This is a genomic window from Stenotrophomonas sp. 1L-E-5-B-C3 (assembly GCF_057292075.1).
Window position 1 is genome coordinate 114,022 of sequence record NZ_JBXAWS010000004.1, and the last position, 55,615, is coordinate 169,636.

The window sequence follows — 55,615 nt, forward strand, 5'->3', positions numbered from 1 at the left end:
CTTCGGCCTGGCCCAGCTGCACCAGCTGCGCGGCCGTGTCGGTCGTTCGCACCACCGTGCCTACGCCTACCTGGTTGCCCCCGACCGTCGTTCGATCACCCCGGATGCCGAAAAGCGCCTGGAAGCAATCGCGTCGATGGACGAGCTGGGCGCCGGCTTCACCCTGGCCACGCACGATCTGGAAATCCGCGGCGCCGGTGAACTGCTGGGCGAAGACCAGAGCGGGCAGATGGCCGAGGTCGGCTTCAGCCTCTACACCGAGCTGCTGGAACGCGCGGTTCGCAGCATCAAGCAGGGCAAGCTGCCCGACCTGGATGCCGGCGAGGAAGTGCGCGGTGCCGAGGTCGAGCTGCACGTGCCGGCACTGATTCCGGAAGACTACCTCCCGGACGTGCACACCCGCCTGACCCTGTACAAGCGCATTTCCAGCGCGCGCGACAGCGATGCGCTGCGCGAACTGCAGGTGGAGATGATCGACCGCTTCGGCCTGCTGCCGGATGCGGCCAAGCACCTGTTCGCCATTGCCGAGCTGAAGCTGAAGGCCAACACGCTCGGCATCCGCAAGCTGGACCTTGGCGAGAACGGTGGCCGCATCGTGTTCGAGTCCAAGCCGAACATCGACCCGATGGCGGTGATCCAGCTGATCCAGAAACAACCGAACCTGTACGCCATGGAAGGGCCTGACAAGCTGCGCATCAAGCACCCGCTGCCGCTGCCGGAAGACCGCTTCAATGCGGCCCGCGCCCTTCTGACCACCCTCGCCCCGGGTTGATCGCCCCCCCGAACACCCCGCACCGGTCCCCACCCGGTGCGGGCGGATGACCATGTTCCCTGACGCCGTACCCGCTCCCGACCTGCTGCACGCGCAGGCCTGCCTGATCGATGCCCTCTCGATGTCGCTGCAGATGCGCGACGCCTACACCCGCCACCACTGCGACCGCGTCGGCCTCCTCGCGCAGCGCCTGGCCACGCACTGCGATCTCGACGACGATGCCTGCTCGCAGATCGGCCTGGCCGCGCGCTTCCATGACATCGGCAAGATCGGCATTCCCGACGATGTGCTGCTGGCTCCGCGCCGGCATACCGATGAGGAGCGCGCGATCATGCGCGAGCATCCGGTGCGTGGCGAGCACATTTTCATGGCCACCGGCCGCAGCGATGCCGTACCGGTGGCACGGCTGATCCGCACCCATCACGAGGCCTTCGATGGCAGTGGCTATCCCGACGGCCTGCGCGGCGAAGACATTCCACTCGGTGCACGCATCGTCACCATCGCCGATGCCTACGACGCGATGACCAGCGTGCGCCCCTACCGCACCGCGATGGAGCACGAAAAGGTGCTGCGGATCATCGACGAGCAATCCGGCGGCCTGATCGATCCCTACGTGCTGCAGCGCTTCCATCGCATGCTGGCGCAGGAACCGGCGCTGGCCTGAGATCCGCCGGGCATGGCCCGGCGCTACCGATCGGACAAAAAAAAGGCCCGGCTTTCGCCGGGCCTTTCGCTTCACGCATCACCTGCGATCGGTTACCAGATCACCACGCGCTTGTCGTCGGCACGCACCATCGCGTCGCCGGCCTTGCACTGGAACGCGGCGGCATACGACGGCATGTTCGACGGCGCGCCGTTGGCACGGAAGTTGGCCGGGGCATGCGGGTCGGTGTTCAGGCGCACACGCAGCTCACCATCGGTGAAGTTGCGGCGCCACACGGTGGCCCAGTTCATGAAGAAGCGCTGGTCCTGGCTGTGGCCGTCGACTTCCACGTTCGCCTTCGGGTCTTCCTTCAGCGCCATCTGCAGCGCGTCGTAGGCCACGGTCAGGCCACCGAGGTCACCGATGTTTTCGCCCAGGGTCAGCTTGCCCTTGACGAACACGCCCGGCACCGACTCGTAGCCATCGAACTGCGCGACCAGCTGGTCGGTACGCTCGGTGAAGGCCTTGCGGTCGGCGTCGGTCCACCAGTTGTCGAAGTTGCCGTTGGCGGCGAACTGGCTGCCCGAGTCATCGTAGCCGTGCATCATTTCGTGGCCGATGACCGCACCGATGCCGCCGTAGTTCAGCGCCGGATCGGCCTTGGCGTCGAAGAACGGCGCCTGCAGGATCGCCGCCGGGAACACGATCTCGTTCTTGGTGGCGTTGTAGTACGCGTTGACGGTCTGCGGGGTCATGCCCCACTCGGACTTGTCCACCGGCTTGCCGATCTTGTCCAGCATGTAGCGGTAGTTGAACGCGCGCGCGGCCTGCATGTTGCCCAGGTAGCTGTCAGCGTTGGTCTGCAGGCCCGTCCACTCGCGCCACTTGTCCGGGTAGCCGATCTTCGGGGTGAAGCTGGCCCACTTCTCCAGCGCCTTCTTCCTGGTCTCTTCGCCCATCCACGGCAGCTGCTCCAGGCGCGCCTTCAGCGCCACCGAGAGGTTCTCCACCAGGTGCTGCATGGCCACCTTGGACTCAGCCGGGAACACGGCGTCGACGTACAGCTGGCCCAGGGCTTCACCCATGCCGCCGTTGACCGACTCCAGTACACGCTTCCAGCGCGGCTGCATTTCCTGCTGGCCGCGCAGGGTCTTGCCGAAGAACTCGAAGTTGGCCTTCTCGAACTGGCTGCTCAGGTACGGCGAGGCATCGTCGATGGTGTGGAAGCGCAGGTAGGCCTGCCACGTGGCAGCCGGCACGTCGGCCAGCATCTTGTCCATTTCACCGAAGAAGCCCGGCTGTGCCAGCGAGAACTTCTGCGCGGCCGGCACCTTCAGGGTGTCGAACAGCGCGGTCCAGCTGAAGTTCGGGGTCAGCTTGTCGGCGTCGGCGGCGCTGAGCGGGTTGTAGCGCTTGGCCGGGTCGCGCATTTCGATGCGCGACATCGAGGCCTTGGCCAGGCGCGTTTCGAAGGCCATCACGGCCTTGGCCTGCTCGGCAGCCTGCGCCGCGTCCACGCCGGACAGCGTCAGCACCTGCGCGATGTAGGCCACGTAGGCGTCGCGGATCTTGGCCTGCGCATCGTCGAAGTAGTAACCCTTCTCCGGCAGGCCCAGGCCGCCCTGGCCGACGTAGGCGATGACGTTGGCCGAATCCTTGTAATCGGCATTTGCGAACAGCGAGAACAGCACGCCCTTGCCCTCGGCCTGGCTGTCGCGCAGGTACTGGGTGATGGCGGCGGTGTCGTTCAGCGCGGTGATCTTGTCCAGCTGCGGCTGCAGCGGAGCGAGGCCAGCGGCTTCGATCTTGGCTTCGTCGTTGCCGGTCTTCCAGATGTCACCGATCTTGGCTTCCACCGAGCCGGCCTTGGCCTGGCTGGCGGCGGCCTGCTGCACCAGTGCGTGCTGCACTTCCAGCGAGCGCTCGCGCAGGATCTCGAAGCTGCCCCAGGTGGTCTGGTCGCCCGGCACCGGGTTGGCCTTCAGCCACTTGCTGTTGACGAAGCCATTGAGGTCGGTACAGGCCGAAATGGCCGGATCGAGGTCGGCGCCGTTGAGGCTGATCAGCGCGGTCTTGATCTGCGACTGGTCGAAGGCCGGCTTGGCGTCGGCGTTGGCGGCCGGTGCGGTTTCATTCTTGCCACAGGCGGCCAGCGAGGCAGCGATGGCGATGGTCAGGCCCAACGGGGCCAGGTTGCGGAAGTTCATGAGGCTCTCCTGCTGGTAATTTCACAGGGTAGCCGGGCAGGCCCGCGGCGGGGACCGCCAAAGGTCACAGGGGGAACGCCCGTGGTCGCAATCGGGTAGGTGCGGACCGTTGGTCCGCACACACCCAGCAGAGGAATACCCACCAACGGTGGGTATCTACTTATTTCGCCTTGCCCTGGTTGGCCACGGCTTCGGCGGCCTTGCGCGCCGCTTCCGGGTCGCCCAGGTAGCGGAACGACTTCACCGTCAGGTCGTCGTTCAACTCGAACAGCAGCGGGATGCCGGTCGGGATGTTCAGCTCGAGGATTTCCTCGCGCGAGACGTTGTTGAGGTACTTGTACAGCGCGCGCAGCGAATTGCCGTGGGCAGTGACCAGCACGGTCTTGCCATCCTTCAGCTGCGGCGCGATGGCGTCGTGCCAGTACGGCAGCACGCGGTCCAGCGTGGTGGCCAGCGATTCGGTGCCCGGCAGCGCGTTGCGGTCCAGGCCAGCGTAGCGGCGGTCATGGATCGGGTGGCCCGGATCTTCCAGGTCCATGGCCGGCGGCGGGATGTCGTACGAACGACGCCACACCTTGACCTGGTCCTCGCCATGCTTGGCAGCGGTCTCGGCCTTGTCCAGGCCCTGCAGGCCGCCGTAATGGCGTTCGTTGAGGCGCCAGGACTTGTTCACCGGCAGCCAGTCCTGCTCCAGCTCGGCCAGCGCACCCTGCAGGGTGTGGATGGCGCGCTTCAGCACGGAGGTGTGGGCGACGTCGAACTGCAGGCCTTCCTCGCGCATCAGGCGACCGGCGGCAGCCGCTTCCCGGCGCCCCTGCTCGGTCAGGTCGACATCGACCCAGCCGGTGAAGCGGTTGTCCAGGTTCCACTGGCTCTGGCCATGGCGCAACAGTACGAGTTTACGGGTCACTGCAGGGTCTCCAACGCGAGGAAAGGCAGGCCGCCATTGTAGCCCCGGGCGCCGCTCACCGCGCCGTGGCCCCACACATGCGATGCTGCAACCAATGAATACGGTGATCGACCCCGGACGCTGGGAAGGCAGCGTCGCCGCGGCCCGCGAGCAGCAGATCCAGCTGGCCGGTCGCGTGGAACGCCAGGACCGGCTGCCACGCACGGTGCGCTGGCTGGCCGGGCTGGATGTCGGCTTCGAGGATGACGGCGCCACCACCCGTGCCGCTGCGGTACTTCTGGATGCGAAGACGCTGCTGCCTGTAACGCAGGAAATCGCGCGCATCCCTACTGTGATGCCCTACATCCCCGGCCTGCTCAGCTTCCGCGAGTTGCCGGCGCTGCTGGCCGCATTGGCGCTGCTGCCGCGCGCACCGGACCTGGTGTTCGTCGACGGCCACGGCATCAGCCATCCGCGGCGGCTCGGCATCGCCGCGCACCTGGGCGTGGTCACCGATCTGCCAAGCATCGGCGTGGCCAAATCGAAACTGGTCGGCCGCTTCGTCGAGCCGGGTGCCGAGGCCGGTTCGCATACACCGCTGCTGGACGGTGACGAGCAGCTCGGCTGGGTGCTGCGCAGTAAGGTGAAATGCAAGCCGCTGTTCGTGGCCGGTGGCCATCGGGTCAGCGCCGATACTGCGCTGCACTGGGTGCAGCGCACGTTGCGCGGATATCGGCTGCCGGAGCCGACCCGGCTGGCGGATCGGCTGGCCTCGCGGCGGGGTAGAGTCGACTGTTAGTCGACTGCTCTTCGGCAAGGTCGCGAAAATGCCCGCGCTGCGCGCGATAGTCGACTAACAATCGACTCTACCAGGCCGGCTTCACCCGGGCGGTTTGACCCGATCGATGCCCTTGCATCTTTAATCAGCGATGCACGTGGCCGCGGTGGCCCTGCGCGTCCTCGCCGTGGTCATGGCCTTCATGGCCCTCGTGCTCACCGCCCTTGGCCGGCGCCGGCTCGCCACAGGCTTCACCGCAATGATCCGCCTCGATCTGCAGCGTCACGTGCTCGATACCGAAGTCATCGTGCAGGCGGCCACCCAGCTCTCGACGCAGTGAATCAGCGTCGGTGCCATCACGCATCACGATGTGCGCGGTCAGCGCCGGGGTGCTGGAGGCCAGCGCCCACACATGCAGGTCATGCACGTCCATTACCGCAGCGTGGCCGGACAGGCTGTCGCGCACCTTGGCCACGTCCATGCCCTTGGGCACGCCTTCCAGCAGCACGTTGATCGCCTCGCGCATCAGCACATAGGTGCGCGGCAGTACCCACAGGCCGATCAGCACTGCCAGGATCGGGTCGATCGGCTTCCAGCCGGTCCACTTGATCAACAGCGCGCCAGCAATCACGGCCACCGAGCCGAGCATGTCTGCCCACACTTCCAGGTAGGCACCCTTCACGTTGAGGCTCTCGCCGCTGCCGGCCTGCAGCAGGCGCATCGAGATCAGATTGATGACCAGGCCCGCCGCGGCAATCACCAGCATGCCCGACGAGGCAATCTCCTGCGGCTCGCGGAAACGCCCAATGGCCTCCCACAGGATGTAGCCGGCGACCACGAACAGCATCGCGCCATTGATCATCGCGCCCAGCGCTTCCAGGCGCGCATAGCCGTAGGTGCGGCGCGCATCCGGTGGGCGCCGGCTCAGCCGCACCGCGACCAGCGCGATCATCAGCGCCAGCGCATCGGTGGCCATGTGCGCGGCGTCGGACAGCAGCGCCAGGCTGTTGGTCCAGAACGCGCCCACCACCTCGACAACGAGGAAGGTGGAGGTCAGGCCGAGCGCCCACCACAAGGGTTTCTCGTGGCGGATCTCGGATGGCAGGTGATCGTGGTCGTGGCCCATGGCAACAGCTCCTTTGCGATGGGAGGCAGGCTACGCCGGAGGGCGTTGGGAAACTATCACGGTGTTTATAACATTGCAGGCCACCGATACCTTCGCCGGGCATGGCCCGGCGCTACCGGGGGTTCGGATCGCTGGACGATGCCGCCGGGCATGATCCGGCGCTACCCGGTAGCGCCAGATCATGCCTGGCAAGCACAGCGGACCGACGTCCGCCTGCGGTCAGAACCCGAAGCGCAGGCTGGCCCAATAGGCGCGACCCGGCTCGTTGTAGGTGGCCGCGCCGGCATCGCTGCTGTTGGCCTCGCGGAACAGGCGCTTGTCGGCCAGGTTGTTGACGCCGAAACCGAAGCTGACCGTCTCGGTCACCTTGTAGCGCGCGCTCACGCCCCAGATGTTGTACGCACCACGGTCCTGCAGCGCGATCGACGGATCGCAGGTGCCGGTGCAGCGCGGATCATTGTTGATGTTGGTGGTGGCCGGCTTCTGCTTGCCGTAGAAGGTGCCGGTCAGCAGCAGCGACAACTTGTCGGTGGCCTGCCAGTCCAGCATCGTGTTGACGGTGTACTTCGGAATCACCGACAGCGGCTGGCCGGTGCTCTTGTTCTCGTTCTCCACCATGTAGGTGAAGTTGTTGCTCCACTTCAGGCGGTTGCCCTGCTCGCCCAGCAGCGGAATCACTAGGTTGCCTTCAAGCCCCTGCACGATCGCCTTGGGTGCATTCTCCCAGCGGAAGATGCGGCCCTTGGTGTCGGCAGTCAGCCCGATCTGGTTGTAGCCGGCTTGGATCTTGTCCTTGTAGTCGTTGTGGAAGTACGTCAAGGACGCCTGCCAGCCGCTCTGCGGTGCCCACTCGACGCCCAGTTCCTTGTTCAGGCTGGTTTCCGCCTTCAGGTCCGCATTGCCCCGCATGTAGCAGCCGGCACCCAGGCTCGGCAGTGCGTTCGGGCAGCCATTGCCACGGGTGTAGTACAGATAGTCCGGATTCGACTGGTACAGGTTCGGCGCCTTGAATGCACGGGCGATACCGCCCTTCACCACCCAGTCGCTGTTGATGCGGAACTGCGCATTGAGGCTGGGGCTGGTGTTGTTGCCGAACTGGCTGTGGTGGTCGAAGCGCAGGCCCGGAGTGATGATCCAACGCTCGCCCAAGTAGATGTTGTCTTCCACGAATACGGCGGTGGTCTGCGCATCGGCCTTGCCGCGCGCACGGTCGGCCGACAGCCCCGGGAAGCCGCCGCCACTGCTGCTGGACTGGCTCATCGAATACGGGTCGGTCAGGCGGCTGTCGAGGTATTCAAAGCCCAGCGTCCAGATGTTCTCGGCACCGCCCAGGGTGGTCGGGAAGCTCACTTCGCCATCCAGCTGGTAGTTGCGCAGGCGCGAGGTCGACCAGTCGGTGCCGTTGAAGCTGCCTTCCGGACCACCGGCCAGGCCTTCGTTGATGCGCGAGTTGTTCACCGCCTCCACTGCAGCCGTTACCCGCGAGGTCACGTCACCCCAGCGGCCGCGATGGGTGATCGCGCCGGTGGTGCGGTACATGCGGTTGGTCTCGGCCCGCTGCTCGGCCAACGCCCCCAGATCGATCGGTGTCGAGGTACCGGTGGTGCTGACCGCGCGGTCGCCAGCATAGATGTTGCCCTGGCGACTGGTGCCTGCTTCGAATTCAACCACCTGGTTGGCGGTCACGTCCCAGCGCAGCAGCGCGTTGACATCGCGGTTCTTGACGCCCTCGCGACCGGCCGGCGGCACCGCGTTCGGATTCGTCGCGAAGTCACGGTTGAGCGCCAGCGAATCGGCGTCGGTCTTGTTGAGATTGCCGTACAGGCGGAACGACAAGGTGTCGGTCATCGGCCCACTCAACTGCACGCCGACGCGCTCGCTGCCACCTTCGGCGCTGTGCTCGGGCACCAGGCCATACAGATCGACCGCACCGGTCAGATCGCCGGTCGGGCGCTTGGTGATGATGTTGACCACGCCGCCGGAAGCACCGGAGCCATAGCGCGCCGCTGCCGGTCCGCGCAGCACTTCGATGCGCTCGATCATTTCCGCCGGCACCCAGTTGGTGTCACCACGCGTATTGCGCTCGCCACTACGGCCCATGCGCACCGCATCGCGTGCACCGATGCGCTTGCCATCGACCAGGATCAGGGTGTTTTCCGGGCCCATGCCACGCAGGTCGATCTGGCGGTTGTTGCCATACTGGCCCGACGCACTGTTGCCGGTCAGGTTGACGCCGGGCATGGTCCGCAGCAGCTCTGCGATGTCGTTGGCCGGGGGGCGCCTGGCGATGTCCTCGGCGGTGATGGTCGAGGTGCCCAGCGCCTGGCGTGCGATCTGCGAGGCGGTGACATGCACCGTGTCGATATCGGTGGCGTCGGCTTCAGCGTGGGCGGTCAGGGCGCTGCCGGCCAGCAGGGCGGCAACGGCAAGCGCCAGCGGGCGCGGCGAAATGACAACGGCTCGGGACATGATCTGGACCTTCTGGCAGGGCTACGGGGCCTCTGGCAAAGGGCTTGAGGCAACGACGAGGGGAGGCGGAGCAGTCCTGCAGCAGGCACCTGCAGCCCGTTCCGTGCGCGCATTCTCCCATCAATGCGATTGATTCTCAAATGCGTTCACTCATTGCCGCAGCGGCGCCGATGTGCTTTGCGCACCGTGCAACCCTGCACCGCGCGTAAACTGGCTGGCTAACCCGCCATCAACCGTATGCCGCCGCGGCCGATACCCGTGGTTTGCCGTACGCAGTCAGAGATCGACGTGGAACCACCCCAATTGGACGATGCCAGCCAGCCGCTGGCCGAGGCCTGGCAGCAGTGTCTGCTGCAGGCCGGCCCTGCCGCCACCGCGCTGCTCAAGGCCGCTGCCACCGATGCCCCACCCGCGCTGGCCCAGCGCTTTTACGAAGTGCTGCTGCAGGACACCCGTGCGCGCCGTTTCCTGTCCCACGACCAGGTCAAGCAGCGCCTGCAGCCGGCCATGCAGCGCTGGCTGGCGCAGCTGCTGACCACCGATGCCAGCGGCATCGCCAACACAGTGGCCTCGCAACGGATCATCGGCGACGTGCACGCCCGCGTCGGCATTCCGGTCGACCTGGTCACCCGTGGCGCGCGCGTGCTCAAGCACGAACTGTTCGTGCGCCTGCGTGACGATGCACCGGACAGCGACACCGCATTCGCCGCCATCGACTGCCTCAGCGCGATCATGGATATCGCCATGGAAGGCATGACCCTGGCCTACACCCATGCGCGCGAGCGCTCCACCCGTGCCGACGCCGCCTACCGGCTGTTCTCGCTGGTACAGAACGTCGGTACCGAACGCGAGCGCCAGCGCGCACTGCTGCTGGACTGGGAAAACGCCCTGCTCTACGCATTGGCCGGTCACGTGCAGGCCAGCGACAACGCCAGCCTGGCTACCTCGGAGTTCGGCCTGTGGTTCACTCACAAGGGCATCCCCAGCTTCGGCGAAAGCAGCGAAACGCAGCAGGTGGGCCAGTTGATGGCCCGCATTGATGGCCACCTGCAGCGCGCGAGCGGCGATGCTCCGGCGCAGCGACTGGCGGTGCTGCCGGCCATCCGCGAGGACCTGGCCGCGATCCGTACCTTGATGACACTGCTGTTCGAGCGCATCGGCGAACTGGATGCCGGCAGCGACGCGCTGACCAACCTGCTCAACCGTCGCTTCCTGCCTACCGTGCTGCGCCGGGAGATCGAGCTGGCCACACGCAACCGCACACCGTTCTCGCTGCTGCTGCTCGACCTGGATCATTTCAAGGCGATCAACGATGGCCACGGCCACGATGCGGGTGACCGCGCCCTGCAGCACGTGGCCGGGGTGCTCGGCCAGCTCACCCGTGGCAGCGATTATCTGTTCCGCTACGGTGGCGAGGAATTCGTGGTGGTGCTGGTCGCCGCCAGCGAATCACAGGCGGCAGTGATTGCTGAAAGCCTGCGCCGGCAGATCGCAAAATCGCCGGTGCCGCTGGCCAACGGCCAGGTATTGAGCCTGACCGCCAGCATCGGTGTCGCCGGCCATGACGGTCATCCGGACTACGAGCGGCTGATGGCCCGTGCCGACGCGGCGATGTACGAGGCCAAGCGCAGCGGCCGCAACCGCGTGGTGGTGGCCAGCGATGCACTGCAGGAAGCGCCCGGGCGGCGTGCATTGCAGCGGTAGCGGCAACCCCGGGCGCGCGCGTCGCTACGTTGCGGCACGGCGCGGTACCCGCCACGCCGCCCACCACAGCAGCGCCAGCAATGCGATGCCGGCGCCCAGCAGGCATACCGCAGGCCAGCCATGGCGCGCCTGCATCCATGTGCCCGCCGCTGCGCCGGCACCGCTGCCCAGCGCATAGAACAGCATGTACAGCGCCACCATGCGTCCATGCTGTTCGCCCGGCGCGCGCAGCAGCAGGGCCTGGTTCGATACATGCAGCGCCTGCCCACCCAGATCGAGCACGACCACGCCCAGCAACAACATGCCCACCGAATGCGGCAACCCCAGCAGCGGCCACCACGCGACCAGCATCAGCAGCAGCGCGCCGAGGCTGACCGGATGCGCGAATCCACGGTCCATCCAGTGCCCTACCCGCGCTGCCAGCAGCGCACCGATCACGCCAGCCAGGCCCAGCGCACCGATGGCGGCGGTCGACCAGTGCAGCGGTGGCGCCGACAACGGCAGCGGCGCTGCCGCCCAGAACACATTGAGGCCGGCAAACAACAACAGCGCCAACGGACCGCGCTCACGCAGCGTCCGGTCATCGCGCAGCATGCCCAGCATCGACCCCATCAAGGCACGCCAGCCCGGTGGCACCACCGGTACCGGCACCGCCGGCAGACGCCGCCACAGCAGCAGCGCCAATGCGGCCATCAGCGCTGCCGACAGCAGATAGACCGCGCGCCAGCCAACGGCGGCCGCCACCACGCCGGACACTACACGCGCCAGCAGCAGGCCAATGAACACACCGCCCTGCACCAGGCCAACCACGCGCCCGCGCTGCTCAGCCGCTGCCAGCGATGCGGTGTAGGCGATCAATCCCTGGGTCAACGCGGTGCCCAGCAGGCCGGCCAGCAGCATGCCCGACAACAGCCACATGGCCGTTCGCGCGGCCGCCAACCACAGCAATGCGACCACCAGCGCCAGCAGCTGCAGGCGCAGCAGTCGCCGGCGATCGCCCCTGTCGGCCAATGGCAGCAGGCCCAGCAAGGCCAGCACGCTGCCCGCCTGGGTCGCTGCCAGTACCGCCCCGGCCAGCGCGGGGTCCAGCGCAAAGGCCTGTGCCAGGCGTTCCAGCAATGGCTGTGCGTAATAGACGTTGGCAACGCTGGCACCTGCGGCAACCGCGAGCAGGACCAGCAGGGGGCGTGGGAGGGGTGCTGCACTCATGATGTAGTTGCAATTTGAAACTTGATGCAGGCTACTGCCATTGGTTTTAAACTGCAACCACATCAGAGAGGTCCACCATGCACGCCGACAGTCCCTGCCCCGTCGCCCGCAGCGCCGATCTGCTCGGTGACCGCTGGGCGCTGCTGGTCATCCGTGATGCCTTCGATGGCGTCACCCGCTTTGGCGATTTCCAGCGCAGTCTCGGTGCGGCCCGCAACATCCTCAGCGACCGCCTGCGCCGGCTGGTCGAAGCAGGCATCCTGCGGCTGAAGCCCGCTTCCGATGGCTCGGCCTACCAGGAGTACGTACTCACCGCCGCTGGCCTGGAACTGTTCCCGCTGCTGGTCGCGCTGCGCCAGTGGGGTGAACGCCATCGCTTCGAGGCCGGTGAACCGCACTCCCAGCTGATCGAGTCGAGCACACGGCGACCGCTGCCCTACATGCAGCCACGCGGTCGCGATGGCGAACCGCTGGCAGCCTCTGCCACCCGTGTGCGCAAGCTCAAGGATGAGAGCGGCAGCAGCTGACCCGCCCGTTCGCGCACACCGTCGCCCGGCTACGCCGGTTAGGATCAGGCCTTTCCGCTGCCGGATGCTGCCGATGTCGCGCTATCGCCCTTCCCTGTTGACCGCCCTGCTGCTGCCGGTGCTGGCCTGCGCCGCAGAAACCACGCACGCACGCGAGGTCGCGGCCCCCGCCGCCCATGTGGACGCCGATGGCCCCTATGTGTTCCGCCAGGGCGAGCAACTGCAGGCCAAGTGGATCTGCGACGACAAGGTCGAGTCGCGCACGCTTCCTGCCACCGCGACCGGCACCGATATCGCAACGCGCTGCGGCTACGGGCACACCGTGCATGTGGCAGCACCGAACGCGCCTTCGATCTCCGTACTGCCGGCCGTGCCGCGCATCGTTGCGCTGTCCGACATCCATGGCCAGTACGGGCTGCTGGTGCGCCTGCTGCGCGCCAACCAGGTCATCGATGCGCAGGACCGTTGGGCGCTGGGCAAGGACACGCTGGTCATCGCCGGTGATGTGTTCGACCGTGGCCCGCAGGTGACCGAAGCGTTCTGGCTGTTGTACAGCCTGCAGCAGCAGGCGGCCGCCGCCGGTGGTGCGGTGCACTTCGTGCTTGGCAATCACGAGACCATGGTGCTGTACGACGACCTCCGCTACGTCAATCCGAAGTACCTGCGCAGCGCGCAGCTGCTCGGCCGCAGCTACCCGCAGTTGTACGGTGCCGATTCGGTGATCGGGCAGTGGCTTCGCACCCGCCCGGTACTGCTGAAGATCGGCGACACGCTGTTCCTGCATGGCGGCATCTCGCCCGAGGCGGTGGAGCTGGCGCTGGAGCCGGCGCGCACCAATGCGGCCTACCAGGCGTCGCTGGGCCTGCCCAAGGCCGAAGTGAAGGCCGACCCGGCCACCGCGCCGCTGTATGACGGCAAGACCAGCCCGATCTGGTACCGCGGCTACTTCGATGGCCGCCTCGATACGCAGGGCGTACAGGCGGTGCTGGATCGCCTGCAGCTCAAGCGCATCGTGGTCGGCCACACCTCCATGCCGCACGTCAGCAGTTTCCATGGCGACCGCGTGATCGCCATCGACAGCAGCATCAAGAACGGTGAAAACGGCGAACTGCTGTTCATCGAGAACGGCACGCTCAGCCGGGGCCTGCTGGATGGCTCGCGGGTGCCGCTGGCGCAGGGCGAGCCCGGCCTGCAGGACTGAATGGAAGGACAGCGCGGCGGCGCCTGCAAGCGCCAGCGCGCTCCCCCTTCACCCGGTTTGCGGCTACCCTCGGCAGCCGAGAGGCCCACCGCGATCATCCGGCCGGCCTGACTGCTACTGGAGCCCACGCGCATGCGCGTTCTGATTGCTGAAGACGACCCGGACATCGCCTCCGGCCTGTGCGCCTCGCTGCGCCGGCAGGGCCATGTGGTCGACCACGTCGACAACGGCGCGCACGCCGATGCCGCACTGGGCTCGACCCAGTACGCCCTGCTGGTGCTGGACCTGGGCCTGCCGCAGCTGGACGGCCGTGACGTGCTGCAGCGCCTGCGCCAGCGCGGTGATGGCCTGGCAGTGCTGGTGGTGACCGCCCGTGACGGCCTGGCCGAACGCGTGCGGGTGCTCGACCTCGGCGCCGATGACTACCTGGTCAAGCCGTTCGCACTGGACGAATTCGAAGCGCGCGTACGCGCACAGCTGCGCCGGGTCACCAGCAACGGCAACCCGGATCTGCGCATCGGTCGCCTGCGCCTGGACCTGGCCGGGCACCGGGTGTGGATCGACGAGCAGTCGCTGGAGCTGACCGCACGCGAATTCGGCCTGCTTTCCGCACTGGCGGTGCGTGCCGAACGCATCGTCTCGCGCGCACAGCTGGTCGAAGCACTGTGCGACTGGGGCCAGGACCTGACCGACAACGGCCTGGACATCGCCCTGCATCGCCTGCGCCGCAAGCTGCAACCCGGCGGCATCGGCATCCGCACCGTACGCGGGCTGGGCTACATGCTGGAAGACGCCCAGGACGACAGCACGCCGTGATCAGTGGCCCGCCCAGCCTGCGCCGGCGCCTGCTCGCCTTCCTGGCGCTGCCGATGCTGGGCCTGTTGATCTTCAACACAGTCCTTGCCTATTACGTTGCGCTGGACTACTCCAATCGCATCCACGACCGCAATCTGATCGACGACACGCATTCGTTCGCCCAGATGCTGAGCACCATGCCGGTGACCAGCGACCTGTCTCCGCAGGCGCGCTTCCTGATCGAGTACGACCCGGACGGCCATCGCTATTTCAACGTCGACAGCAGCCGCAAGGGCACCCTCAGCGGCAACGCCGACTTCAGCCCGTATGCACCTTCGCAGGACTGCACCGGCGTGCATCCGGCGCTGTACGACGGCACCCTCAACGGCCAGCAGGTGCGCATGGCCACCGTCTGCACGCAGGCGATGAACGACCCGCAGGACCAACTGGCGGTGACCGTGGCCGAGAGCATGGCCGACCGCCGACAGCGTGCGCGCGAGATCCTGATGATCATCATCCCGCTGATGACCATGCTGGCGCTGGGCACGGCTGCGCTGGTCTGGTTCGGCGTGACCTATGGCCTGCGCATCCTGACCCCGCTGACCACCCGCCTGGCGCAGCGCCGTGGCGAGCTGGCGCCGATCTCCGATGCCGACGTGCCGGAAGAGATCCAACCGCTGATCAGCACCATCGATGGCCTGTTCGCCCGCCAGGCGGAGATGATCACGCTGCAGAACCGCTTCATTGCCGATGCCGCGCACCAGTTGCGCTCGCCTTTGGCCGGCATGGCCCTGCATGTGGACCAGGCGCTGGCACATGGCGACCCGGACACCGTGCGCGAGGCGCTGCAGCACATCCGCCGGCTCAACCAGCGCACCGCGCGGGTCAGCACCCAGCTGCTGGCGCTGAGCCGCGCGCAGACCGTGCCGGAAACCGTCGAAGCGCTGGATCTTGGCACCCTGCTGCCGCAATGGGTGGGCACCCGCGTGCCCGAAGCGATCCGCGATGGCATCGACCTCGGCTACCGCGGCAGCAGCCAGCCGCTGCGTGTGCTCGGCAACGGCGCCCTGCTGCAGGAGGCGCTGGACAACCTGATCGACAATGCCCTGCGCTATGCAGGCCGCGGCGCCACCGTCACGGTCGGCGTGCAGGCGCTGGACGACAATGATGTGGAGCTGTACGTGGAGGACAACGGCCCGGGCGTGCCCGAGGACGTGATGCCACGGCTGGGCGAGCGTTTCTTCCGCGCCCCGGGTACCACGTCCAGTGGCACCGGCCTGGGCCTGGCCATCGCCCACGAGGCCGTGGAGCACTTCGGTGGACGCCTGGGCTTCCTCAACCGTGCCGGCGGCGGACTGAAGGTCACCATCACGCTGCCGCTGCTGAAGGCCCCCTGACCCGGTCCGGGGCGCTGAAAGGCTGGTGAAAATCGCGCTTGCGATCCTGACCATCCCCACTGCCGCCCCGGAGCCGCCAGGTGACCGAAACGCACGACTTCTTCCTCCCCGGTGGCCCGCAGGGCGTGCTGCTGGTTCACGGCCTGACCGGCACGCCAGCGGAAATGCGCATGCTGGGCAAGGGCCTGAACAATGCCGGTTTCACCGTGCACGGTGTGCAGCTGCCCGGCCATTGCGGCAGCGTCGACGACCTGCTGGCGACCACCTGGGAACAGTGGTACCAGGGCGTGGAAGATGCGGCAGCGGCCTTGCGCGGCAAGGTTGACCAGCTGTTCGTCGGCGGCCTGTCGATGGGCGCGGTACTGTCGCTGGCATTGGCTGCGCGCCGCCCGGAATGGGTTTCCGGCGTGGGCGTATACGGCGCCACGTTCCGCTACGACGGTTGGAACATTCCGGCCGTGGCCCGCTTCTCGTTCCTGCTGCCGTGGTTCAAGCGCTTCAACATCGGCCGCGATCGCATGTTCATGGAAGAACCGCCGTACGGCCTGCGTGACGAGCGCCTGCGCGCGCAGGTCAGCGCCGCCATGCTGTCCGGCGACAGCGCCGCCGCCGGCCTGCCGGGCAACCCCTGGCATGCCCTGGCCGAAATGCGCGCCCTGAGCAACTGGACCCGCCGCCACCTGCACCAGGTCACCGCCCCCTGTCTGGTGATGCACGCCCGCGAAGACGACGTGGCCAGCATGGGCAACGCCGAGCTGGTGATGTCGCGGATCAGCGGCCCGAAGGAACTGGTGGTGCTGGAAGACAGCTACCACATGATCACCATCGATCGCGAACGGCGCGACGTGATCCGTCGCAGCGCGCGCTTCTTCAGCGAAATTGGTGAACGCAGCGGCATCCTCAAGGCGGTGGCCTGAAATGGGATCACTCGCCACGCTGTTGTGGCTGGTCAACGTGGTGCTCGATACCGGTGGCCAGCTTGCGTTCAAGGCCGCCGCCAGCGACCCGAATGAAGCAGAGGGCCTGCAGCGCTGGAAGCACATGCTGAGCCGGCCCTGGTTGTGGTTGGGAATCGCCTGCTATGTGCTCGAATTCGTCGCCTGGATCGCGTTCCTGTCACTGGTGCCGCTGTCCAAGGGCGTGCTGCTCGGCTCGATCAACATCGTCGCGCTGATGATCGCCGGCCGCATCCTGTTCCGCGAGAAACTGACACCGCTGCGGGTGACCGGCATGCTGCTGGTCACCGCCGGCGTGGCGGTGGTGGGGGCCGGCTCGTGAGGCGCCTGTACGTGATCGGTTTCCCGCTGCTGATGGCCTTCGATACGCTGGCCCAGCTGTGCTTCAAGTACGCCGGTGACGCCGCGCTGCCGGTCGAAGCCAATACCGCCTGGCTGCTACGCGTGCTGTCGCAGCCCTGGGTGTACGGCGCGATCCTCGGCTACGTGGGCGCGTTCTTCACCTGGATGAGCCTGCTGCGCCACGCGCCGATCGGACCTGCCTTCGCGGCCTCGCACCTGGAGGTGATCAGCGTGCTGCTGCTGTCGGCGTGGCTGTTGAATGAACCACTGACGCTGCATCATCTGCTCGGTGCGGTACTGATCGTGGCCGGCATCGTCTGCCTTGGCCGTGCCGAGGCGGATGACCCGCACAGCCCTGCCGAAACCACGACGTGAGCACGCTGCAATGAGCCTGTTCGCGCGCGAACTGCCGCCGACTGCTGGCCTGCCAATGCAGGCCAGCGACTTCCTTCCCGGCGGTGGCGACCTGCGCGAGATCCTGGCCAGCCAACTGGGTACCCCGCCGCTGCAGCTGACCTGTTCCGGTACGCACGCGCTGCTGATCGCCCTGCGCACGCTGCGCAGGCGCGCGCCAAAGCGCGACACCGTGATCATGCCGGCCTATACCTGTCCGCTGGTGCCGATCGCGGTGCACAGCCTGGGCCTGCGCGTGCAGTTGTGCGATACCCGGCGCGGTCATTTCGACTTCGATCCGGGCCAGCTCAAGCGGCTGGCCGATGCCCGCACGCTTGCGATCCTGCCTACCCACCTGGGCGGGCGCATTGCCGATGTGGATCTGGCCAATGAAGTGGCGCGCGCCGCGGGCGCCTGGGTGATCGAAGATGCCGCACAGGCGCTGGGTGCACGGGTCGGCAACAGCAGTGTCGGCCTGCGCGGTGATATCGGCTTCTTCAGCCTGGCCGCCGGCAAGGGCCTGAGCCTGCATGAAGGCGGCCTGCTGGTCAGTCGTGACGATGCGTTGCGCGCGGCACTGGCCGAGCATGCCGCCGAGCAGACGCGTTTCAATCTTCGCTGGGAGCTGCTGCGCAGCGTGCAGCTGCTCGGCCTGGCCGCCTGCTACCGCCCGTCGTTGCTGTCACTGGTGTATGGCAATCCGCTACGCCGTGCGCTGCAGCGTGGCGATCTCGAAGAAGCGGTGGGTGACATCTTCGCGCTGGATATCCCGCAGCACCGGGTCAGCCGGTGGCGGCAGAACATCGGATCCAACGCTGCGCGGCGCCTGCCTGCCTTCCTGCAGGCCGGACGCCTGCGCGCCCTGCAACTGCGGGTGCAGTTGGCGCAACTGCCGGCGGTGGAAGTGGTCGATGGACTGGCCGGTACCGGCGGCACCTGGCCGATGCTGATGCTGCTGCTACCCAGCCAGCAGGCCCGCGATGGCGTACTGAAAGACCTGTGGCCGCGCGGGCTTGGGGTCAGCCGCATGTTCATCCATGCCCTGCCCGACTACACCTACCTGCGCGACATCGTGCCGCAGGACGACATGCCCAACGCGCGCGACTTCGCCGCACGCATGCTGACGCTCGGCAACAGCGCCTGGCAGACCCGTGAAGACACCGCCGAAATCCTGCAGGCACTCGCGCGGGCCTGACCTTCAGGCGCACGCATGGCCTGCGCCACACGCATTCATCCCTGCACCTTCCTGAACGCTTTCCCCGGCCGGAAATGCGAGCTTTCAACAGGAAAGGAACGAGAAAGGCTGCCTGCCTACATTGAGCCTGCCCCGGCATCGCGCCGGACGTTTCTTTCATCGACGGACCTGCCCATGCGCTGGAGCATCCTGTGTGACTTCGATGGCACCATCAGCCTCGAAGATGTCATCGACTCGCTGCTGGAGAAATACGGCCAGCCGGGCTGGCAGGAACTGGAAGACCAGTGGAAAGCGGGAAAGATCGGCTCGCGCGAATGCATGCAGGGCCAGGTCAGGCTGCTGAATCTGGACCCGGCCACACTCGACGCCCACCTGGACCAGGTGCAGATCGATCCGGGCTTTGCCGCCTTTGTCAGCCGTGCCGAACAGCTGGGCGTGCCGCTGCGCATCGTCAGCGACGGCCTGGACTATGCGATCCACCGCATCCTCGCCAACCACGGCCTGTCGCGACTGCCGGTGGTGGCCAACCACCTGCGCTGGTGCGATGACCACTGGGAACTGGAATCGCCCTACCAGGCCGAAGGCTGCCGCAGCGGCACCTGCAAGTGCACCTGCGCTGCGCAGGCGCGCGCCAACGAAGCACCGCGTGTGCTGATGATCGGCGATGGCAGTTCGGATTTCTGCGTCTCCGAAGATGCCGACTTCGTGTTCGCCAAGCGTCGCCTGATCACCCATTGCACCCATGCCGGCATCGAGCATGCCGCCATCGATACCTTCCACGATGCAATCGCACTGCTGCCGCGCCTGCTCGATGGCAGCCTGCTGCAGCCACGTCGTATCGACGCCAGCCCGCAGCCCGCCGTACTGCCCCTGCTGCTGGCCACCGCCTGAGCACTCCCTTCCAAGCACGCCCCCGCTACCTCTTTCGAACGTCCTTCACGGAACCGAACTGCATGAACATTTTTGACAAGAACGCCGACGCCGCCGCCTCCGACGCGCAGCTGCTGGCCGACGAAGCCCGTTACAGCTCCTTCGGCGATACCGTCCACTACGTCGACCCGCCGAAGATCTTCCAGCGCGGCGAAGGCAGCTACATGTTCGACGGTGCGGGCGTGCCCTACCTCGACCTGCAGATGTGGTACTCGGCCTGCAACTTCGGCTACAGCAACAAGCGTCTGAACGATGCGCTGAAGGACCAGATCGACACCCTGCCGCAGGTCGCCAGCCAGTACCTGCACCCGACCCGCGTGCAGCTGGCCAAGACCATTGCCGTGGACATGCACGAGAAGTTCGGCCTCGACGGCCGCGTGCATTTCAACGTCGGCGGCGCGCAGGCCATCGAAGACTCGCTGAAGATCGTGCGCAACGCACGCGGCGGCAAGAGCCTGATGTTCGCCTTCGAAGGTGGTTACCACGGCCGTACCCTGGGTGCGTCGTCGATCACCTCCAGCTACCGCTACCGCCGCCGCTACGGCCACTTCGGCGAGCGCGCGATGTTCATCCCGTTCCCGTACCCGTTCCGTCGCCCGAAGGGCATGACCCCGGAAGAGTATTCCGACCACTGCGTGTGGCAGTTCGAGCGCCTGTTCGAAAGCGAATACAACGGCGTGTGGGATCCCAAGGTCGGCCAGGCCGAGTACGCCGCGTTCTATGTCGAGCCGATCCAGGGCACCGGCGGCTACGTCATCCCGCCGCGCAACTTCTTCACCGGCCTCAAGCGCGTGCTGGACAAGTACGGCATCCTGATGGTGGTCGATGAAATCCAGATGGGCTTCTGGCGCACCGGCAAGCTGTGGTCGATCGAGCACTTCGGCGTGACCCCGGACGTGCTGGTGTTCGGCAAGGCGCTGACCAACGGCCTGAACCCGCTGTCGGGCCTGTGGGCGCGCGAAGAGCTGATCAACCCGACCGTGTTCCCGCCGGGCTCCACCCACTCCACCTTCAACTCCAACCCGCTGGGCACCCGCCTGGGCCTGGAAGTGCTGAAGCTGGGCAAGGAAATGGATTACGAGCGCACCGTGCCGGAAAAGGGCGCGTACTTCCTCGATGGCCTGCGTGGCCTGCAGAAGCGCCACCCGGAAATCGGCGACGTCGACGGCCTGGGCCTGGCCCTGCGCGCGGAAATCTGCCAGACCGACGGCTACACGCCGAACAAGGAACTGCTGGACCGCATGGTCGACATCGGCCTGGCCGGTGACCTGCTGCACGACGGCAAGCGCATGGGCCTCGTGCTCGACGTGGGTGGCTGGTACAAGAACGTGATCACCTTCGCGCCGTCGCTGGACATCAGCTACGAAGAGATCGACCTGGCGATCACCCTGCTTGACCAGGCGCTGACCAAGGCCAAGGGCTGAGGTCGATGCGCTGCCGGTTCCCGTGCCGATGGAGATGACATCACGCGCATCCAGCACCGCGCTGGAACCGGCCGCGCTGCTGGAGGGCTTCCTGGCCCACCCGCCGCTCGGGTTCGAGGCAGGCCGCCTTCCCAGCGGCCTGCCGACCTTCCGTGCGCCGCTGGACCTGACCACCACGATGGATGACGGACTGCGCGGCAAGCTGCTCGGCCTGCCGCTGTCGCGCCTGTGGCGGCCGTGGATCACCTGGAAGACCCGCTTCGTCGGTGCCACCAGCACCGAGTACACCCCGCTGCCCGCGCACGTCGCACCAGAAGCATTGGCCGAGGACGTGACGCGTCACGCGATCGGCGATACCCGGCTGCTGGTGGTCAAGGACCTGGCGATCGATTCACCGCTGCTGGATGATGCCGCCAACGCACATAGCGGCGCCTTCCTGCAGGCATTGCTGGCACGCGGCTTCGTCGAGCTGGAAGGCATGCCGTTGGCCTGGGTGGCGATCGATTTCGATTCGATCGATGGCTATCTCGGCCGCCTGTCGTCTTCGCGCCGCAAGAACATCCGGCGCAAGCTGCGCTCGCGCGACGACCTGCAGATCGACTGCATCGCCACCGGCGATCCGGCGCTGGCCGACCCGCAGCTGCAGGCCGAACTGTATGCCTTGTACCTCGGCGTGTACGCGCAGAGCGCAGTGCATTTCGACCAGCTCGACCTGTCCTACTTCCAGCATCTTCTGGCCGACAGCCTGGGCCAGGGACGGCTGTTCCTGTATCGCCACCAGGGCCAGCTGATCGGCTGGAACCTGTGTTACGTGCATGCGGGCAAGCTGGTGGACAAGTACATCGGCCTGGCCTATCCGCAATCGCGCGAGCACAACCTGTACGCGGTGAGCTGGATGCACAACCTCGAGTACGCGCTGCAGCACGGCCTGAGCCACTATGTGGCCGGCTGGACCGATTCGCGGATCAAGGCCGAACTGGGTGCCAGCTTCACCTCCACCCGGCATGCGATCCACGCCCGTTCCCCGCTGCTGCGTGCAGCCCTGCGCAGGCTGGCCCCTTACCTGCAGGGCGAACCGGACGGAGGCGGCTGAGCGATGCCATTGCGTTCCCCGCTGATCCTGGACCTGGACAGTGGCGTGCTGCCGCTGCCCCAGGCGCAGACCCTGGCCCTGCCGCAGTGGCACGATCCACTGCGCTTCGCCTGCAGCAATGCCACCCTGGAGCGTTTCGCCGCTGAAGTGCTGGCACCGCTGCCCGCGCAGCTCGGCACGGTAATGCTCGGCAGTGGCGACTTCCATCACCTCAGCCTGCCGCTGCTGCAGCGCATGCGCACGCAGGCGCCGTTCCAGCTGGTGGTGCTGGACAACCATCCGGACAACATGCGCTTCCCGTTCGGCATGCACTGCGGGTCGTGGGTGAACGCCGCCAGCAAGCTGCCGCAGATCTCGCACATCCACGTGCTCGGCATCACCTCCAGCGACATCGGCCTCGGCCATGCCTGGGAGAACCACTGGCGCCCGCTGATGAGCGGCCGGCTGACGTACTGGTGCATGGACGTGGACGTGGGCTGGGGGCATCGTCTCGGCATGGGCCACGCCTTCCGCCGTTTCGAGCATCCCGAAGCGCTGGTGGCTGCGTTCGCTGCCGAGCAGGCCAAGTCGCCGCAGCCGACCTACCTGTCGATCGACAAGGATGTGTTTACCGAGGACGTGGCCCGCAGCAACTGGGATCAGGGCCGCTTCCAGCTGGAACACGCGCTGGTGGTGATCGAAGCGCTGCGCGCCGGCGGCCTGGCCGGCAGTGACATCACCGGCGAAGTGTCGCTGGCCAACTACCAGAGCCGCTTCAAACGCTGGCTGTCGTCGCTGGATGGCCAGCCTGACGTCAGCGCCGAGGATCTGCCGGTGTGGCAGACGCGGCACCAGCAGGTGAACCAGGAGCTGCTGGCAGCCATCGCCGCAGTGCCGACGGCCTGCTGACCGCTTCCGGTCGTGCCGGCTGCTGGCCAGCGTGGCTTCGGTAGTGCCGGCCGCTGGCCGGCAATGCCAACCAAGGTTGGCAACTACCAGACCCAGGCAGAGTCGGTAGTGCCAGCCGCTGGCCGGCAACATCATTGTTCCCGGGCTCACGAGGATGCCGGCCAGCGGCCGGCACTACACTGGACGCCTGCCCCAGGAGCCCTCGCCATGTCCCAGACCGTCATCCCGCAGCTGCGCATGCGCCACGCCGACACCACCCTGCCGTTCTACGTGCAGGGACTGGGCTTCGTGGTTGACTGGGAACACCGCTTCGAACCCGGCTTCCCGCTGTTCGCCCAGCTCACCCGCGATGGCCAGACGATCTTCCTCACCGAACACAGCGGCGACTGCGAGGTCGGCGGCGCGGTGTACTTCATCGTCGAGGACGTCGACGCCCTGCACCGCGCCTTCAGTGCCGCAGGCGTGCCGATCGAACAGCCGCCACATGACACCGAGTGGGGCAGCCGCGAGATGCTGCTGCGCGACCCCGACGGCAACCGCCTGCGCTTCGCAACCGACGCGAGCTGAACCGGGCGGCCTTGAGCTGGATATACGAAACATATACGCTTCGTATATCCACTCCTTCAGGACCGCCCATGGGCATCGTCAACATCGATGACACCCTGCACGACCAGCTGCGCCGTGCCTGTACCGTCTCCAGCCGCTCCATCAATGCCCAGGCCAATTTCTGGATCCGGGTCGGCATGCTGTGCGAGCTGAACCCGACGCTGAGCTTCCAGGACATCGTCGCCAGCGAGCTGCGGGCGGCGGGCGTGCAGCCGCCGCTGCTGCCGCCGGGCCAGGCCTGAGCCAATGGCGATCATCAAGCGTCCCGACGAGATCGCGCTGATGGCCGAATCCGGCCGCCTGCTGGCGCAGGTGTTCGCCGCACTCGACCGGCTGCCGCTGCAGGGCCGTAGCACCATGGAGATCAACGATTTCGTCGAACGCATGATCGTCGATGAACTGCAGGCGCGGCCGGCCAGCAAGGGCCAGTACGGCTTCCCGTACGTGCTCAATACCTCGATCGACAACGTGATCTGCCACGGCGTACCCAGCACCACCGACGTGCTGCGCAACGGCCAGATCGTCAACCTCGACATCACCCTGGAGAAGAACGGCTACATCGCCGACTCCAGCACCACCTACCTGGTCGGTGAGGTCGACTACGCCGCGCGCAGGCTGGTGCAGACCGCCTACCAGGCGATGTGGAAAGGCATCGCTGCGGTCCGCCCCGACGCACGCCTGGGCGACATCGGCCACGCCATCGCCCGCCACGCGCGCAGCCACGGCTACAGCGTGGTGAAGGAATACTGCGGCCACGGCATCGGCCAGGAGATGCACGAGGAACCGCAGATCCTGCACTACGGCCATCCCAACACCGGCATGGTGCTGGAGGAAGGCATGGTGTTCACCATCGAGCCGATGCTCAACCAGGGCAAGCCGGCCATCCGCCAGCAGCCGGACGAATGGCCGGTGTACACCCGCGACGGCAAGCTGTCGGCGCAGTTCGAGCATACGGTGGCGGTCACCCGCACCGGCGTGCGGGTACTGACCCTGCGCCCCGGCGAGACGCCGTTATGCGCGGTGGATGGCGCCTAGAGTGGCCGTTGCTGCATCCCGGTACCCTCGTGCAGGGCGCGCTTCCGAGCCGTCAGCGGTTCGCGTACCCGCTGTGCCACATAGCCGACGCTGGCTGCGAGAATGAAGGTGTAACCAAGGAGTTCGGTGGTCTCCTCGATGGTGTTCTTGAACACGCGGATGTACTGGTCACCCAGCAGTCCGGTCCACAACGACGTCATGCCGATCAGACGCGAATAGAACAGCAGCAGAACCAGGCCGATCGTCATCACGGTACCCGGCCGGGATACGAGAAAACGCACCAGCGCCTGCATGGCCCGGCGCCAGTCGCGGCTAGCCCAGGCCAGTGAGCCGATGATCAGCACGGCCACCGGGTACTTCCAGAAGCCGTGTGCGATCAGGTCCAGCGCCTCATCCATTTCACGCAGGAGCATGCAGGCGAACAGCGCGGCCGCCAGAACGGCAAAAGCCCGATCATCGGCACGCCGCAATGCAAGCCGGACGAACGCAGCCACGCTGGCGACCAGGAAGCCTTCCTGGGTCAGTTCGACCAGCGACCACTCGCCGACTGCATTGCCCAGCCAATGGATGTCGAGCCAGGCCAACGCAGGCGGAAGCGCCATCATCAGGCCGAACAGGAAGGTGCGCCCCAGGTGGGACAGGAGCAGCTGTAGATTGTCTTTCATGCAGCACCGATGCCGCGCCGTGGCGGTCGTACAACGAGAACACAGGCGACCGGGGGGCTGCCGAACGACGGCATGCGCGGCGGGGTCGCGACCAGGCGCGCATTATCCGCGCTGTATCCGGCCACGTGAACCGTACCGGTGGAACACATACGCAACACCGGCGTACGTCACGCACTCATGGCGATAAAGGACGCAGCAGCAACAACGTCGCAAGGCAGAACATGAAGGCCGCCACGCCTGCGTCCAGCACACGCCAGGCAGCCGGCCTGCGGAACACCGGCTGCAACAGGCGCGCGCCATAGCCCAGCGTGCAGAACCAGGCCACGCTGGCGGCGCAGGCACCGGCGGCGAAGGCCCAGCGCAGATCCCCCGGGTAGCGCGTGGACAGGCTGCCCAGCAGCACCACGGTATCCAGATAGACGTGCGGGTTGAGCAGGGTGAAGGCCAGGCAGGTCAGCAGTACCTGCCGTCCGCTGCCGCCCTGCGCCTCGGCGGCGGCCAGCGCACTGCCACCGCGCCATGCGCGCAGCCCCGCCTGCAGGCCATACCAGAGCAGGAAGGCCGCGCCACCGAAGCGCAGCACCTGCAGCAGCAGCGGCCACTGCAGCACCAGCGCGCCCATGCCGCCAACGCCGGCCAGGATCAGTGCGATGTCCGCGCCGGCGCAGGCCAGTACCACCGTTCCCACACGATGCTGCTGCAAGCCCTGGCGCAGCACAAAGGCGTTCTGCGCACCGATGGCGATGATCAGGCCGGCACCTGCGAACAGACCGGCGGCGGTAGCGGCAATCCACATGAGGGACGGGCCAGGCGGTGAAGGGACGCGCAGGGTGCGGCCAACGGCCCCGTTAAGACAATCTGCTTTTTCTTTATCCTGTGCAGAAAAACTGAAGAGGCTGCCGCGTGGACCTGATACATCCGCAACTTGCCGCCTTCGCTGCGGTGCTGGAGGAAGGCAGCTTCGAGGCTGCGGCACGCCGCCTGTCGATCAGCCCGTCGGCCCTGTCGCAGCGGATCAAGGCATTGGAGGATCGGCTCGGCCAGGTGCTGGTCGTACGTCAGGCACCGTGCCGGCCCACCGCCGCAGGCGAAGCGCTGCTGCGCCGGGTCCGGCCGATGCAGGCGCTGGAGGCCGAGGCATTGGCCGAACTGCTGCCCGAACGCGGCAGCGATGCCGCGCGCACGCCAATCCCGTTGGCGGTCAACGATGACTCGCTCGATACCTGGTTGGTGCCAGCCATCGCCGAACTGCACCAGCGCCATGGCTACCTGTTCGACCTGCGCATGGACGACCAGGACCACACCCTGCAACTGCTGCGCGATGGCAGCGTGCTGGGTGCAGTCACCGCCGAAAGCCAACCGGTGAAAGGCTGCAACGTGCACCCACTCGGCGCGATGCGTTACCACGCTATCGCCTCGCCCGGCTTCGCCCGCCAGTACTTCAGCGATGGCATGCAGGCTGCGGCACTGGCGCGCGCACCGATGCTGGTGTTCAACCGCAAGGATGAACTGCAGTGGCGCTTCGTGCGGCGCCTGACCCGCGCGCGGCTGCAGCCGCCGCTACACTACCTGCCCTCCTCCACCGGTTTCGTCGAAGCCGCTGCGTGCGGACTCGGCTGGGGCATGGCCCCGGAATCCCTGGTCGCGCCCGCCGTGCGCGCCGGCCGCGTGGTGGTACTGGAACCCCGCCGCTGGCTCGATGTGCCGCTGTACTGGCAGCATGCCGCCGTGCGTTCAAGCACGCTGCAGCACATCACGCAGGCGCTGCGCACTGCAGCCAGCAGCACCCTTCGTTGAGGACAAACCGATGACCGCAGACCCGGGCTTCACGCCGCGCGCACTACCGTTTGCGCACTTCTTCACCATTGGGACGGCATGGGCGTGATCGGCCGACGTACAAGGATGCACGGCGCGAAGGCCGCGCTGGCGCTGGCAGCCTGCCTGCCACTGGCTGCGGCGGCGCAGACTCTCACCGATGCACCCGCATTGGACTGGGAACAGGCACGGCAGCGCCTGGAGCAGGTCTCCGCTGCACTGGCCGCCGCCGATGCAGCGGTGCGCAACAAGCAGGACCTGCAGGACGCCACGCGCCTGCTGCGCCTGCCGGAGATCACCGGCGAAGTGCGCCGGCTGCAGTTCCAGAAGACCCTCACCCTGCCGCTGGGCTCACTGGCCCCGGTGGCCGAGGCCTATGGCATCGACTCGCCGCTGTCGTTCACCGAACGGGACTGGCGTACCCGGCCCGTGGTCACCGCGGTGCTGCCGTTGTACACCGGCGGCGTGATTCCGGCCGCGCAGCGTGCCGCCAGCGCTGCCCACGAGCAGGCCAGCGCCGAGCGCGAGGCTCAGCGTCAATCGCTGACCGTGCAGCTGGCCCAGGCCTATTTCGGCCAGCGCCTGGCCGAGCAGGCAGTGGATGTGCGGCGCGACGTACGCGATGGCCTGAACCGCCACCTGTCCGACGCCGAGAAGCTGGAACGCGAGGGCTTCGCCACCCGCGCCCAGCGCCTGCAGGCCACCGTGGCCCGCGACAAGGCCGAGCGCGAATACCAGAAAACGGTGAACGACCTGGCCACGCTGAAAGCGGCGCTGGCCACGCTGCTGCGCAGTGGTGGCGAGGTACAGCCGGTGTCGCCGTTGTTCGTGCAGCGCGTGCCGCTGGAACCGGTGGCCAACTTCGAGCGTACTGCGCAGGCACGCCAGCCGCAGATCGCACGCCTGCGGGCGATGGTGGCACAGGCCGAACAGGGCGTACGCGTGCAGCAGGCCAAGCTGAAGCCACAGATCTTCGCCTTCGGCCAGTACGACTTCCGCCGCCGTGACGAGATGTTGACCGATCCGGACTGGGCATTCGGCATCGGCCTGAAGTACACCTTCCTGTCGCCGAACTCGCGGCCGGCGCAGATCAGCGCCGCGCGTGCGCAGCAGGACCAGGCCGAAGCGGGCCTGCGCGAGGCCGAGAACCAGGTCGCGCTGGGCGTGCGCAAGGCCTGGAACGAGCTGGAAACCGCGCGTCAGCAATACGTGCTGCTCGACAGCAGCATCGCCCAGGCACAGGAAAACCTGCGCCTGCAGGAGCTGGCGTTCCGCGAAGGCCAGGCGACTTCGCTGGATGTGATCGACGCGCGGCTCGGCCTGGGCGGTGCCCGCGTCGAGCGCGCACAGGCCGCCTACCAATACGATATTGCGCTGGCACAGTTGCTGGAGGTCAGTGGACAGATGGACCGTTTCGAAGAGTTCCGGCGGCGTGCGGACGAGGTGATCGACCATGAGTGATGTGCTGCACGACGATGCAACGACGCCCCCGGCCAAGCGCCGCCTGGGCCCGATCCTGATAGTGGTGCTGCTGGTCGTGGTGGTGCTCGGCCTGTGGCTGGCCTGGCGCAGCCCGGCCGACCAGATCCAGGGGATGGCCGACGCCGATACCATCAACGTGGCCGCCAAGATCACCGCGCGCGTGGCCGAACTGAAGGTGCGCGAGGGCGACCGCGTGCAGCCCGGGCAGGTGCTGTTCCTGCTCGACAGCCCCGAAGTGGCCGCCAAGGAGCAACAGGCGCACGGCGCATTGGCCGCCGCACAGGCGGTGGCCGACAAGGCCGACGAAGGTGCGCGCAGCGAAGACATCCGCGCCGCTGAAGCGAACTGGAAGCGGGCTGAAGCCGGTGCGACGCTGGCTGAAGCGACCTACCAGCGCGTGCAGAACCTGTTCAACGAAGGGGTGATGACCCGGCAGAAGCGCGATGAAGCGCATGCCCAGGCCACCAGCTCGCGCGAACTGGCCCGTGCCGCCCGCGCGCAGTACGACATGGCGCTGGCCGGCGCACGCGAGCAGGACAAGCGTGCCGCGCAGGGCCAGGTGCAACAGGCACAGGGCGCGGTGGCCGAAGTCAACGCCGCACGTGTCGAAGTGGAAGGGCGCGCGCCGGTGGCGGGCGAGATCAACAAGCGCATGGCCGACCCCGGCGAACTGGTACCGGCCGGCTACCCGGTGTTCACCCTGGTCGACATCGACCGCATGTGGGTGGCGATGAACCTGCGCGAATCGCAGATGCAGGGCCTGAAGGTCGGCAGCAAGCTGCGCGGCAGCGTGCCGGCGCTCGGCCAGGACGGCGAATTCGAGGTCTACTTCATCAACCCGGCCGGCGACTATGCAACCTGGCGTACCACCCGCCAGTCGTCCGGCTACGACGTCCGCAGCTTCGAGGTGCGGGTGCGCCCGGTACGCCGCATCGAGGGCTTCCGCCCCGGCATGAGCGTGCTGTTCGCATGGCCCCAGCACTGAGCCCTGGCCGCGGCGGCTTCGCTGCCAGCTGGCGGCGCGAGCTGCGGTCGCTGCGCGGCAACCGCGCCGACCTGCTGCTGGTCACCCTGCTGCCGCTGCTGATGCTGGCCGTGATGGCGTGGATGTTCACGCCCTCGGTGATGCGCGACATCCCGATCGCCGTGGTCGACCTCGACCACAGCAGTGACAGCCGCCTGCTGCTGCGCATGCTCGATGCCAGCCCCGGCGTGCGCATCGCCAGCCAGCCTGCGGACATGCAGGACGCACGTTCGCAGCTGCGTCGGCTGGATGTGTTCGCCATCGTGCTGGTGCCGCGCGATGTCACCCGGCAGGCGTTGCGTGGGCGCCAGGGCACGGTGTTCGCCTATTACAACGCCACTTACATGACCACCGGACAGTCCGCTGCGCGCGATATCGGCGACGCGGTCTCGGCCTGGAATGCGCGCCTGCTGCGCGAGCGCATCGGCCTGCAGGTCGGCCCGGGCAAGCTGCGTGCCGCGCCGATCGCGGTGCAGTCAGACATCCTCTACAACCCGGCGCGCAGCTACGAACTGTTCCTGCTGCCGCTGATCTTCCCGGCGGTGCTGTCACTGGTACTGGCGCTTGCGGTGGCCGGCAGCCTCGGCCGCGAAATCCGCGACAGCACCCTGCCCGCCTGGCTGGGCCGCACGCCGTGGCCGGCGATTGCCGGCAAGGTCGCGCCGTACATCCTGCTGTTCTCGGTGTATGGCGCACTCGGCATCGGCTACCTCGCCTGGCTGCGCGGCGATGGCGTGGCGGGCAGCGTGCTCATGCTGCTGCTCGCACAACCCTTGTTCTATCTGGCTACCGCCGCCTACGCGCTGTTCTTCGTCGGCGTCACCCGCGACATGGGCACCGCACTGTCTGCGGTCGGCCTCAGTATCGGCACCGCGCTGGCGTTCTCCAGCGCCACCTTCCCGGTGCTGGACGGCCCGTTGTTCACCCGCATCTGGCACCAGCTGCTGCCATTGAGCGCCTACATCAAGCTGCAGACCCAGCAACAGTTCATCGGTTCGCCGCTGCAGGTTTCGGTATGGCCGCTGGCCACGTTGCTGCTGATGTCAGTGGTGGCTGGCGGCATCGGTGGCCTGCGCCTGATTGCCTTCGCGCGCACGCCCGAAGCCGCACAACCGGCAGGAGCCGACGCATGAGCGCACTGTGGCGCAGCCTGCGGCAGACCCTGATGGCGGTGCTGTGCGACCGCTATGCGATCGTGGTGATGGTCGGCGCGGTGATCCTGTATTCGTTCTTCTACCCGGCCGCATACCGCCACCAGGTGGCCGGCAACCTGCCGGTGCTGGTGGTGGATGAAGACCACAGCGCGACCAGCCGCGAACTGCTGCGCAAGCTCGATGCGCTGCGGGTCGCGCGCGTGGTCGGGCAACCGGCCGACATCGACAGCGCACGCCAACAGCTGGAAGCCCGCCACGCCGAAGGCATCGTGCTGATCCCGGCCAACCTGGAGCGCGACATCCTGCGCGGCCATCCTGCCAAGCTGGTGCTGCTCGGCAACGGTGCCTACCTGGGCCGCGCCAGCTGGGTGCTGGGCAGCGTGGCCGATGCACTGGGTGCCTTCGGACGTGAGGCCGTGGTCGGCCAGTCCGCCTTCATGGGCGCGCCGCAGGCACCACCGGTCACCCTGGTGCAGCGCCCGCTGTACAACACCCAGGAAGGCTACGGCAGCGCTATCGTGCCCGGCGTGGCCGAGCTGATCGTGCAACAGACGCTGCTGATGGGCATCGGCGTCCTGCTCGGCGGCCGCCGCCTCGCACTCGGCCGGCGCCTGCGCTTCGACCTGCCGACTTTGGCGGGCATGGCATTGGGCTTCGGCCTGATCGGACTGTTCGGCTTGTTCTACTACGCCGGTTTCACCGCCTGGGTGCAGGACTATCCGCGCGGCGGCAACCCGCTGGGCCAGCTGCTGGGCGGCACCCTGTTCATCGCCGCCACGGTGGCGTTCGGCCTGTTCGTCGGCAGCTTCTTCCGCACCCGCGAACGCGCCTTCCAGTACATCATCGCCACCTCGATCCCGCTGTTCTTCCTGGCCAACCTGTCGTGGCCGGCAGTGATGACGCCACAACCGCTGGTCTGGCTGGCGCAGCTGTTGCCGACCACCTCCGGCATCAACCTGATGGTGCGCCTGAACCAGATGGACGCCAGCCTGGCCGAAGTCAGCCATGAACTGATCACCCTCAGCGCCCTGCTGCTGCTCTACGGTGCCCTCGCCGCCTGGCGCCTCCTCGCAAAAAAGGGGACGGAGGGGATTAAGTCGTAAGCGGCCGGGTTGGGGGATTGCGACTTAATCCCCTCCGTCCCCTTTTCCCATAACGACGAACGCCGGCATGGGGCCGGCGTCCGAGTACTGCAGTGTGGAAGGGGTAACGGGTCGAGCAATCAGCGGTAGACGCGCTCGCAGCGACGTTCGACGACGCGATCACCATTCTTCTGCTGACTGTTGCCCTGGATCTGGCGCCCGGCTGCACCACCGGCGACGGCGCCTGCCACGGTGGCCAGCTTCTTGCCGTTGCCGCCGCCCACCTGGTTGCCGAGCAGGCCACCGATCACGGCGCCGGTAGCGGTACCCGTAATGCGGTTGGGATCGCGCGAGTTGCGCTGCACTTCCACGTTCTTGCAGACCACGCGGCTGCCGTCGTTGAACTTGCGTCCCTCATCGCGCGGCCCATACGTCTGCGCGCCGGCCACCGACGAAGCCGCCAGCAGGGTGCCCAGCACAAGCAATCGGGTCGAGGTCTTCATGGCCATCTCCTGAGTTCCGGTATGGCGCAAGTGTCCTCCCGCGGTTGGCAACCGGAAGTGAAATGCGCGTGTCCGCCACCTCATCGGCCATCGCGCGTTCAGGAAGAAAATCCGCGCCCATCACGATCAGCCATCGTGATGGGCGCCGTCACCCTGCCGGCAATTCAACCCTGCTAGAACTCTTCCCAGCCGCCCGCATTGGCCGCCAGCGTTGGTTCGATGCGTGGCGACAGCGATGCCGGACGGCGCACCGGGGTAACCGTGGCAGCCACTGCGGCCAAGGCCGGGCGTACTGCAGCTGCGGCCGTCACCGCGCCAGTGCGGAACACCGATACCGCCTCGGCCAGCAGGTTGGACTGCTCCTCCATCGAGCGTGCGGCGGCGCTCGCTTCTTCCACCAGGGCAGCGTTCTGCTGGGTGGTCTCGTCCATCTGCACTACCGCCTGGTTCACCTGCTCGATGCCCGAGCTCTGCTCCTGCGAGGCGGCGGAGATGTCGGCCATGATGTCGGTCACCCGCTGCACCGAGGCGACGATCTCGCCCATGGTCGTGCCAGCCTGACGGACCAGCGCCGATCCGTCGGCCACCTTGCCCACCGAATCCTCGATCAGGCCCTTGATCTCCTTGGCCGCACCGGCCGAGCGCTGTGCCAGCGTGCGCACCTCACTGGCCACCACCGCAAAGCCCCTGCCCTGCTCACCGGCACGCGCAGCTTCCACCGCCGCGTTCAACGCCAGGATGTTGGTCTGGAACGCGATGCCGTCGATGACGCTGATGATCTCGGCGATCTTCTTCGACGAGGCTTCGATGGCCGACATCGTGGTGACCACCTGGCCGACCACCTCGCCGCCCTGCGAGGCGACACCGTGCGCACCAATCGCGAGCTGGTTGGCCTGGCGGGCATGCTCGGCGTTCTGCTTCACGGTGGAGGTCAGCTCCTCCATCGATGCCGCCGTCTCTTCCAGGTTCGCCGCCTGCTGCTCGGTGCGCCGCGACAGATCGGTGTTTCCCGAGGCGATCTCGCCTGCCGCCAGGTTGATGCTGGACGCGCTGGACTGGATGCGGCCGACAATCTGCTTGAGCTGATCGACGGTGGCATTGCAGTCATCACGCATGCGCGCGAACACGCCATGGAAGTCACCCTGCATACGCACGGTCAGGTCGCCGCGCGAGATGGCCTGCAGCAGGGTCGAGACCTGCACCAGGTTCTCGTCAGTGGTCTGCATCAGGCGATTGAGCCCGGCCACCATGTCGCGGAAATCATAGGCGAAGCGATCTTCGTCGCCGCGCAGGCTGAAGTCGCCTGCGGCAGCGGCGGTTGCCAAGCGGCGGATCTCGCTGTTGATCGCCGACAAGCTGGACTTGGTTTCGTCCATCGCCTGGGTGATCGCCGCCTTCTCGCCGGGCAGCGGGTCCATGTCCACCGACAGATCGCCGCGTGCGTAGTGCTTCATCACCTCGATCAGCCGGTTCTGCACCTGCACGTGCGATCCAACCAGCGCATTGGTCTCATGCACCATGCGCCCGTAGTCGCCGGGGAACGCGCTCTCGTCCATGCGGTAGCTGAGGCTGCCCGCATCGTGCTGGCGCGCCAGCTCACCCTGCGCCGCCATCACCGCCTGCAGCTGTGCCTGCATGCGCTGCATCGACCTGAGCAGCTGCGTCACCTCATCGTTGCCCGAGGCGTCGATGCTGCTGTCCAGCCGCCCGTTGGCGATGCCGTCGGCCAGTTTCACCGCGCCTTCCAGCGGGCGGGTCAGGCTGCGGGTGATGGCCCAGGCGGCCAACGAACCGAGCAGCAGGCTCAGTACGCCGAACACAATCGACAAGGTGCCAGTCCAGGCTTCGGTCGACCGATATTCCTCACGACTCCGTTCGGTCAGCATTTCCTGATGCCGAAGCAGGGCCGAGATGGATTCGTTCCAGGCGGTGGCCAAGCCATGCTCGGCCAGCAGCTCCTTGGCCGCGCCGTCGAAATCACCGGCCTTCATCCGATCGTGTAGATGCTGGGTCGACGTATCGGTGGCCTTGCGTGCCGCGTCGATTTTCGCAACCAGGGTATCGCCGGTGGCATCACGCGGAATCTTGATGTATTTGGCCCAGATGCCGTCGTAGGTCTGCGACAGCTCCTGCGCCTTCTGATAATCCTTGTCGAAATCCTCGCCGCGCTTGATCACCATCAGCCGGCGGTGCATCAACACCGCGTTGTTGGTATCCAGCATGTCGTTCAACAGCCGCATCTTCACCATGTTGACGTCCACCACTTTCTCGAACTGGGCGGACTTCAGGTGATTTCCGTACAGCGCCAGGCCGACGATGGCCACGATGAACAGCAACAGCAGACCGAAACCGGCACCCAGCCGGGAACCCACACGGAGGTTTCGTAAGGCGAGCATCTCAATTCCCTTGATCATGACCGTACGATCGGTTGCGGCTCAGGCAAGGGAAACTTTATGGGTCGATATTACTGAATCGATCCAAAGCATTTAAACTGTGAGCGCAAGCATAAGAATGCAGTTGCGATTAACCGAAAAATAATTTTCAACGATTCATCACAACGCAACGATCGACTGAAACCAGACCGGCTCCGCGCCAAGGCCCCGCTCACGCTGCTGCATAATCTCCAGAGGTTATCTGTAGCGGACAGAACCGTTCCAGACGGGCTACAGACCACACATGACCCTTGTGCTGCACATCGAAGGCGCCTCCATAAACGATATCGCCAGCCTGTATGCGGAGATCAACCGCGTATTCATGGCCAGCGAGCACTGGCAACTTGGACCGAGCCTGGATGCGCTGGACGACCTGTTGCATGGTGGCTATGGCGCGCTGGCCGGGCATGGCCAGGCCAGGGTCATCTGGCGCGACATCGCGCACAGCCGAACGGCCCTGGGCGCGGATGCCACCGGCCGCTGGCTGCAGGCCAAGCTCGACGCACCAGGGCGCTTCAATACGCAAGCCATTGCCCGCCAACTGCAGGCGCTGCAACGGGGCGAGGGCCAGACCTACTTCGAGATCGTCATGCAGATATTCAACAGCCATCCGAACATCACACTCGTACCGGATTGACGGTATCGAACTCCATCCTGCGCATGCCCAGGCATCCGATCGACTCAGCGTGCCCGGCTGGCGAAGTAGCGGCTTGCCGGCTCACGGTACAACAGGAACGCGCAGTACAACGACACGCAGAAGATCGCGCCAAGCGTAAGAAACTCGAATGGGCCAGCGCTTTTCATATCGACCAGCTTCAGCACCATGGTCTCCAGGAACATGATGACGAACAGTGGGCGAACCCATCCCCAGCGCGCGAATATGCCCACCCCGATCACGATGCCCGCCAGTCCGTTGAGCACACCGGCAGTGACCAGCGCAGCATAAGGCAAGGAGTGGTAGAGGCTCATCCGCGCCAGCAATTGGTACTCCGGCACTTTCGGCCCATAGACTTCAAGCATGCCGTAGAGGGCCAAGGCGCCACCCACAATCTGGTAGAGCGCGACGATGTAGAGCGATGGCGGTGCTTCAACGGCGGCCTTGGCCTGCGGGCCTTCATGGGGCGCAGAATGTTGCGTCATCGCTCGCTCCTTGATTGTCGTGCCGCCAGCCTGGCCGCAGACCGGAGGCTACACCCCCGCTGCCGGGCTTGATAGCCCCAACCTTCGGCTGCGACAGCAGGCAGCCGACGCGCGACCCGTTCCACCCGTTACCATGGACGGCCCTGTACCAGCTCCGCTGCCGCCGCCCTCCGGCGCGGCCGGACGCCCCGGATTCACGAGCCCCATGTCAAAAGAAAAGTCCGCCGAACACACCCCGCTGATGAAGCAGTTCTTCGCAGCCAAGTCCGAGTACCCGGACCTGCTGCTGTTCTTCCGCATGGGCGACTTCTACGAGCTGTTCTACGACGACGCGCGCAAGGCCGCGCGCCTGCTCGACATCACCCTGACCCAGCGCGGCAGCTCCGGCGGCGCGCCGATCCCGATGGCCGGCGTGCCGGTGCATGCTTACGAGGGCTACCTGGCCCGCCTGGTGGCTCTGGGTGAATCGGTGGCGATCTGCGAACAGATCGGCGATCCGGCGCTGGCCAAGGGCCTGGTCGAACGCAAGGTGGTGCGCATCGTCACCCCCGGCACCGTCACCGACGAGGCGCTGCTGGACGAACGCCGCGACACCCTGCTGATGACGCTGTCGCGCAGCAAGCAGGGCTACGGCCTGGCCTGGGCCGACCTGGCCGGTGGCCGCTTCCTGGTCAACGAAGTCGAGACCGACGACGCGCTGGAAGCCGAACTGGCCCGACTGGAGCCGGCCGAGCTGCTGGTGCCCGATGAGGAGAACTGGCCCGAGTTCCTGCGCCAGCGCAGTGGCGTGCGCCGCCGCGCGCCGTGGCTGTTCGACGCCGACAGTGGTCGTCGCCAGCTGCTGAACTTCTTCAAGCTGCACGATCTCAGCGGTTTCGGCATCGATGACAAGCCACGTGCCACCGCTGCTGCCGGCGCCCTGCTGGGCTATGTGGAAGAAACCCAGAAGCAGCGCCTGCCGCACCTCACCTCCATCTCGATGGAAACCGCCGGCGAAGCGATCGCGATGAACGCGGCAACGCGTCGCCACCTGGAACTGGATACACGTGTCGACGGTGATACCCGCAACACCCTGCTCGGTGTGCTCGACAGTACGGTAACGCCGATGGGCGGCCGCCTGCTGCGCCGCTGGCTGCATCGCCCGCTGCGCCTGCGCGAAGTCCTGGTGCAGCGCCACCACGCGGTGGAAACGCTGATCGATCGCGGCAGCGACGCCGACATCCGCGAGCAGTTCCGTCGCCTTGGCGATCTTGAACGCATCCTCACCCGCGTCGCGCTGCGCTCGGCACGACCGCGCGATTTCTCCACCCTGCGCGATGGCCTGGGCCTGCTGCCGGCCGTGCGCGAGGTGCTGGCACCGCTGGATTCGCCGCGCCTGCAGACCCTGCATGCCGCACTTGGCGAGCACGACGAATGCGCGCATCTGCTGGCCAGCGCCATCGCCGAAATGCCACCGCTCAAGCTCAGCGATGGCGGCGTACTGGCCGACGGTTTCGATGCCGAGCTGGATGAACTGCGGCGGCTGTCGACCCACGCCGACCAGTTCCTGGTCGATCTGGAACAGCGCGAGCGCGAGAGCAGCGGCATCGCCACGCTGAAGGTCGGCTACAACCGCGTGCACGGCTACTACATCGAAATCAGCAAGGGCCAGTCCGAGCGCGCGCCGGTGCATTACACCCGCCGGCAGACGCTGACCAACGCCGAGCGCTACATCACCGAAGAACTGAAGGCGTTCGAGGACAAGGTGCTGTCCGCGCGCGACCGCTCGCTGTCGCGAGAGAAGTACCTGTACGAGCAGTTGCTGGATACCCTCGGCACACAGCTGGAACCGCTCAAGCAATGCGCTGCCGCGCTGAGTGAACTGGACGTGCTGGCCGCCTTCGCCGAACGCGCGCAGGCGCTGGACTGGGCGCGCCCGGAACTGCAGGCCGAGCCGTGCCTGAAGATCGAACGCGGCCGCCATCCGGTAGTGGAAGCGGTGCGCGACCAGCCGTTCGAGCCGAACGACCTGGACCTGCATCCGGACCGTCGCATGCTGGTCATCACCGGCCCCAACATGGGCGGTAAATCAACCTACATGCGGCAGAACGCGCTGATCGTGCTGCTGGCCCACATCGGCAGCTTCGTGCCGGCCAGCCGTGCGCTGATCGGACCGATCGACCGCATCCTGACCCGCATCGGCGCCGGTGATGATCTGGCCCGTGGGCAGTCCACCTTCATGGTCGAGATGGCCGAGACCAGCTACATCCTGCATCACGCCACCGCGCACTCGCTGGTATTGATGGATGAGATCGGCCGCGGCACGTCCACCTACGACGGCCTGGCGCTGGCCGATGCGGTGGCCCGCCACCTTGCATACGAGAACCGCTGCTACACGCTGTTTGCCACCCACTACTTCGAACTGACCGCGCTGGCCGACGAGCAGCACGAGGGCGGCCGCAGCGGCATCGCCAACGTGCACCTGGATGCCGTCGAGCACGGTGAGGCGCTGGTGTTCATGCATGCGGTGAAGGATGGCCCGGCCAACCGCAGCTTCGGCCTGCAGGTGGCCGCGCTGGCCGGCCTGCCGCGCGCCACCGTGGCGCAGGCGCGCAGGCGCCTGGCCGAGCTGGAACAGCGCGGTGGTGAAAGCCATGCCGCCGAGTTGGCGCCGCAGGCGTTGGATGCACCGCAGCAGTTCGGCCTGTTCGCGGCACCGTCGAGCAAGGCGCAGGACGCACTGGCCGCGATCGACCCCGACGAACTGACCCCGAAGCAGGCGCTGGAAGCGTTGTACCGGTTGAAGGCGCTGCTGTAACCGCAGCGCGCGCCCATGGCCTCCCGCCGCCTTGCGGGAGGCCTGTTGAAAGACTGTGCAAATCCGATTCTGCGTTTCAATTGACAGAATCTATCAACCTGAATGAATCATTCGATTATTCATTTCATCTGGCCATAGCTAAAGTCGAGTGAAGATGTTTCTCCCACGTCTTCACCGCCACCAGGAGCCAGCCGATGAGCCAGTCCGACAACAACAACGCCAAGTGCCCGTATCACACCGCCCCGTCGCCGGAGCAGGGCGCCGAGCAGCAGCGCGAGCTGAGCACCACGCCCAAGCAGAAGCACGGCGATGACCCGGTCACGCCGATGACCACGGCCTTCGGCGCACCGGTGGTGGACAACCAGAACAGCAAGACCGCCGGCCCGCGTGGCCCGCTGCTGATGGAAGACGTCTGGCTGCTGGAAAAGCTGGCCAACCTCAACCGCGAGATCATTCCCGAGCGCCGCATGCATGCCAAGGGCTCGGGCGCGTTCGGCACCTTCACCGTCACCCACGACATCAGCAAGTACACCCGCGCCAGGCTGTTCGAGAAGGTCGGCAAGCAGACCGAGATGTTCGCCCGCTTCACCACGGTGGCCGGCGAGCGTGGCGCCGCCGACGCCGAGCGCGACATCCGCGGCTTCGCGCTGAAGTTCTACACCGAAGAAGGCAACTGGGACCTGGTCGGCAACAACACCCCGGTGTTCTTCCTGCGCGACCCGCGCAAGTTCGCCGACCTCAACAAGGCGGTCAAGCGCGACCCGCACACCAACCTGCGCAGCGCGCGCAACAACTGGGACTTCTGGACGCTGCTGCCCGAAGCCCTGCTGCAGGTGACCGTGGTGATGAGCGACCGCGGCATCCCGCGCAGCTTCCGCCACATGCACGGCTTCGGCTCGCATACCTACAGCTTCACCAATGCCGACAGCGAACGCTTCTGGGTGAAGTTCCACTTCGTCAGCCAGCAGGGCATCGAATCGCTGACCGACGCACAGGCGCAGATCCTGGTCGGCCATGACCGCGAAAGCCACGGCCGCGACCTGTTCGCCGCGATCGAGAAGGGCGACTTCCCGAAGTGGAAGCTGTTCATCCAGGTCATGCCGGAGCTGGACGCGGAAACCTACCGCGTGCATCCGTTCGACCTGACCAAGGTGTGGCCGAAGAGCGACTACCCGCTGATCGAAGTGGGCCAGTTCGAACTGAACCGCAATCCGGTCAACTGGTACCAGGACGTGGAGCAGTCGGCGTTCGCACCGAGCAACCTGGTGCCGGGCATCGGCCCGTCGCCGGACAAGATGCTGCAGGCGCGCCTGTTCGCCTACTCCGATGCGCAGCGCTACCGCCTGGGCGTGAACCACCACCAGATTCCGGTGAACGCAGCGCGCTGCCCGGTGCACAGCAACCACCGCGACGGTGCGATGCGCGTGGACGGCAACTACGGCGGCCTGCCGCACTACGAGCCGAACAGCTACGGCCAGTGGCAGGAACAACCGCAGTACCGCGAACCGCCGATGAAGATCCGCGGCGACGCCGACTTCTGGAACTTCCGTGAGGACGACGCCGACTACTTCAGCCAGCCCGGTGCGCTGTTCCGCAGCTACAACCAGGCACAGAAGGACCGCCTGTTCGCCAACACCGCCCGTGCCCTGGGCGATGCACCGGACTTCATCAAGCAGCGCCACATCGACAACTGCAGCAAGGCCGACCCGGCCTACGGCGCCGGCGTCGCTGCGGCCCTGAAGGCGCTGGCCAGCCAGCCGTCGGATCCGTTCAAGCCGGCCCAGCCGGAAGCGGACTTCCCCACCGCCACCCCGGGCGCCGAAGACATCGAGCTCTGATCGCCCTCCCCCGTGAACGGCACGCCGCCTCCCCGTGAGGCGGCGTCGCCGTTTTAACGGTCCGCGTCGTACCTTCTGCACGCCCAACCCCAATCGAGGATTCCCCAGATGAGCCTGACCGACGAACTTCTGACCAAGTTGCAGGGCGCCCCGCTGCAACAGGTGTCGCAGCAGCTTGGCATCAGCGATACCCAGGCTTCCGGCGCGATCAGTGCCGCGCTGCCGGTGCTGATGGGCGCGCTGGGCAACAACGCCTCGCAGCCACAGGGCGCACAGGCGCTGCTCGGCGCATTGCAGAACAACCACAGCGGCCTGGACCTGGGCAGCGTGCTCGGTTCGGTGCTGGGCGGTGGCGGCGGTGGCGCTGCCAGCGATGGCGCCGGCATCCTCGGCCACATCTTCGGCGGCAGCCAGCAGAAGGTGGAAACCGGCCTGGCCCAGGCCACCCAGCTCGACAGTGGCCGCACCAGCCAGTTGCTGCAGATCCTCGCGCCGATCGTGATGGCCTTCCTGGCACAGCGCCTCGGTGGCGGCCAGGCCGATGCCGGCTCGCTCAGCCAGGCCCTCGGCCAGGAAAAGCAGCAGGTGCAGCAGCAGGGTGGTCTGGCCGGCGGCCTGCTCGGCAGCCTGCTGGACCAGGACGGTGATGGTCAGCTGGGCGTGGGCGATCTGCTCAAGCTGGGCGGCAATCTGCTCGGCGGCAAGCGCTGAGGGAAAGCCTGGCCGGACATGGGCCGGCGCTACCGGCATCTCCATGGGTAGCGCCGGGCCATGCCCGGCGGCTCACCGGTTGCCCGCCTTCAAACGCTGCAGGATCGGCGCGAACAAGGGCGCCTGCATCGAGCGCGGCGGCTCGACATGGACGCCCTTTTCCTGCGCCTGCCAGTACGACCACGGCAGCGGCTTGTCGCCCAGTTCGTAGTCCATGCCGTCCCAGCCATCCTCGCGGAAGGCGTAGAAGGCCCAGTGCACCTTGTCCTGTTCCAGCACCTGCAGCACATCCTGCAGGTAGCGGCCGCAGTCCGGCCACCGCCGCATGCAGCCGAATTCGGCCACCACCATGCGGTTGGCACCGACGCCATGCGAGGCGGCCCACGTCATCGGCTGCTGCAGGTAACGGCGTACACGCGCCGCATCCCAACGCTCGCTGCCTGTACCGAACGGCACCTGCGCCGGATAGCGCCAGGGTTTGGCGCGCGTCTGGTTCGGCGCACTGGTTGCCGCGTACGGCTCGTACATGTGCACGCTGTACAGCAGCTTCGAATCCGCCAGCGGTGCCGGCCAGTAGTTGAAACCATCGGCGGCGGCATACCAGCCCGCATCCAGCATCAGCGGCATCGCGGCGTCGACCTCGCGGATGCTGGCGATCAGCTCCGAGTAGAAGCGGCGCAGATCGCGTGGGCCGTCCTGCACACCGGCATACCACTGCTGCATCTCCTCGGTGGACGCATGCTCGGCCAGGCCTGCACCGTACTCGGGCACCGGCTCATTGATGAGGTTGTAGGCGGCCAAGGCAGGATGACCCTTCAGCGCCGTGGCCAGGTCAAGCCAGAAGCGACGGGCCGGCACATGGTTGTCGAAGGACTGCCACAGGCGCTGGTCGACTACATCGCCGTTGTGCTGCTTCCAGCGCAGCAACGGCAGCGACAGCGGCGTCAGCACCACTTTCAGCCCGGCCGCATCGGCGTCATCCAGCACCCGCCGCAGCGTGGCCAGGTCGGCCGGAACCAGTCCGCGATAGTCATCGGCGTTGCCGATCAGGAAGTCACGACCGCCCTGCCCCTTCCACTTGTCCGGCACCAGCCGCACCCAGGTCGCACCCGTCGCACGCAGCGCCTCGAAATATTTCCGGTCCGGAGGCGACATGTTCATGCTGTTGCCACCGCGTTGCGGAACGTCCCAGAAGGTGATGTCGGCAGCGTGCAGTGGCGCAGCAGCAAGCAGGGACAGGCATAACAGCAGACGACGCATGGGCAGGCCTCCGATAGGTGAAAAACCAGCCTGCCCAGCGCAATCCGAACGCACCGTGACCGGCGCTTTGTTTCGCACCGCGACAGGAACAATCCGTTGGAATCAGGATTTCGCTAGAGCGCGTCGATGTCACCCAAGGCCCGGATCAAACGCCGCGCGCGCTTGTCCGGCTTGTGTTCCGGCGGCTGGAAACCATCGCGTGCCGCGATGCGCAGTGCACGCTGTTCGGCACGGCGCGCCTTCGAAGCCTCGCTCTCGGCGTACAGCTGCTGTGCCGTTGGCGCCGGCCCGCGCTGGTCGCTCAGGCCCAGCACCTGGATCTCGAAATGCTCCTCGCCGCGGTCGACCTGCAGCTGCTCACCCACGCGCACCGCGCGCGAGGACTTCGGGCGCTGCCCGGCCACGCTGACCTTGCCGGTCTCGATGGCCTGCTTGGCCAGGCTGCGGGTCTTGAAGAAACGGGCCGCCCACAACCAGATGTCCAGGCGGACACTGGGCGACAACGGGGAAAGCTCAGGCATCGGTACGGACTACTCCGGAGGCTTGTTCAGAGGGCGCGGATGATCGGGGTCGGTGCGGCAGCCGCTGCCCCCGATCAACGTAGGTACACCAGCGGACAGGTCCTGGCGCTGGCTGCCGACCAGGCACTCGGGACGGTCGGTCGGCCGCACCTGGGTATCGCCCAGCCGGTCACCTGTCGAACATGCGGCCAGTGCGGTGCCGATCAAGGCCAGCGCCAGGCTCCATTTCACCTGCAGTCGTTGATGCATTGCCACATCCTGCAAACCGGCTTGGTGCTAGTGTGCGCCTCCCGGGAATCGATCACCACTCCATGGCCAAAGCGCCGCTTGACCTGACCTCCGGCCCGATCGGCCGCAACCTTCTGCTGTTCTCCCTGCCGATCCTGGCGGGCAACATCGCGCAGTCGCTGAACGGTTCGGTGAATGCGGTCTGGGTGGGGCGCTTCCTCGGCGAGGCGGCACTGACCGCCACCGCGAACGCCAACAACATCATGTTCTTCCTGATCGGCTCGGTGTTCGGCTTCGGCATGGCCTCGACCATCCTGATCGGCCAGGCCATCGGCGCGCGCGACATCGCGCAGGCGCGGCGCGTGGTCGGTACCAGCGCCACCTTCTTCATCGGCCTGTCGGTGATCATCGCCATCGCCGGCTGGTTCATGGCCCATCCACTGCTGGCAGCGATGGGCACGCCGGCCGCCTCGCTGCCGCTGGCCGAGGCCTACCTGCAGATCATCTTCCTGGCGATGCCGACGCTGTACGCGTTCGCCTTCCTCACCGCCGCACTGCGCGGTGCCGGTGACTCGCGCACGCCGTTCCGTTTCCTGATGGTGTCGGTGGCACTGGACATCGTGCTGAACCCGGTACTGATCTTCGGCATGGGGCCGTTCCCCGCGCTGGGTATCGCCGGCTCGGCCTGGGCCACGCTGGTCGCGCAGACGCTGTCGCTGGCCGGCCTGCTGCTGTACATGCGGCACAAGCGCCACACCCTGTGGCTGGGCCGCGCCGACATGCGCCTGCTCAAGCTCGACCTGACCATTCTCAAGGCGCTGGTGATCAAGGGCGTGCCGATGGGCCTGCAGATGGTGCTGATCTCGCTGTCGGTGATCCTGCTGATGACCATGGTCAACCAGTACGGCACCGACACCGGCGCCGGTTACGGCGCCGCGCTGCAATTGTGGAACTACCTGCAGATGCCGGCGATGGCGATCGGTGCGGCGTGCTCGACGATGGCCGCGCAGAACGTCGGCGCGCAGCGCTGGGACCGCGTGCGCGGCACCGCGCGGCAGGGCGTGCTGTTCAACTTCCTGCTGACCGGCGCGCTGATCCTGCCGCTGGTGCTGTTCGATCGGCAACTGCTGGCGCTGTTCCTGCCGCCGGCCAGCGAGGCGCTGGACATCGCCCGCCACCTCAACCATGTGGTGATCGGTTCGTTCCTGTTCTTCGGCGTCAGCTTCGTGATCTCCGGCGTGGTGCGCTCCACCGGCGCGGTGATTCCGCCGCTGCTGATCCTGGCCGGTTCGCTGTGGGGTGTGCGCGTACCGTTCGCCGAGCTGCTGCAGCCGTACTGGGGCGCCGATGCGATCTGGTGGAGCTTCCCGGTCAGCTCGCTGGTGTCGATGCTGCTGTCGCTGGCGTATTACCGCTGGGGTGGCTGGCGCAAGGCCACGATGATCGGCAAGCCGTCGCATGCCGAAGAACTGGCCACGCCGTCGGAGATTCCGGCCTGCCCACCCTCACCGGTGGCCGACCCGGATGCCGCGCCGCTGCGGTAGTGCCGGCCGCTGGCCGGCAACCTCATGGATCGTTCAATGCACGGTAGTGCCGGCCGCTGGCCGGCAGCTTCATGCCTCTCCGGACGCATCGCGCAACAGCCGGCCAGCGGCCGGCTCTACCACTTCTTCTTTCGCGCAACAGCCGGCCAGCGGCCGGCTCTACCGCTTCTTTTTCGCAGCGTTGAACTTAGCCGCTTCGCGCAGCAGCGCCTTCAATGCCGCGGCATTGGGCATCGCGCCTTCATGGATGTCGATCGCACGTCGCGTGTTGCCGTCCAGGCTGGCATTGAACAGGCCTTTCGGGTCGGCCAGCGCCGCACCACGGGCGAAGGTCAGCTTCACCGTCTGTTTGTAGGTTTCGCCAGTGCACAGAATGCCGTTGTGCTCCCACACCGGCGTGCCGCGCCACTTCCAGGTTTCCTGCACGTCGGGCAGCGCTTCATGGATCAACGCGCGCACGCGCGCCAGCGTTTCGCCACGCCAGTCGCCCAGCTCGGCGATGCGTGCATCGATCAGTTCAGCTGCTGGGGTTCCGGCATCGGCAGGGTTCGGCGCGTGCGTGGCCATCAGCGGTTCTCGTCGGCAAGTAGATCGGAACGGTGGGTTTACATGCGCTCGCCGGGCAATGCCGCGGCTTGGCGCACCCAGTCAAGGAACCGGGCTTCATCCAGCACGCCGTCCTGTGCAATGTGCAGGTAGCGCGTGTCTGCGCTCCTGGACGGCTCGGGCGGTATCGGCTTCAGTGCGGCGCCCCGGAAAAATGCCACCTTGATGTAGCGGGTGAAGCAATGGAAGCTTAGGAACCAACCCTCGCCCTTGGCAACCGCATACATCGGCGAATTCCACTTCACCGCCTTGTGCACGCCGGGCACGGCCTGCTCGATCAGCGCATCCAACCGCGCGCCGAGCGGTCGCTTCCAGTCCGGCATCGCTGCGATATAGGCCTGCACCGTGGCATCGCCCTCGCCCTTGGCGATCTGCGGGTTACCACCGGACAGCAGCCTGGGCGCGGTGGAGGGTGCGGTTCGCTTGGCAGGCATCGCACAGCACGTCCATCAGGATGAAACGGCAGCCTAGCGCGGCGAGCACCTGTCGGTCACGGCGCGGTGCGCCATCGGCTCAGTCCGCCTGACGGGCCAGGAACTGCCGCCAGTCCGGTAGCTTGCGGTGACGTCGCAGCGAGCGCATCAGGGCCGCCATCACGACACCGAACAGGGCACCGGCCAACAGCCCGGCCAACAGCAGCAGCACCAGCGGACGCTCGCTGCCCTGCCACAACATCAGCCACATCAGTCCGGTCCAGAACAGCCCGAACAGCAGGCCCTGCACCAGCGCGTTGGTGGCGAAGCCGGCCAGGATCGGCGGCGGCAGTGCGATGCCCATGCGCCACAACAACCGGTGCAGCAACGGTGCCGACTGCACGCGCGCCAGCCCCTTGCCGTCGAGGAAGCGCAACGCCGACTGGATCACGGCGGGATAGCGTGGGTTGATCTCGTTCATCGCCTGATCGTGGCCGATGCGATGCCGAAAACGCAAACGGCCACCCGAAGGTGGCCGTCGCGGCAACAACCGAAGTTGTTTATCAGGCCTTTTCGGCCAGACGGGCAGCCTTGGCGGCAGCAGCGGCAGCCAGGTCTTCCTTGATGCGGGCAGCCTTGCCTTCCAGGCCACGCAGGTAGTACAGCTTGCCGGCGCGGACCTTACCACGACGCTTCACTTCGACCGAGTCGATGATGGCGCTGTGGGTCTGGAAGACGCGCTCGACGCCGTAGCCGTGCGAGATCTTGCGGACGGTGAACGAGGAGTTCAGGCCGCCGTTCTTGGTCGCGATCACAACGCCTTCATAGGCCTGCACGCGCTCGCGGGCACCTTCCTTCACCTTCACGTTGACGACAACGGTGTCGCCCTGGCTGAACTTCGGCAGTTCGCGGGTGATCTGGGCGGATTCGAATTCCGCGACGATGGACTTGTTCAGCTTGCTCATGGGTTACACCGATTCTTGTTCGGGTGGGCGTGTCGTTTCGACAACGTAGGCTGATGCAGTCACTGGACTGTGCTGCACGTTTGTTGTGGGTACTGCGCGCGCCGGCCGAAGCTGGCGGTAATTGGCCATGATAGCCGAAAAAGCCAGCCCTGCGCTAGGGGCTGGCCTTCTGTTTCCGGGCCTGGCGGGCCTGGTCGAGCAGTTTTCGGTCGGCCTTGCCCAGTGCCTGTTCATCCAGCAGGTCCGGGCGCCGCTGCGCGGTCCGGACCAGCGACTGCTGGCGGCGCCAAGCGGCGATGGCCGCATGGTTGCCCGAGCGCAGCACCTCCGGCACGTCACCCAGCGGATGCTGGGCCGGCTGGCTGTAATGCGGGCAGTCGAGCAGGCCCAGGTCACCTTCGAAGCTGTCCTGGGCGGCCGATTCAGCATCGTTCAGGGCACCGTCCTGCAGACGGGCCACGGCGTCGATGATCACCGCCGCGCCCAGCTCACCGCCGGACAGCACGTAATCGCCAAGGGAAATCTCCTCGTCGACATTGGCTTCCAGGAAGCGCTCGTCGATGCCCTCGTAGCGGCCGCAGAGCAGGACCATGCGCGGCAGCGCCGCCAGTTCCCGCACTTTGGCCTGGGTCAACGGCGTACCCTGCGGGCTGAGATAGATCACCCGCGCCGGGGTCGGATCAGCATCGCGGATCGCCTGCAGGCAGGCCTGCAGCGGCTCGATCAGCATCACCATGCCCGGGCCACCGCCGAACGGACGGTCGTCCACCCGGCGGTAGTTGCCTTCAGCGTAATCACGGGGGTTCCAGCCGTGCAGGCTGAACAGGCCCTTCTCCTGCGCACGCCCGACCACGCCCAGTCCGGCGGACTGGGCGAGGAACTCGGGGAACAGGGTGATGACGTCGAAACGCATGCTCACACTCAGAACTCGGGGTCCCAGTCGACCACGACCAGGTTGGCCTCGAAGTCGACCGACTTGACGAACTCCGGCAACACGAACGGAATCATCCGCTCACGATCGCCGCGCACGACCACCACATCGTTGGCGCCGGTGCTGAACAGGTGCGAGACCTGGCCCAGGGCAACGCCCTCGGTGGTCTTCACATCCAGGCCTTCAAGGTCGACCCAGTAATACTCGTCGGCATTCGGCGGTGGCAGTGCACTGCGGGCCACGTAGACCTCGGTGCCATGCATCGCCTCGACCGTATCGCGATCTTCGATGCCCGGAAAACGGGCCACCAGATGCTTGCCGCTGTCGCGGCCACGGGCGCCTTCAAGCGTGGATTCCTGCCCGTTGGGGCTGCGCAGGATCCACGGCTGGTAACGGAAAATAGCGGAACGCGGCTCGGTCCAGGACTCGAGCTTTATTTCGCCGCGCACACCAAAAGCGCCGACAATCCTGCCCAGCAGGATGCGGCGCTCGTTATCTTTCATCTGCGTTCAACCAGACGGGCCGCGCCAGGCGCGGCCCTTCGGGATCAGGCCGCAGCGGCCTGGGACTTGGTCGCTTCCTTGATCAGGTTGCGGACCTTTTCAGTCGGCTGGGCGCCGTTCTTGACCCAATGGTCAACACGGGCCAGATCCAGCTCGATGCGCTTCTCGCCACCCTGTGCAACCGGGTTGTAGAAGCCGACGCGCTCGATGTTGCGGCCATCACGGGCGCTGCGAACGTCGGTCACGATGATGTGGTAGAACGGACGCTTCTTGGCGCCGCCGCGGGTCAGTCGAATCTTGACCATGGTCTTTTTTCCTATTGCCCAGTCGCCAGGATGGCGCGGTAAGCCGGCGATTATAGCGGCAGTGTCGGCCGGAGCCAACCCCAGGGTTGGCCAACCGGGGTCAGATCCCTTTTGCAGGGCAAGAGGGATCTGACCCCAATCCCCGCCAGGGCACCGCCGCCAGCACCGCCCTGCCCTGTTCCGCCAGCGCCTGCGAACCCGGCAGGGCATGCCCGTCGATGGCGTCCAGCGCCCACAGGCCGCTGGCGTTGCAGGCAAAGGCCGCCTTCACACCCCCCAGTTCAGCCAATGCCAGCGGTCGCGTGACCTGCGGGCCTGGCCAGTGCTGCCTCAGCAAGGCCTCGGCGGTACCACGCAGCGCCGGCGCCTGCGGCCAGACCAGTCGTTCACCGTCGTGCACGGCCAGGTTCCAGGTGCTGCCTTCACTCACTGCGCCATCGGCGGTCACGAACAGCACATCGTCGAAGCCGTCAGCCATCGCCGCGCGGCGCTCGGCGAACAGGCCGAAGGTGCCCACATGCTTGATCTGCGGCAGTTCGCGCTGCCAGGTCACGCTGCGCACACGCTTGGGTACGGCCAGCGCCACCGGCGAGGACACCGCCACCAGTACGTCCACCGGTACCACCGCCAGCGGATTGCGGAAATCGAAATGGCGCGAGTACACGGTCACCCGCAGCGAGGCATCAGCCAGCCCGGCCAGCTGCAGGGCCTGCGCCATCCAGCCCTGCACCTGCTCCGTATCCAGCTCGCTGCCGAACAGTTGACGCGTTGCGTGCGACAGCCGCGCCAGATGCAGGTCCGGTCCCTGCACCGCCCCTCCCCGCACCTGCAGCGAGGTGAAGTGGCCGTAGTTGACCAGCGCCGGCAGCAGATCCTCAACCTGTGCTGGCCGGCCGTTGCAGGTCACCGTCATTTCAGCAATGCCTGCGCCTGGCTCCACATGTCGTGCAGCACATCGGCGGCCGGTCGTGCCGGCGCCATCCATGCCGATTGCCCGGCCCAGGCCTGCATTGCGGCCAACCGGTTTTCCTGCGCTGCCTGCTTGCGCATCGGTGCGGTCAGGCCGCGCTGCACTGGGTACGGGCGCGGCGCCGGCGCACCTTCGGCGGCTGCGGCGCGTACATAGGGCGTGGCAAGGCCGCGACCCAGGCGGCCACTGAAAGCACGGGTCGGCCAGGTGTCTTCCGGTTCGCTGGCCGCCAGTCCATCGGCCCACGCAGAGGCGATCGCCGCTTCGGGCGTGCGCAGGAATGCAGTGCCGATCTGCACCGCGCTGGCGCCCAGCGTGAGCGCAGCGGCAATGCCACGGCCATCGGCGATGCCACCGGCGGCGATCACCGGAATCTGCAGGTGGTCGGCCAGGCGCGGCAGCAGCGCGAACAGGCCCACCAGCTGGCGCTCGGCCAGGCTGGGGTCGAAGGCACCGCGATGGCCACCGGCTTCGGCGCCCTGCGCCACCACCGCGTCGGCACCGGCATCCTGCGCCGCGCGCGCTTCGGCCAGCGTGGTCGCGCAGGCGATCCAGGCGATGCCGACGTCCTTCAACTGCTGCACGTCGCGCGGCGACAGCACGCCCATGATGGTCGAGGCCACGGCCGGGCGCGCGGCCAGCAAGGCAGCAAACTGTTCGTCGAAATCAGCCGGGGTAGCATCGGCGGCGCTGGCAGGCACGTCCGGTCCCCATTGGGCGAGGAAGGCGCGGCTGGTGGCTTCGGCGGTGACATCGCGAACGGGCGCCGGATCCGGCAGCCACAGGTTCACCTGCGCCGGGCCGGTAGAGGCAGCGCGGAAGTCATCCATCCAGCGGCCGATATCGGCGGCCGGCGACAACACCGCACCCATCGCGCCCATGCTGCCGGCGTTGGCCAGCGCGGCCGACAGCGGCACCGGGCAGGCACCGGCCATCGGTGCCAGCAGGATCGGAAGCTGCAATGAAAAACGCCGACAGAAGGTGTCGGCGCGTTCAAGAATCGGCGATGCGTTCACGCGACATACCTGTTGGAGAAGTCGCCGCCCAGCATACGCCAGTCATTGTGACCGGGGCCGGATCGCGATGCGCGCCGACCCCGTCGCTGCATCAACGGAACGGCATGCCGCGGCCGCCCATGGCACCCATCATGCCCTTCATGCTTCGCATCATGCCCTTCATGCCACCGCCGGCCATCTTGCTCATCATCTTTTCCATCTGCATGTACTGCTTCATGAGCTTGTTGACGTCGGCCGGGGTCACGCCGGAACCCTTGGCGATGCGCGCGCGGCGCGAGCCATTGAGCAGGTTCGGGTTGCGCCGCTCCTTCTTGGTCATCGAGCTGATGATGGCGATCATGCGCGGCACTTCCTTGCCCTGGCTGACCTGCTGCTTCAGATGGTCGGGGATGTTGCCCAGGCCCGGCAGCTTGTCCATCAGGCCGCCGATGCCGCCCATGTTCTGCATCTGCTCAAGCTGGTCACGCATGTCGTTCAGGTCGAACTTCTTGCCTTTGGCGACCTTCTCGGCCAGCTTGGCGGCCTTGTCCTTGTCGACCTGCTGCTCGACCTGCTCGACCAGCGACAACACGTCGCCCATGTCGAGGATGCGGCTGGCGATGCGGTCCGGATGGAACACGTCCAGGCCTTCCGGCTTTTCGCTGACACCGACGAACTTGATCGGCTTGCCGGTGATGTAGCGCACGCTCAGCGCGGCACCGCCACGCGCGTCACCGTCGGTCTTGGTCAGCACCACACCGGTCAGCGGCAGCGCATCGCCGAAGGCCTTGGCGGTGTTGGCCGCGTCCTGACCGGTCATGGCATCGACCACGAACAGCGTTTCGGCCGGGTTGACCGCCGCGTGCAGGGCCTTGATCTCGGCCATCATCGCTTCGTCGATGGCCAGGCGGCCGGCGGTATCGACCAGCAGCACGTCGACGAACGACTTGCGCGCATCGTCGATGGCGGCGCGGACGATGGCTTCCGGTTTCTGGTCGGCGCTGGACGGGAAGAACAGCACGCCGACCTGCTCGGCCAGGGTCTTCAGCTGTTCGATCGCGGCCGGACGGTAGACGTCGGCCGAGACCACCATCACCTTCTTCTTGCGCTTTTCCTTCAGGTGCTTGGCCAGCTTGCCCACGGTAGTGGTCTTGCCGGCGCCCTGCAGGCCCGCCATCAGGATGATGGCCGGAGCGGGCACATTGAGGTTCAGGTCGCTGGCTTCGGCGCCCATCACCGCGGTCAGCTCGTCGCGCACGACCTTGATCAGGGCCTGGCCCGGGGTCAGCGACTTCAGCACTTCCTGGCCGACCGCGCGCACCTTGATGCGCTCGATCAGGGCCTGCACCACCGGCAGCGCAACGTCGGCTTCGAGCAGCGCGATGCGGACCTCGCGGGTCGCCTCGCGGATGTTCTCCTCGGTCAGGCGGCCGCGGCCACGCAGGCGCTCGATGGTGCCGGAAAGGCGCTGGGTCAGGGACTCGAACATGCGGCGCAACCTGTCTGAAAGCGGGGGACAATAAGGCAGACAGTATAACGGGTCAGCTCCCCTCCCCGGACTGCGACCACGGGGCCGTCGCCAGCATCACGGGGGTATGCGAAACTGCAACGATGTTAATCGTTCTCATCGCCGCCCTGCTCTACCTGGCCGCCAGCGCCCTGCTGGTGCGTGCGCTTGGCCGCGATGAAAGCACCGGCTCCCCCGCCTGGCTGTGGCCCGCCCTGCCGGCGATGCTGCTGCACGGCGGCTACCACGTGATGGTGGCCATGCGCACCAACGGCGGGCCGGACATGCACTTCTTCGCCGCACTGTCGCTGGTCGGCCTGGGCATGGCCTGGCTGACCTCGCTGGTCGGCGCGCGCGGGCGCATGTCGGCACTGGGCGTGGTGGTGTTCCCGCTGGCCGCGGTACTGCTGCTGGCCTACCACGGCTACGGCCACGAACCGAGCAAGGTGCTGGGCTGGCGCCTGGCCAGCCACGCCTGGCTGGCGCTGCTGGCCTACGCCACGCTGAGCATCGCCGCGCTGCTGGCGATCATGCTGTGGCTGCAGGAACGCGCCCTGCGCCGCCGCGAGTTCCGCCCGTGGCTGCGCGCCCTGCCGCCGCTGGCCGATCTGGAATCGCTGCTGTTCCGGGTGATCACCGTCGGCTTCGCGCTGCTGACCCTGACCCTGGTCACCGGTGTGCTATTCGTCGACGACCTGCTGGCGCAGAAGCTGGTGCACAAGACCGTGCTGAGCGTGCTGTCGTGGATCGTGTTCGGCGTGCTGCTGATCGGCCGTCGCCGCTACGGCTGGCGCGGCATGAAGGCGGTGCACTGGACGCTGGCAGCGATGCTGTTGCTGCTGCTGGCCTTCTTCGGCAGCCAGTTCGCGATCGAACTGGTGTTCGGGCATTCGCGATAGCGGTGTGCCGGCCAACGGTCGGCACCCACCCTGGTAGTGCCGGCCGCTGGCCGGCAACAGGACCGCACCCTGCGTGGATGCCGCAGACGGTCAAGGCACCGGCTGGGCCAGGATCTTCCGTACCGAACGACCGCTGTTGGTGAGGATGTCATCCACCTGCCAGCAGCCCTGTCCCTGGCGCACCATCGGCATCCGGGTCACGTAGGCTTTCTTCCATACCGAATAGCGCATCTCTACCTGGCCGGACGTCGCCGAGGCCTCTTTCCAGATGTAGCGCACCGGACTCTCGATGTCGCCATCCTGCGCATCCAGCCACGGGTCCGAATCGATGGTACAGATGCCTTCCTCACGCACCTGGCAAGCGCGCTCGCCACGCAGGGCCTTGCCGAAAGCCGGGCTGACCAGCGCCGGCGGCGGTTCCAGCAGATCGCCATTGCCGGTGGTTGCCTCGTAGAAGGCACGGGCCACAGCCACTGGTTCCTGGCAGGCCGGTGCGGCCTGCACGGCGGGGGCCAGCAGCAGCCCGGCGATCATGAACATCCCTGTCTTTCGCATGTATTCCATTCCTTGTGTGGGCGACGCCGGGCATGGCCCGGCGCTACCGGAATCGGGTGGGGTAGCGCCGGGCCATGCCCGGCGAGCGCGCGGCACGGCGAGCTTACAACCCGTAGCGCTCGATCACGTCCAGGTGCGGCTGGCGATCCTGGTCGCAGGCTTCGGCCAGCCGCAGCCAGCAATGCGGATGCGGCCACGTCGCGGTTTCCTGCTGCAGGAAGCGGTGCAGCGCCAGCGGTGCATGGTCCTGCGGCTGGGCGACGGTGAACAGCAGGCCCGGCAGCGAGCCCTCCTCCTCGTCCGGATCGGTCACGGTGTAGTCCGGGCGGCTGTGCGACCACACCTGCCAGCCCTGCGCCTCGGCCGCTGCGACAAATGCATTCCACGCGTCTTCGCCCGGGTGCGCACCGTCGATCAGCCAGCTGCGGGCGAAGCCGCCACGCTCCAGGACATGCACCTGCGCATAGGTCGGGATGAAATGCTCGCGCGCTTCCTCCTCCTCCGGCGCCGGGTGCACCAGCGCAGCATCGAACACCACCCAGTCGCCCACCTGCTGCGCACGGTTGGCCGGTGCGTTCTCGACGATACGTGCGGTGACCGGGCCACTGCGGCGCGCGTAGTACTCCATCGGCTCGCCGTTCTCTTCGCTGCGGATGATCACCCAGCCCCACGGCTCCTCGACCACGCCGTCCTGGCTGGACAGCTCCATGCCGATCGCCGCCGCCGAGCGACGCACCGCGTCCCAGTCGCGTGCCGCGCTGGCCGCACTCATGTGGTCCCAGTGCGCGGCGTTGGGCTCTTCCAGCAGCTCCACCAGCTGCGCATAGCAGGCCTGCGCCTCGCTGAAGCGGCCGGTTTCCATGTACATCCGCGCCAGCGTACCGCGTGCGCCATGCGAGCCCGGCGAGGCCGCCAGCAGCGCCTGCGCGGCCTGCTCCAGCGCCGGCCAGTCCGACACGCGGCGGGCGCGCTGCACCTCGCACCAGTGCGCAAACACCGGCACGCTGCCGCGATAGGTATCCGCGAGCTGGCGCAGGCCGTCGTCGTCGCCCTGCTCGGCCAGCCAACGCATCAGCGTGTAGGCGGCCGGGCCATCATCCTGCGTGTGCGCGCGCACGAAGCGCCACAGCAATGCGCGCGCTTCCGTCTGTGCACCACAGGCGCTCAGCGCCGAGGCGGCCATCTCGGCCAGCGCCTCGTCATCGGGCAGCTGCGCCTGTGCCTGCAACAGCCACTGCGCCTCGCGTTCGGGATCGCGCGACTGATTCTGTTCCCCCTGCTCGTTCAGCCAAGCCAGCAGTTCAGCGGCCGGCACCGGCAGCGGTGCGACCTCCGGCAACGCATCGATGCGCGCAGCCAGGCCCGCCACCAGCGCAGCCGCACCGCGGTCCTGGCGCAGCTGCGCCAGATGAGTGCGGGCCAATTCCAGCTGGCGCTGCGCAACCCAGCGCGCGCCCCGCTGCAGGGCCAGCTCCAGGCTCAGCGCGGCCACCTCGATCAGCAGCCGATGCGAACCGACGCGGGCGAAGTGTTCGATGATGGTGTTGAAGCGCGTGCCCAGGTCCCAGGTATTGCGCGCCGGATCACGCTGGCACAGCGCTGCGGCGGTGTTCGCCCACAGTCGCCAGTAGGTAGGCGTCAGTTCGCTCCACGGCACCAGCTGCTGCAGCGCCTCTTCGTCGCGGCCCAACTGGGCCAGCGCCCATGCCTTGGACAGGCGGCGCGGCACCGTGCAGTTGGCCGGCTCGTACTCGCCGGACGCCGCCACTTCGGCCTCGCGCTTTTCGATCAGCGCCAGCGCTTCCTCAGCGCGGCCCATGCCCAGCAGGATCTTGATCTGCATCTCCGGGAAGCTGTCGAACACTTCCTTGCCGCAGGCCTCGATCGCGTCGGACTGCACCTGCAGGTAATCCAGTGCATCCTGGCCGCGGCCATCATCAAGCAGTGCATCGGCCTTCTCGCAGCTCAGGCACTGGAAGCAGGCCCAGCTCGGGTCGATGCGGCCCAGTGTTTCATCGCACACCTCGATACGCTCGGGCACCCAACCGGGGCCATCGATGTTGCCGTAGCAGGCGGCAAGATCCTGGGTCACGCAGATCGACTGCGGGCACTCCAGGGTGTCCTCGCGATGCGCACGCTCGAACAACGCCACGGCTTCGCCCAGCGCGCTCTCGCCTTCGACGCGGTTGCC

The 55,615-nt window shown here is 66.9% G+C and carries 55 protein-coding genes (2 of these 55 running past the window's edge); 30 read left to right on the forward strand and 25 right to left on the reverse strand.

Going from position 1 to position 55,615, the window contains the following annotated elements; genetic code table 11:
- Both mfd and AC0Z6F_RS06980 read left to right on the forward strand, forming a co-directional pair.
- On the forward strand, nt 1–772 hold the final stretch of the coding sequence (gene mfd, locus AC0Z6F_RS06975) for a transcription-repair coupling factor (protein WP_100434309.1). Its footprint begins 2,693 nt before the window's first position; 772 of the gene's 3,465 nt are visible here — the last part of the coding sequence; its start codon lies off the left edge, out of view; its stop codon occupies nt 770–772.
- A 46-nt stretch (nt 773–818) separates the two neighbouring features.
- Nucleotides 819–1,436 carry an HD-GYP domain-containing protein gene (locus tag AC0Z6F_RS06980; protein WP_100468076.1) on the forward strand — a complete coding sequence of 206 codons (618 nt, stop codon included), beginning with the start codon at nt 819–821 and terminating at the stop codon, nt 1,434–1,436.
- A gap of 92 nt (nt 1,437–1,528) precedes the next feature.
- Here AC0Z6F_RS06980 and AC0Z6F_RS06985 read toward each other — a convergent pair whose 3' ends face one another.
- Together AC0Z6F_RS06985 and gpmA are read right to left on the reverse strand one after the other, a co-directional pair.
- On the reverse strand, nt 1,529–3,622 hold the full coding sequence (locus AC0Z6F_RS06985; protein WP_485616847.1) for a M13 family metallopeptidase: 2,094 nt from the start codon (nt 3,620–3,622) through the stop codon (nt 1,529–1,531).
- A gap of 160 nt (nt 3,623–3,782) precedes the next feature.
- Nucleotides 3,783–4,532: a 2,3-diphosphoglycerate-dependent phosphoglycerate mutase gene (gpmA, locus tag AC0Z6F_RS06990; RefSeq protein WP_004150217.1), complete on the reverse strand. Its 750-nt coding sequence runs from the start codon at nt 4,530–4,532 to the stop codon at nt 3,783–3,785.
- Nucleotides 4,533–4,626: 94 nt separating this feature from the next.
- Here gpmA and nfi point away from each other — a divergent pair, with 94 nt between their 5' ends.
- Nucleotides 4,627–5,310 (forward strand): deoxyribonuclease V, encoded by a 684-nt coding sequence (gene nfi, locus AC0Z6F_RS06995; protein WP_012510472.1) that lies wholly within the window; start codon nt 4,627–4,629, stop codon nt 5,308–5,310.
- 124 nt (nt 5,311–5,434) lie between these two features.
- On the opposite strand, the gene AC0Z6F_RS07000 is transcribed toward nfi, so the two are convergent.
- Together AC0Z6F_RS07000 and AC0Z6F_RS07005 are read right to left on the reverse strand one after the other, a co-directional pair.
- Nucleotides 5,435–6,415 carry a cation diffusion facilitator family transporter gene (locus AC0Z6F_RS07000; protein ID WP_012510471.1) on the reverse strand — a complete coding sequence of 327 codons (981 nt, stop codon included), beginning with the start codon at nt 6,413–6,415 and terminating at the stop codon, nt 5,435–5,437.
- 219 nt (nt 6,416–6,634) lie between these two features.
- Nucleotides 6,635–8,884, reverse strand: a complete 2,250-nt coding sequence (locus AC0Z6F_RS07005) for a TonB-dependent siderophore receptor (protein WP_485616848.1) — start codon at nt 8,882–8,884, stop codon at nt 6,635–6,637.
- Between the two features lie 288 nt (nt 8,885–9,172).
- Between AC0Z6F_RS07005 and AC0Z6F_RS07010 the strand changes: the two genes are divergently transcribed.
- A complete protein-coding gene (locus AC0Z6F_RS07010; protein ID WP_197585157.1) occupies nt 9,173–10,588 on the forward strand; it encodes a GGDEF domain-containing protein in 1,416 nt (471 codons plus the stop codon).
- 24 nt (nt 10,589–10,612) lie between these two features.
- Here the strand turns inward: AC0Z6F_RS07010 and AC0Z6F_RS07015 are convergent, their stop codons facing one another.
- A complete protein-coding gene (locus AC0Z6F_RS07015; protein WP_485616850.1) occupies nt 10,613–11,797 on the reverse strand; it encodes an MFS transporter in 1,185 nt (394 codons plus the stop codon).
- A 77-nt stretch (nt 11,798–11,874) separates the two neighbouring features.
- On the opposite strand from AC0Z6F_RS07015, the gene AC0Z6F_RS07020 reads away from it, so the two are divergent.
- The 15 genes from AC0Z6F_RS07020 (at nt 11,875) to map (ending at nt 24,579) form a co-directional block, all read left to right on the forward strand.
- The gene (locus AC0Z6F_RS07020; protein ID WP_004150103.1) at nt 11,875–12,324 is read left to right on the forward strand and encodes a winged helix-turn-helix transcriptional regulator; all 450 of its coding nucleotides are present in this window, start codon (nt 11,875–11,877) and stop codon (nt 12,322–12,324) included.
- A gap of 73 nt (nt 12,325–12,397) precedes the next feature.
- Nucleotides 12,398–13,525, forward strand: coding sequence for a metallophosphoesterase (locus AC0Z6F_RS07025; RefSeq protein ID WP_012510467.1), 1,128 nt, complete (start codon nt 12,398–12,400; stop codon nt 13,523–13,525).
- A gap of 132 nt (nt 13,526–13,657) precedes the next feature.
- Nucleotides 13,658–14,341, forward strand: a complete 684-nt coding sequence (locus AC0Z6F_RS07030; RefSeq protein ID WP_004150098.1) for a response regulator — start codon at nt 13,658–13,660, stop codon at nt 14,339–14,341.
- Entirely contained in the window at nt 14,338–15,717 is a 1,380-nt protein-coding gene (locus AC0Z6F_RS07035; protein ID WP_004150095.1) for a sensor histidine kinase, read from the forward strand. The genes AC0Z6F_RS07030 and AC0Z6F_RS07035 overlap by 4 nt, the downstream gene beginning before the upstream one ends.
- An 80-nt stretch (nt 15,718–15,797) precedes the next feature.
- The gene (locus AC0Z6F_RS07040) at nt 15,798–16,634 is read left to right on the forward strand and encodes an alpha/beta hydrolase (protein WP_153675151.1); all 837 of its coding nucleotides are present in this window, start codon (nt 15,798–15,800) and stop codon (nt 16,632–16,634) included.
- Nucleotide 16,635: 1 nt separating this feature from the next.
- Nucleotides 16,636–16,995 (forward strand): EamA family transporter, encoded by a 360-nt coding sequence (locus AC0Z6F_RS07045; protein ID WP_012510464.1) that lies wholly within the window; start codon nt 16,636–16,638, stop codon nt 16,993–16,995.
- Entirely contained in the window at nt 16,992–17,390 is a 399-nt protein-coding gene (locus AC0Z6F_RS07050) for a DMT family transporter (RefSeq protein ID WP_049424527.1), read from the forward strand. Before AC0Z6F_RS07045 ends, AC0Z6F_RS07050 begins: the two co-directional genes overlap by 4 nt.
- Nucleotides 17,391–17,400: 10 nt before the next feature.
- Nucleotides 17,401–18,603, forward strand: coding sequence for a DegT/DnrJ/EryC1/StrS family aminotransferase (locus AC0Z6F_RS07055; protein WP_153675147.1), 1,203 nt, complete (start codon nt 17,401–17,403; stop codon nt 18,601–18,603).
- 174 nt (nt 18,604–18,777) lie between these two features.
- Entirely contained in the window at nt 18,778–19,494 is a 717-nt protein-coding gene (locus AC0Z6F_RS07060; RefSeq protein WP_012510461.1) for an MtnX-like HAD-IB family phosphatase, read from the forward strand.
- Nucleotides 19,495–19,556: 62 nt separating this feature from the next.
- Nucleotides 19,557–20,957, forward strand: coding sequence for an aspartate aminotransferase family protein (locus AC0Z6F_RS07065; protein ID WP_012510460.1), 1,401 nt, complete (start codon nt 19,557–19,559; stop codon nt 20,955–20,957).
- A 28-nt stretch (nt 20,958–20,985) separates the two neighbouring features.
- The gene (locus tag AC0Z6F_RS07070) at nt 20,986–22,050 is read left to right on the forward strand and encodes a GNAT family N-acetyltransferase (protein ID WP_012510459.1); all 1,065 of its coding nucleotides are present in this window, start codon (nt 20,986–20,988) and stop codon (nt 22,048–22,050) included.
- Between the two features lie 3 nt (nt 22,051–22,053).
- Complete coding sequence (locus AC0Z6F_RS07075; RefSeq protein ID WP_012510458.1) at nt 22,054–22,938, forward strand: arginase family protein; 885 nt, start codon at nt 22,054–22,056, stop codon at nt 22,936–22,938.
- Nucleotides 22,939–23,145: 207 nt separating this feature from the next.
- Nucleotides 23,146–23,505 (forward strand): bleomycin resistance protein, encoded by a 360-nt coding sequence (locus AC0Z6F_RS07080; protein ID WP_012510457.1) that lies wholly within the window; start codon nt 23,146–23,148, stop codon nt 23,503–23,505.
- 68 nt (nt 23,506–23,573) lie between these two features.
- Entirely contained in the window at nt 23,574–23,786 is a 213-nt protein-coding gene (locus tag AC0Z6F_RS07085; RefSeq protein ID WP_012510456.1) for a ParD-like family protein, read from the forward strand.
- 10 nt (nt 23,787–23,796) lie between these two features.
- Nucleotides 23,797–24,579, forward strand: a complete 783-nt coding sequence (map, locus tag AC0Z6F_RS07090) for a type I methionyl aminopeptidase (RefSeq protein WP_174238319.1) — start codon at nt 23,797–23,799, stop codon at nt 24,577–24,579.
- Here map and AC0Z6F_RS07095 read toward each other — a convergent pair.
- Both AC0Z6F_RS07095 and AC0Z6F_RS07100 read right to left on the reverse strand, forming a co-directional pair.
- On the reverse strand, nt 24,576–25,244 hold the full coding sequence (locus AC0Z6F_RS07095) for a hypothetical protein (RefSeq protein WP_012510454.1): 669 nt from the start codon (nt 25,242–25,244) through the stop codon (nt 24,576–24,578). The genes map and AC0Z6F_RS07095 overlap by 4 nt on opposite strands.
- Before the next feature lie 175 nt (nt 25,245–25,419).
- A complete protein-coding gene (locus tag AC0Z6F_RS07100) occupies nt 25,420–26,040 on the reverse strand; it encodes a LysE/ArgO family amino acid transporter (RefSeq protein ID WP_012510453.1) in 621 nt (206 codons plus the stop codon).
- Between the two features lie 107 nt (nt 26,041–26,147).
- Between AC0Z6F_RS07100 and AC0Z6F_RS07105 the strand changes: the two genes are divergently transcribed.
- The 5 genes from AC0Z6F_RS07105 (at nt 26,148) to AC0Z6F_RS07125 (ending at nt 31,822) form a co-directional block, all read left to right on the forward strand.
- Nucleotides 26,148–27,041 carry a LysR family transcriptional regulator ArgP gene (locus AC0Z6F_RS07105; protein ID WP_012510452.1) on the forward strand — a complete coding sequence of 298 codons (894 nt, stop codon included), beginning with the start codon at nt 26,148–26,150 and terminating at the stop codon, nt 27,039–27,041.
- A 78-nt stretch (nt 27,042–27,119) separates the two neighbouring features.
- Nucleotides 27,120–28,520 (forward strand): TolC family protein, encoded by a 1,401-nt coding sequence (locus tag AC0Z6F_RS07110; protein ID WP_485616852.1) that lies wholly within the window; start codon nt 27,120–27,122, stop codon nt 28,518–28,520.
- Nucleotides 28,513–29,526, forward strand: coding sequence for an HlyD family secretion protein (locus tag AC0Z6F_RS07115; protein ID WP_004149835.1), 1,014 nt, complete (start codon nt 28,513–28,515; stop codon nt 29,524–29,526). Before AC0Z6F_RS07110 ends, AC0Z6F_RS07115 begins: the two co-directional genes overlap by 8 nt.
- Entirely contained in the window at nt 29,511–30,698 is a 1,188-nt protein-coding gene (locus AC0Z6F_RS07120) for an ABC transporter permease (RefSeq protein ID WP_012510450.1), read from the forward strand. Before AC0Z6F_RS07115 ends, AC0Z6F_RS07120 begins: the two co-directional genes overlap by 16 nt.
- Nucleotides 30,695–31,822, forward strand: coding sequence for an ABC transporter permease (locus AC0Z6F_RS07125; RefSeq protein WP_485616853.1), 1,128 nt, complete (start codon nt 30,695–30,697; stop codon nt 31,820–31,822). Before AC0Z6F_RS07120 ends, AC0Z6F_RS07125 begins: the two co-directional genes overlap by 4 nt.
- A gap of 119 nt (nt 31,823–31,941) precedes the next feature.
- Here AC0Z6F_RS07125 and AC0Z6F_RS07130 read toward each other — a convergent pair whose 3' ends face one another.
- Together AC0Z6F_RS07130 and AC0Z6F_RS07135 are read right to left on the reverse strand one after the other, a co-directional pair.
- Entirely contained in the window at nt 31,942–32,310 is a 369-nt protein-coding gene (locus tag AC0Z6F_RS07130; protein WP_032127541.1) for a glycine zipper 2TM domain-containing protein, read from the reverse strand.
- 167 nt (nt 32,311–32,477) lie between these two features.
- Nucleotides 32,478–34,700, reverse strand: coding sequence for a methyl-accepting chemotaxis protein (locus AC0Z6F_RS07135; protein WP_012510447.1), 2,223 nt, complete (start codon nt 34,698–34,700; stop codon nt 32,478–32,480).
- Between the two features lie 280 nt (nt 34,701–34,980).
- On the opposite strand from AC0Z6F_RS07135, the gene AC0Z6F_RS07140 reads away from it, so the two are divergent.
- A complete protein-coding gene (locus AC0Z6F_RS07140; RefSeq protein ID WP_004149780.1) occupies nt 34,981–35,373 on the forward strand; it encodes a barstar family protein in 393 nt (130 codons plus the stop codon).
- Nucleotides 35,374–35,417: 44 nt separating this feature from the next.
- Here AC0Z6F_RS07140 and AC0Z6F_RS07145 read toward each other — a convergent pair whose 3' ends face one another.
- Nucleotides 35,418–35,876, reverse strand: coding sequence for a hypothetical protein (locus tag AC0Z6F_RS07145; RefSeq protein WP_004149778.1), 459 nt, complete (start codon nt 35,874–35,876; stop codon nt 35,418–35,420).
- A 205-nt stretch (nt 35,877–36,081) separates the two neighbouring features.
- On the opposite strand from AC0Z6F_RS07145, the gene mutS reads away from it, so the two are divergent.
- The 3 genes from mutS (at nt 36,082) to AC0Z6F_RS07160 (ending at nt 41,222) form a co-directional block, all read left to right on the forward strand.
- Nucleotides 36,082–38,673 (forward strand): DNA mismatch repair protein MutS, encoded by a 2,592-nt coding sequence (gene mutS / locus AC0Z6F_RS07150; RefSeq protein WP_485616854.1) that lies wholly within the window; start codon nt 36,082–36,084, stop codon nt 38,671–38,673.
- A gap of 194 nt (nt 38,674–38,867) precedes the next feature.
- Entirely contained in the window at nt 38,868–40,511 is a 1,644-nt protein-coding gene (locus AC0Z6F_RS07155) for a catalase (protein ID WP_100434245.1), read from the forward strand.
- Nucleotides 40,512–40,619: 108 nt separating this feature from the next.
- On the forward strand, nt 40,620–41,222 hold the full coding sequence (locus AC0Z6F_RS07160) for a DUF937 domain-containing protein (RefSeq protein ID WP_012510444.1): 603 nt from the start codon (nt 40,620–40,622) through the stop codon (nt 41,220–41,222).
- A 72-nt stretch (nt 41,223–41,294) separates the two neighbouring features.
- Here AC0Z6F_RS07160 and AC0Z6F_RS07165 read toward each other — a convergent pair whose 3' ends face one another.
- The 3 genes from AC0Z6F_RS07165 to AC0Z6F_RS07175 all read right to left on the reverse strand — a co-directional run bounded on the left by AC0Z6F_RS07165 (nt 41,295) and on the right by AC0Z6F_RS07175 (nt 43,252).
- A complete protein-coding gene (locus AC0Z6F_RS07165) occupies nt 41,295–42,482 on the reverse strand; it encodes a glycoside hydrolase family 5 protein (RefSeq protein WP_065722456.1) in 1,188 nt (395 codons plus the stop codon).
- A 113-nt stretch (nt 42,483–42,595) separates the two neighbouring features.
- The gene (locus AC0Z6F_RS07170) at nt 42,596–43,003 is read right to left on the reverse strand and encodes an RNA-binding S4 domain-containing protein (RefSeq protein ID WP_004149153.1); all 408 of its coding nucleotides are present in this window, start codon (nt 43,001–43,003) and stop codon (nt 42,596–42,598) included.
- Between the two features lie 9 nt (nt 43,004–43,012).
- Nucleotides 43,013–43,252, reverse strand: coding sequence for a hypothetical protein (locus AC0Z6F_RS07175; RefSeq protein WP_049462351.1), 240 nt, complete (start codon nt 43,250–43,252; stop codon nt 43,013–43,015).
- Nucleotides 43,253–43,314: 62 nt separating this feature from the next.
- On the opposite strand from AC0Z6F_RS07175, the gene AC0Z6F_RS07180 reads away from it, so the two are divergent.
- The gene (locus AC0Z6F_RS07180; RefSeq protein ID WP_032969269.1) at nt 43,315–44,775 is read left to right on the forward strand and encodes an MATE family efflux transporter; all 1,461 of its coding nucleotides are present in this window, start codon (nt 43,315–43,317) and stop codon (nt 44,773–44,775) included.
- Between the two features lie 159 nt (nt 44,776–44,934).
- Here AC0Z6F_RS07180 and AC0Z6F_RS07185 read toward each other — a convergent pair whose 3' ends face one another.
- The 10 genes from AC0Z6F_RS07185 to ffh form a co-directional block, all read right to left on the reverse strand.
- Nucleotides 44,935–45,342 (reverse strand): DUF1801 domain-containing protein, encoded by a 408-nt coding sequence (locus tag AC0Z6F_RS07185; protein ID WP_485616855.1) that lies wholly within the window; start codon nt 45,340–45,342, stop codon nt 44,935–44,937.
- 38 nt (nt 45,343–45,380) lie between these two features.
- Nucleotides 45,381–45,815 (reverse strand): DUF1801 domain-containing protein, encoded by a 435-nt coding sequence (locus AC0Z6F_RS07190; protein WP_100434244.1) that lies wholly within the window; start codon nt 45,813–45,815, stop codon nt 45,381–45,383.
- A 79-nt stretch (nt 45,816–45,894) separates the two neighbouring features.
- Complete coding sequence (locus AC0Z6F_RS07195) at nt 45,895–46,275, reverse strand: DUF6404 family protein (protein WP_100434243.1); 381 nt, start codon at nt 46,273–46,275, stop codon at nt 45,895–45,897.
- An 82-nt stretch (nt 46,276–46,357) separates the two neighbouring features.
- On the reverse strand, nt 46,358–46,759 hold the full coding sequence (gene rplS, locus AC0Z6F_RS07200) for a 50S ribosomal protein L19 (protein WP_004149090.1): 402 nt from the start codon (nt 46,757–46,759) through the stop codon (nt 46,358–46,360).
- A gap of 154 nt (nt 46,760–46,913) precedes the next feature.
- Nucleotides 46,914–47,672, reverse strand: coding sequence for a tRNA (guanosine(37)-N1)-methyltransferase TrmD (gene trmD / locus AC0Z6F_RS07205; protein ID WP_485616857.1), 759 nt, complete (start codon nt 47,670–47,672; stop codon nt 46,914–46,916).
- An 8-nt stretch (nt 47,673–47,680) separates the two neighbouring features.
- A complete protein-coding gene (gene rimM / locus AC0Z6F_RS07210; RefSeq protein WP_004149035.1) occupies nt 47,681–48,193 on the reverse strand; it encodes a ribosome maturation factor RimM in 513 nt (170 codons plus the stop codon).
- A 44-nt stretch (nt 48,194–48,237) separates the two neighbouring features.
- Nucleotides 48,238–48,498 carry a 30S ribosomal protein S16 gene (gene rpsP / locus AC0Z6F_RS07215; RefSeq protein WP_012510436.1) on the reverse strand — a complete coding sequence of 87 codons (261 nt, stop codon included), beginning with the start codon at nt 48,496–48,498 and terminating at the stop codon, nt 48,238–48,240.
- Between the two features lie 100 nt (nt 48,499–48,598).
- Nucleotides 48,599–49,411, reverse strand: a complete 813-nt coding sequence (locus tag AC0Z6F_RS07220) for an aminotransferase class IV family protein (protein ID WP_485616859.1) — start codon at nt 49,409–49,411, stop codon at nt 48,599–48,601.
- Nucleotides 49,408–50,484 (reverse strand): NAD(P)H-dependent flavin oxidoreductase, encoded by a 1,077-nt coding sequence (locus AC0Z6F_RS07225; RefSeq protein WP_485616860.1) that lies wholly within the window; start codon nt 50,482–50,484, stop codon nt 49,408–49,410. The genes AC0Z6F_RS07220 and AC0Z6F_RS07225 overlap by 4 nt, the downstream gene beginning before the upstream one ends.
- Nucleotides 50,485–50,575: 91 nt before the next feature.
- Nucleotides 50,576–51,952 (reverse strand): signal recognition particle protein, encoded by a 1,377-nt coding sequence (ffh, locus tag AC0Z6F_RS07230; protein ID WP_004149025.1) that lies wholly within the window; start codon nt 51,950–51,952, stop codon nt 50,576–50,578.
- A gap of 122 nt (nt 51,953–52,074) precedes the next feature.
- Here ffh and AC0Z6F_RS07235 point away from each other — a divergent pair, with 122 nt between their 5' ends.
- Nucleotides 52,075–52,869: a cytochrome C assembly family protein gene (locus AC0Z6F_RS07235; RefSeq protein ID WP_012510433.1), complete on the forward strand. Its 795-nt coding sequence runs from the start codon at nt 52,075–52,077 to the stop codon at nt 52,867–52,869.
- Nucleotides 52,870–52,959: 90 nt separating this feature from the next.
- Here the strand turns inward: AC0Z6F_RS07235 and AC0Z6F_RS07240 are convergent, their stop codons facing one another.
- The gene (locus tag AC0Z6F_RS07240) at nt 52,960–53,424 is read right to left on the reverse strand and encodes a YqhG/Tai3 family protein (RefSeq protein WP_012510432.1); all 465 of its coding nucleotides are present in this window, start codon (nt 53,422–53,424) and stop codon (nt 52,960–52,962) included.
- Between the two features lie 103 nt (nt 53,425–53,527).
- Nucleotides 53,528–55,615, reverse strand: the 3' portion of a protein-coding gene (locus tag AC0Z6F_RS07245; RefSeq protein ID WP_012510431.1) for a tetratricopeptide repeat protein. 219 nt of this gene lie beyond the right edge of the window; 2,088 of the gene's 2,307 nt are visible here — the last part of the coding sequence; the start codon falls outside the window, past its right edge; the stop codon is at nt 53,528–53,530.

Excerpts from the sequence above, each read along its gene's own strand:
- AC0Z6F_RS07065 (WP_012510460.1), top strand. The coding sequence starts at position 19,557 with ATGAACATTTTTGACAAGAACGCCGACGCCGCCGCCTCCGACGCGCAG.
- AC0Z6F_RS07070 (WP_012510459.1), top strand. The coding sequence starts at position 20,986 with ATGGAGATGACATCACGCGCATCCAGCACCGCGCTGGAACCGGCCGCG.
- AC0Z6F_RS07115 (WP_004149835.1), top strand. The coding sequence starts at position 28,513 with ATGAGTGATGTGCTGCACGACGATGCAACGACGCCCCCGGCCAAGCGC.
- AC0Z6F_RS07045 (WP_012510464.1), top strand. The coding sequence starts at position 16,636 with ATGGGATCACTCGCCACGCTGTTGTGGCTGGTCAACGTGGTGCTCGAT.
- AC0Z6F_RS07025 (WP_012510467.1), top strand. The coding sequence starts at position 12,398 with ATGTCGCGCTATCGCCCTTCCCTGTTGACCGCCCTGCTGCTGCCGGTG.
- AC0Z6F_RS07190 (WP_100434244.1), bottom strand. The coding sequence starts at position 45,815 with ATGCCTGCCAAGCGAACCGCACCCTCCACCGCGCCCAGGCTGCTGTCC.
- AC0Z6F_RS07110 (WP_485616852.1), top strand. The coding sequence starts at position 27,120 with ATGGGCGTGATCGGCCGACGTACAAGGATGCACGGCGCGAAGGCCGCG.
- ffh (WP_004149025.1), bottom strand. The coding sequence starts at position 51,952 with ATGTTCGAGTCCCTGACCCAGCGCCTTTCCGGCACCATCGAGCGCCTG.
- rimM (WP_004149035.1), bottom strand. The coding sequence starts at position 48,193 with ATGAAAGATAACGAGCGCCGCATCCTGCTGGGCAGGATTGTCGGCGCT.
- AC0Z6F_RS07100 (WP_012510453.1), bottom strand. The coding sequence starts at position 26,040 with ATGTGGATTGCCGCTACCGCCGCCGGTCTGTTCGCAGGTGCCGGCCTG.
- trmD (WP_485616857.1), bottom strand. The coding sequence starts at position 47,672 with ATGCGTTTCGACGTCATCACCCTGTTCCCCGAGTTCCTCGCCCAGTCC.
- rplS (WP_004149090.1), bottom strand. The coding sequence starts at position 46,759 with ATGAGCAAGCTGAACAAGTCCATCGTCGCGGAATTCGAATCCGCCCAG.
- AC0Z6F_RS07015 (WP_485616850.1), bottom strand. The coding sequence starts at position 11,797 with ATGAGTGCAGCACCCCTCCCACGCCCCCTGCTGGTCCTGCTCGCGGTT.
- AC0Z6F_RS07235 (WP_012510433.1), top strand. The coding sequence starts at position 52,075 with ATGTTAATCGTTCTCATCGCCGCCCTGCTCTACCTGGCCGCCAGCGCC.
- AC0Z6F_RS07170 (WP_004149153.1), bottom strand. The coding sequence starts at position 43,003 with ATGCCTGAGCTTTCCCCGTTGTCGCCCAGTGTCCGCCTGGACATCTGG.
- AC0Z6F_RS07020 (WP_004150103.1), top strand. The coding sequence starts at position 11,875 with ATGCACGCCGACAGTCCCTGCCCCGTCGCCCGCAGCGCCGATCTGCTC.
- AC0Z6F_RS07095 (WP_012510454.1), bottom strand. The coding sequence starts at position 25,244 with ATGAAAGACAATCTACAGCTGCTCCTGTCCCACCTGGGGCGCACCTTC.
- mutS (WP_485616854.1), top strand. The coding sequence starts at position 36,082 with ATGTCAAAAGAAAAGTCCGCCGAACACACCCCGCTGATGAAGCAGTTC.
- AC0Z6F_RS07145 (WP_004149778.1), bottom strand. The coding sequence starts at position 35,876 with ATGACGCAACATTCTGCGCCCCATGAAGGCCCGCAGGCCAAGGCCGCC.
- AC0Z6F_RS07055 (WP_153675147.1), top strand. The coding sequence starts at position 17,401 with ATGAGCCTGTTCGCGCGCGAACTGCCGCCGACTGCTGGCCTGCCAATG.
- AC0Z6F_RS07080 (WP_012510457.1), top strand. The coding sequence starts at position 23,146 with ATGTCCCAGACCGTCATCCCGCAGCTGCGCATGCGCCACGCCGACACC.
- AC0Z6F_RS07120 (WP_012510450.1), top strand. The coding sequence starts at position 29,511 with ATGGCCCCAGCACTGAGCCCTGGCCGCGGCGGCTTCGCTGCCAGCTGG.
- AC0Z6F_RS06985 (WP_485616847.1), bottom strand. The coding sequence starts at position 3,622 with ATGAACTTCCGCAACCTGGCCCCGTTGGGCCTGACCATCGCCATCGCT.
- nfi (WP_012510472.1), top strand. The coding sequence starts at position 4,627 with ATGAATACGGTGATCGACCCCGGACGCTGGGAAGGCAGCGTCGCCGCG.
- AC0Z6F_RS07125 (WP_485616853.1), top strand. The coding sequence starts at position 30,695 with ATGAGCGCACTGTGGCGCAGCCTGCGGCAGACCCTGATGGCGGTGCTG.
- AC0Z6F_RS07000 (WP_012510471.1), bottom strand. The coding sequence starts at position 6,415 with ATGGGCCACGACCACGATCACCTGCCATCCGAGATCCGCCACGAGAAA.
- AC0Z6F_RS07030 (WP_004150098.1), top strand. The coding sequence starts at position 13,658 with ATGCGCGTTCTGATTGCTGAAGACGACCCGGACATCGCCTCCGGCCTG.
- AC0Z6F_RS06980 (WP_100468076.1), top strand. The coding sequence starts at position 819 with ATGACCATGTTCCCTGACGCCGTACCCGCTCCCGACCTGCTGCACGCG.
- AC0Z6F_RS07075 (WP_012510458.1), top strand. The coding sequence starts at position 22,054 with ATGCCATTGCGTTCCCCGCTGATCCTGGACCTGGACAGTGGCGTGCTG.
- AC0Z6F_RS07165 (WP_065722456.1), bottom strand. The coding sequence starts at position 42,482 with ATGCGTCGTCTGCTGTTATGCCTGTCCCTGCTTGCTGCTGCGCCACTG.
- rpsP (WP_012510436.1), bottom strand. The coding sequence starts at position 48,498 with ATGGTCAAGATTCGACTGACCCGCGGCGGCGCCAAGAAGCGTCCGTTC.
- AC0Z6F_RS07220 (WP_485616859.1), bottom strand. The coding sequence starts at position 49,411 with ATGACGGTGACCTGCAACGGCCGGCCAGCACAGGTTGAGGATCTGCTG.
- AC0Z6F_RS07005 (WP_485616848.1), bottom strand. The coding sequence starts at position 8,884 with ATGTCCCGAGCCGTTGTCATTTCGCCGCGCCCGCTGGCGCTTGCCGTT.
- AC0Z6F_RS07155 (WP_100434245.1), top strand. The coding sequence starts at position 38,868 with ATGAGCCAGTCCGACAACAACAACGCCAAGTGCCCGTATCACACCGCC.
- AC0Z6F_RS07160 (WP_012510444.1), top strand. The coding sequence starts at position 40,620 with ATGAGCCTGACCGACGAACTTCTGACCAAGTTGCAGGGCGCCCCGCTG.
- AC0Z6F_RS07140 (WP_004149780.1), top strand. The coding sequence starts at position 34,981 with ATGACCCTTGTGCTGCACATCGAAGGCGCCTCCATAAACGATATCGCC.
- AC0Z6F_RS07130 (WP_032127541.1), bottom strand. The coding sequence starts at position 32,310 with ATGGCCATGAAGACCTCGACCCGATTGCTTGTGCTGGGCACCCTGCTG.
- AC0Z6F_RS07195 (WP_100434243.1), bottom strand. The coding sequence starts at position 46,275 with ATGAACGAGATCAACCCACGCTATCCCGCCGTGATCCAGTCGGCGTTG.
- AC0Z6F_RS07180 (WP_032969269.1), top strand. The coding sequence starts at position 43,315 with ATGGCCAAAGCGCCGCTTGACCTGACCTCCGGCCCGATCGGCCGCAAC.
- AC0Z6F_RS07175 (WP_049462351.1), bottom strand. The coding sequence starts at position 43,252 with ATGCATCAACGACTGCAGGTGAAATGGAGCCTGGCGCTGGCCTTGATC.
- AC0Z6F_RS07185 (WP_485616855.1), bottom strand. The coding sequence starts at position 45,342 with ATGGCCACGCACGCGCCGAACCCTGCCGATGCCGGAACCCCAGCAGCT.
- AC0Z6F_RS07135 (WP_012510447.1), bottom strand. The coding sequence starts at position 34,700 with ATGCTCGCCTTACGAAACCTCCGTGTGGGTTCCCGGCTGGGTGCCGGT.
- AC0Z6F_RS07060 (WP_012510461.1), top strand. The coding sequence starts at position 18,778 with ATGCGCTGGAGCATCCTGTGTGACTTCGATGGCACCATCAGCCTCGAA.
- AC0Z6F_RS07240 (WP_012510432.1), bottom strand. The coding sequence starts at position 53,424 with ATGCGAAAGACAGGGATGTTCATGATCGCCGGGCTGCTGCTGGCCCCC.
- AC0Z6F_RS07085 (WP_012510456.1), top strand. The coding sequence starts at position 23,574 with ATGGGCATCGTCAACATCGATGACACCCTGCACGACCAGCTGCGCCGT.